Raw genomic sequence first — 57,113 nt, 5'->3', positions numbered from 1 at the left:
TCGTCCTGACCCAATATCAGGCAGGCGCGGCATTGGCGCGCTTTTGTAGGAGCCAGCTTGTTGGCGAAGCCTTTCACCCGGTTCGCGAGCAAGCTCGCTCCTACAGACCAGGCCCGTGGCCGCAGCTGGTGGGCTGAAGCTCACCCTACAGAACTGATCAAATATCAAGCAGGCGCGGCATTGCGCGCCTTTGCAGGAGCCAGCTTGCTGGCGAAGCCTTTCACCCGGTTCGCGAGCAAGCTCGCTCCTACAGACCAGGCCCGTGGGCGCAGATGGTGGACTGAAGCTCACCCTACAGAACTGATTAAATATCAAGCAGGCGCGGCATTGCGCGCCTTTGTAGGAGCCAGCTTGCTGGCGAAGCCTTTCACCCGGTTCGCGAGCAAGCTCGCTCCTACAGACCAGGCCCGTGGGCGCAGCTGGTGGGCTGAAGCTCACCCTACAGAACTCAAGCAGACGTAGGGTGGATCACGCTTCATCGATCCACCGGGTGGCGCTCCACCGGGTGGTGCTTAACCGAGCGGGATCACGGCGGATGGAAAGAGCGTCATCCACCCTACCTGCTCAGCCACTGACAATCGCCTCTAGCTCCGTAGCAGCCGCGCGCAGACGCGGCACGAACGCCAGCAGTTGCTCCATGCCACAACGAATCACCGGCGCATGGGTGAACAGGCAGGCGCTCAGCTCGCCGCGGCCATCGCGCACCGGCACGGCGCAGGCGACCATGCCGTCGATGAACTCCTCCGAATCGGTGGACAGGTCTTCCTCGCGAATACGTGCCAGATCGTCGCGCAGGGCGCTCAAGTCAGTGATGGTGTTGCGTGCCAGCTGCCGGATCGGCAGGCGCGGGAGAATCTTTTCCAGCTGTTCCAGCGGCAACGAGGCGAGATATAGCTTGCCGCTAGCCGTGCACCAGAGCGGCGTGTGACTGCCGATGGGCAGGTTGATCTGCAAAGGCCAATTGGTCTGCACCCGATCGAAATAGAGCATGTCCAACCCATCCGGCACCGACAGGCCGCAGGTTTCGCCGATTTCTTCGGACAGCTCGCGCAGGATCGCCTGGCGCAATGCCTTGTGCCGCCCCCTGCCAAGAATATTCACCGCGGTGGCATGCAGGCGATCACCGGGCAACAACCCGCCACGCAGACCGAATTGCAGGAAGCCTTCCTTCTCCAGGGTTTGCACCAGTCGATGGGCGCTGGCCTTGGGGATATCGAGCTTTTCCGCCAGCGCGCTGGGTGTCAGCGGCTCCGCAGCACCGGCCACGGCCTCGATAATCTCCAGCACGCGGGTGATAGAAGAGCCTTTTTCGCGGGGAGTACTGCGCATTGATCGAAGCCCGTTGCGGTAGATGGAGAAACAGCCGCCCGGAAGGGCGGCAAAGTCTAAATGAAAGATCGGGAACCGGGGCGAGGCGAATTTCACTGCCTGCAATCGCCTTACCTGATAGCTAGCATCAAGGAATCCGTACCGGCAGTAGGGTGGGCTTCAGCCCACCAGCACCACACAGCGCTCCGGGGATCACAGCAGCAGGCCTCGCCAGCTGAGCACTTTGCACGCGTTGCGGCGGTCCATTGGTGGGCTGAAGCCCACCCTACGCTAAGCCCGCCTACAGCAAGCCCGCGGAGCCCTGTTACTTCATCGTCGGCATGGAAAAATCGGCACCCGCGCGGATGCCGGTTGGCCAGCGCCGGGTCACGGTTTTCATGCGGGTGAAGAACCGCACGCCGTCCGGGCCGTGCATGTTCAGCGGGCCGAACACCGAGCGCTTCCAGCCGCCGAAGCAGTGGAATGCCATGGGCACCGGAATCGGTACGTTGACGCCGACCATGCCAACCTTCACGTTCTCCTCGAACTGCCGCGCGGTGTCGCCATCGCGGGTGAAGATCGAGGTGCCGTTGCCGTATTCGTGGTCGTTGACCAGCTGCAGCGCCTCGTCGAAGGAACCGACCCGCACCACTACGAGTACCGGGCCGAAAATTTCCTCTTGGTAGATGCGCATCTGCGGCGTGACCTGGTCGAACAGCGTCGGGCCGATGTAGAAGCCGTTCTCGTAGCCTTGGACTTTCAGCCCGCGGCCGTCACACACCAGCGTCGCGCCCTCTTCTACGCCCAGGTCGATGTAGCCGGACACCTTCTGCTGATGTTCGCGCGTGACCAGCGGGCCCATGTGCGGCTCGGGCTCGACGCCAGTGCCAGGCCCGGTGCGCATCTGCGCGATCTCGCCCTTGAGCATCTCCACCAGCTTGTCGCCCACTTCGTCACCGACACAGACCGCCACCGAGATCGCCATGCAGCGCTCGCCAGCCGAACCATAGGCCGCGCCCATCAGCGAGCTGACCACCTGCTGCGGATCGGCGTCGGGCATTATCACCATGTGGTTCTTCGCGCCGCCCAAGGCCTGGCAGCGCTTGCCGTGCGCCGAAGCGGTGGCGTAGATGTACTCGGCGATCGGCGTCGAGCCGACGAAACTCACTGACTGCACGCGCTCATCGGTCAGCAGCACGTCCACCGCTTCCTTGTCGCCGTTGACGATATTCAGCACACCGGCTGGCAGCCCGGCTTCGGCCAGCAGTTCGCCAAGCAGCATGGTGGCGCTCGGGTCCTTTTCCGACGGCTTGAGCACGAACGTATTACCGCAGGCGATGGCCACCGGCAGCATCCACAGCGGCACCATCGCCGGGAAGTTGAACGGCGTGATGCCAACACAGACACCCAGTGGCTGCATCAGCGAGTTGGAATCGATATCGCGACCGACGTTGGATGAGAACTCGCCCTTGAGCAGATGCGGAATCCCGCAGGCGAACTCCACCACTTCCAAACCCCGGGTCACTTCGCCTTGGGCATCGGAAAACACCTTGCCGTGCTCCAGCGAAATCAGGCGCGCGACCTCGTCACGACGCGCTTCGAGCAACGCCTTGAAGCGGAACATGACACGTGCGCGTACCAGCGGTGGCGTCTTTGACCAGCTTTCGAAGGCTGCCTGAGCGGCGGCAATGGCTTCGCGGGTTTCGTCCGCAGATGACAGCGAAACGTACAAGCGCGGCTCGCCAGTGGCCGGGTTATAGACGGTCGCGTGGCGTTCGGAGCGGCCAGCGACGGCCTCGTTGTTGATCAGATTACCGAGGGTCTGCATGGGGTTACTCCTGGTTCCAGACGATTTCGTAGAGGTCGATGATTTCCGCTTCCGTAGGCACACGCGGGTTGTTGCCCGGCGAGCCCGATGCCAGCGCCTGTCGCGCCATGGTTTCGCGCAGTTCGAAGAAACGATCGCGCTGAATGCCGAATTGCTCCGGGCCGGGCACCTGCAATTCCTTGTTGATCGCACGCAACTCGACCAGCAGCTTGCTGTTGGCCGTCTCTATGCTGTCGTTCTCGCCCGCCACGCCCATGGCGCGTGCGCAATCGGCGTAACGCTCGGGCGCGGCCGGAATCGAGAACTCGGTGATGGCCGGCAGCAACATGGCATTGGATAGCCCGTGCGGCACATGGAAGAAGGCGCCGATGGGCCGGCTCATGCCGTGCACCAGCGCCACTGAGGCATTGGAGAAAGCGATGCCGGCCAGCGTTGCACCGAGCATCATCGCCTCGCGCGCCGCATGGTTGCCGGGTTCGTGATAAGCCGCGCGCAGATTCGGTGCCAGTAGACGCATGGCCTGCAGCGCCTGAGCATCGCTGTAGAGGCTGGCTTTGCGGCTGACGTAGGCCTCCATGGCATGGGTCAGGGCATCGATACCGGTATCGGCGGTCACCCGCGGCGGCAACGACAGGGTCAGCTCGTAGTCGATCAGTGCAGCCACCGGCATGAAGCCGAGGCCCGCGCAGAGCATTTTCTCGTCGCTGGTCTCGTCGGTGATGATGGTGAAGCGCGTCGCCTCCGAGCCGGTACCGGCGGTGGTCGGAATGGCGATCAGCGGCAGGCCGGCCTCGCTGACATCACGCGGGAAGCGGTAGTCGCGCATCTCCCCACCGAACTTGCCGAGGATGCCGATGGCCTTGGCCGAATCAATCGGACTGCCGCCACCGAGTGCGATGATCGAGTCGTAGTCGCCCTGACGAACCATGTCGACACCGGCGCGAATGGACGCCGCGGTCGGCTCCGGCAGCGTGTCGGCGAAGCAGTCGCTGGGGATATCCGCCTGCGCCAGGATTTCGCTGATGCGGCTGACGTAACCCAACTCGACCATCATCCGGTCGGTCACGATTAGGGGACGTTTGCAGCCAAGGCTGTGCAATACCGAGACGATCTGCTGACTGGCGCCAGCGCCTACTTCCATCAGGCGTGGCAGGACGATGCGATGGCTCATGGGGTTCTCCGGTGGGCGTTCGCGATGCGATCGGACGGGCGTCGAGGCCCGCCAGACGAAGCGTCATGCACGAACGGGTTGCATGAGGAGACCTCAGGTCTCGATTGTTATTTTGAGATGGTTCGTCTCACTTGGCTTTGAGACTAGGAACAATACTTTCTGGCGTCAACCTAAAACGAGACGTTTATTCTCGTTATAGGAAAGTTGGTTCGCCAGTGCCGTCTGGGTGTTGATCGCGTGAAGGTCTGGGATCAGATCGCCAGCAAGCTGGCTCCTACAACTGCAGCGCAGGCGTCACACGCTCGTGTAAAGCGAGCTTTCCGCAGGAGCACATTGCTGGGGATCATTTACACCGCTAGCGAGACCGAACCTGACCGAGCAATTGCTGCAAGAGCCCGTCACCCTCGGCCTGCAGGCGTTGGCGTGTTCGCCCGGCCTGGTCCTGGGCAGAGGCATCATCAAGACTCGCCATATCGGCATCGACATTGATCAGGGCCGCGCTGAGCCCGGCGTGGATAAGCACGGCGCCGGCCTGGACATCGCTTTGGACTATCGGCGCCGTACAAGGCCAGGCGTTGACGGCGAGTTCGAGCGCCTCCAGGCAGCAATGAGCCAGAGCCAGCGGCACGGCACAGGCCTGACGGGACGCCGCCTGCTTTTGCTTGGGCTCATCCTCTCGCGACGCGCTCAGGTACTCGCTGAAGGCCTGCATGTCATCGTCAGCGAAAGCGCCCGGCCTTCCCAGTAGCGCTTGAGCCGATTGCGTCAGCTCAAGGCGAGTCGGGTCGGACGTATGGGCCTCGCTGATGCGCAGGCCTTTGAGTACCAGCGCGAGCCCAATGTCAGCCGTGACAGCCGCCGCCGCGCCGCAACCGGGCGTTGGCTGGCGCGCAGCCGTAGCCCTCCGGAACTCCGCCAGCCGTTGCGTCCAGACGCTCGCACCGTCGTTCATCCAAACGATCCGATCAGGCGGCCTGCGCCGTGCCGTCACCCCAGGCCAGCAGCACGTCGAGCATGCGATTTGAGAATGCCCATTCGTTGTCATACCAGGCCAGCACTTTGATCAATTCGTCCTGTACACGGGTATGGCTGAGATCAGCGACGCAGGAGATTGGATAACCAATGAAGTCGCGCGAAACCAACGGCAGGTCGTTGCACTCCATCACCCCGAGCGGCATTTTCTGCGCCCCTGCCCGCAAGATCTGGTTCACCGCCTCGACACCGGCCGGCGGTCGCTCGGCAATGAAGGTGAGGTCCACCAGCGAGACGTTGGGCGTCGGCACCCGTACCGACAACCCATCCAGTCGCCCGGCCAGCTCCGGCAGGACCAAACCGATGGCCTTGGCCGCGCCGGTAGTGGACGGAATCATCGACTCCGCCGCGGCACGGGCGCGGTAGAGATCCTTGTGAGCCTTGTCGAGCAAGCTCTGGTCATTGGTGTAGGAATGCACGGTATTGAGCAGCCCCTGACGGATCCCTACCGCCTCGTGCAACACCTTGGCCAGCGGCGCCAGGCAGTTGGTGGTGCAGGACGCGTTGGAGATCACCCGCTGGCTGCCATCGAGCAATTCATGGTTGATGCCGTAGACCACCGTCAGATCAGCGTCATCGAGCGGATGCGAGGCGAACACGCGCTCGGCTCCGGCCTGCAGGTGCTGGTCGATCAATGCACGCTTCTTGAACTTGCCCGAACATTCCAGCACCACATCGACCCCGAGCTGCTTCCACGGCAGCTGGCTGGGATCGCGCTCATGCAGCAGACGGATCGATTGGCCACGGATCTGCATCACGTCGTCATGCAGATCGACCTGCCCCTGGAAACGCCCGAAGGTGGTATCGAAGCGCGTCAAGTGCGCCATCGCGCTCCGGTCGCTGAGGTCGTTGATGGCCTCGATGTGGATCCGGTTTTCCAGATTTCTCTCGAACAGGGCTCGCAACACGGCTCGGCCGATACGGCCATAACCATTGATGGCAATACGCAACATGGCGGTCTCCTGGGTCGTTGAAGCAGCTGCAAGGTTAGTCGGAGTATGGTCTGTGGCGTTCAATACCGTCCGACGGAGATCAACGAAGCTGGGAAACCCGAGCACCGTTCGTCAGTCCTAAACCTCACAGGCCGCCCACCGGACCTGCCGAAACACCGGACAGAGGGGACAAGCATGAGCGAGTCAACCCAGCCACCCTGGTGGAAAGGCGCCACCGTCTATCAGATCTATCCGCGATCTTTTGCCGACAGCAACAGTGACGGCATCGGCGACCTCGACGGTGTGCTGCGCCATCTCGACCACCTGCAATATCTGGGCGTCGACGCGCTGTGGCTGTCGCCGATCTTCCGCTCACCGATGGCCGACGCCGGTTACGACATCAGTGACTATTGCGATATCGATCCGCTATTCGGCTCGCTGGACGACATCGACCGGCTGATCGCCGAGACGCATGCCCGCGGGATCCGAGTGCTGCTCGATTTCGTGCCCAACCACACCTCCGACCAGCATCCCTGGTTCATCGAGTCGCGCAGCTCGCGGGACAGCCCCAAGCGCGACTGGTACATCTGGCGCGACGAGCCGAACAACTGGCGCGCCGCACTCAACGCCGGCAGCGCCTGGACCTGGGACGAACACAGCCAGCAGTATTACCTGCACCTGTTCCTGCCCGAGCAGCCGGATCTGAACTGGCGCAACCCTGAAGTGATCGAGGCGATGCACGGCGTGCTGCGCTTCTGGCTCGATCGCGGCATCGATGGCTTTCGTGTCGATGTCATCCATTGCACCGGCAAGGACCCGAGCTTCGCCGATGATCCACGCTGCCTGGCCGGCCAGCCGCTGGTGGAGTTCAACGACCAGCCCTACAGCCACGAAGTGCTGCGCGGCCTGCGCCGGCTGGTCGACAGCTACCCCGGCGAGCGCGTGCTGGTCGGCGAGGTGAACATCCGCTCCACCGAGCGGGTCCTGCAGTACTACGGGGCCGGCGACGAGTTGCACATGTCTTTCAACTTCCAGCCGCTGGATGCGCCCTGGGAACCGGTGCTGTTCCGCACCTGCATTCGCGACGTCGAGGCACTGCTCAAACCGGCCAACGCCTGGCCTACCTGGGTGTTGTCCAACCACGACAATCATCGTCAGCGCAGCCGCTATCACGGCTCGCTGCGCAGCGCCCATGCCGCCGCGGTGCTATTGCTAACGCTGCGCGGAACACCGTTCGTTTACCAGGGCGAGGAACTGGGGCTGGAAGATGCAGTGGTCGAACCGGACGAGCAGGTCGACCCCGGTGGTCGCGATGGCTGCCGCGCCCCAATCCCCTGGCTCGCCGCGCCGCCCCATGGCTGGGAAGGCAGTCCTCCGTGGCTGCCGTTCCCACCGGACAGCGACGAGCTGGCCGCCGAACGGCAGCGACAGGCGCCCGGCTCGACACTCGAGCTTTACCGCCGACTGATCGCCGCGCGCAAACGCAGCCCCGCTCTGCTTCATGGCAATTGGGAAGAACTGCGATCACACCCGAACGTACTCGCCTACCGGCGGCAGCTGGGCGATGACCAGCGCGTGATCTGCCTGAACTTTGCTGACGAACCCCATGCCTTTCCGATCAATGGACACTGGCAGATCGAAATCGCCAGCGACGGCCAGGGCGAGGACGAACCTTACAGCGGCGAGCTGGCAGCAGGCCAGGCACTGGTGCTCAGACCGGAGGAACATTGAAATGAGACCACTTTGGTATCGCAACGCGGTGATCTATCAGATCGACCCGTCACTGTTCCTCGACATCAACGGTGATGGCTGTGGTGATCTGCGCGGCGTCACCGAGCGCCTGGATTACGTCCGCGGCCTGGGCGCTACGGCCATCTGGCTGATGCCCTTCTATCAGTCGCCCTTCCGCGATGCGGGCTACGATGTCAGCGATCACCTGCAGGTCGATCCGCGCTTCGGTGATCTCGCCGACGTGGTCTATTTGCTGGAGAAGGCCGAGGAGCTGGGCCTGCATGTGATGATCGAACTGGTGGTGCAACACACCTCGATCGAGCATCGCTGGTTTCAGGAAGCACGACGCGACCCGCAGTCGCCTTACCGGGATTTCTATATCTGGGCGGACGAGCCGGATGACAGCATCGAGCCGATTTTCCCCACCATAGAGAAGAGCGTCTGGACCTGGGACGAAGACGCCGGGCAGTACTACCGCCACCTGTTCTACAACCATGAGCCTGACCTGAACCTGGGCAACCCGACGGTGGTCAAGGAAATCGAGCGGATCATCGCCTTCTGGCTGCGCCTGGGGGTATCGGGTTTTCGCGTCGATGCCGCCTCGCACCTGATCGAGCAGGCCGGTGACGGTGATAGCAACGGCTACTGGCTGCTCGAACACATGCGCGACTTCGTTACCCTGCGCCGCCCCGAAGCGGTGCTGCTGGGCGAGGTAGATGTCGAGCCGGAGCAGTACCGCGACTATTTCGGCGAAGGTGATCGGCTGACTCTGTTATTGAACTTCTGGGCCAACAATCATTTTTTCCTCGCCCTCGCCCGCAGCGAAGCCGAGCCCCTGCATCGTGCGCTGGAGCGCCAGCCGGAACCACCCGAGCGCGCGCAGTACGCGATCTGGCTGCGCAATCATGACGAACTGGATCTGGAACGGCTGACCGACGATGAGCGCGAAGAAGTCATGCAGGCCTTCGCCCCCGACCCTGACATGCGCGCCTACAACCGAGGCATCCGTCGGCGCCTGGCGCCGATGCTCGACGGCAACGAGCGGCGCATTGGCATGGCCCACGCTCTGCTGTTCGCGCTTCCCGGCACGCCGATCATCCGCTATGGAGAGGAGATCGGCATGGGCGACGATCTGTCGCGCCCGGAGCGCCTGGCGGTACGCACACCGATGCAGTGGTCAAACGAACCCAACGCCGGCTTCTCCTGTGCTGATACCCCGCAGCAACTGGCGGCGCCGCTGATCGACGGGGGCGACTTCGGTTATGAGCAGCGCAACGTCTATGCGCAGACCCTGCGCGACGATTCACTGCTAGCCAGGACCGGCACCATGATTCGCACCCGTATCGGACTGCGCGAGATTGGCGGTGGCCGACATCGTGCGGTCGAGACGGGCTGCCCGTCGGTTTTCGCCATTCGCCATGACAACGATTCCACCGTGCTGATGCTCGTGAACCTGGCGGACCGGGAGGTCGAGGTCGTAATCGCCGAGGACGACCTTCAGGAAATGGTCGATGTGCTGGCCGACAGCGATTATGAACAGCCCGAGGGGCATCCGCTGCGGATACGCCTGACCGGCTACGGCTATCGCTGGCTGCGGCGCAAGCAGCAGCTGTTCGGCTAAGACGATGCAAAGAACACTCGACGCCGATGAGTGGCGCGGCTGGCACACCGGCGGCTTTCCCGTCGGCAACTGGCGAAGCCGCGACGGCGAGCTGCAGGCCATCGCCGGTGCTCTGCGAATCGATCTGATCTCGCGGCAGCGCTACCGGAATTTCGCCTTCCGTTTCGAATTCGCACTGCCCATCGCCGGCAACTCCGGCGTGCTCTACCGTGTGGAGGAAGACGTCGAGCTCAGCTGGCACAGTGGTCCGGAAATGCAGCTGTTGGATGACGCCGGCCACCCAGACGGCCGCGAGCCCACCACCCGCAACGGCGCTCTGTATGGATTGATGGCTGCCGAACCGGAAACGTCTATGGAGCCTGGCGAGTTCATCGAGGCGGAGCTGATCGTCGACGATGGGCATGTCGAGCACTGGCTACGCGGCCGCCGTGTGCTGCGCTATCGATTCGACGGCCTGCATGCGCGCATCGTCCAGAGCAAGTTCGCCGGCTTTCCACGCTTCGCCCAGGCCGACGAGGGCCATCTGGTGTTGCAGCATCATGGCGAGGCCGCCCGCTTTCGCCGCTTGTCGATCGAAACACCTGACTGAACGGTCCACTTGGACCCACGCACGGAATTGAGCGAGAATGCGCGGCTTTCCAGGCTGCGGGAAACGCTGGCGAATGGATGCAGGATCGAAACGGGCTGGGCGCTCGCCATCGTGGCGCAGCGCCCAGCCGGTTTTCGGGAGCGCGAAACCGTCAGAGGTACCGGGCCGCCCACGCTTGAGGTAGCGCGTTCGTGGAACAGCTGAAACAGAAGATCCGCAATGAAGGCATCGTACTCTCCGACCGAGTGCTTAAGGTCGATGCCTTCCTGAATCACCAGATCGACCCCGTGCTGATGCAGCAGATCGGCCAGGAATTTGCCCGGCTGTTCCGCGACGAAGGCATCACCAAGATCGTCACCATCGAGGCCTCCGGCATCGCTCCAGCGATCATGGCGGGACTGGAGCTCGGCGTTCCGGTGATCTTCGCGCGCAAGCATCAATCCCTGACGCTGACTGACCACCTCCTGACCGCTTCGGTGTATTCCTTCACCAAGCAGGTCGAAAGCACCATTGCGATTTCGACCAATCACCTGTCCGCGCCGATCGCGTGTTGATCATCGATGACTTCCTGGCCAACGGCAAAGCCGCCAAGGGCCTGATCTCCATCATCCAGCAGGCCGGTGCCAGCATCGCCGGGCTGGGTATCGTCATCGAGAAATCCTTCCAGGCAGGTCGCCAGGAATTGGAAGAAGCGGGCTTCCGCGTCGAGTCGCTGGCCCGCGTCGCCGCGCTCAGTGACGGTCAGGTAGTTTTCGTCGACTAGGATCTGCGACGCGCCAACAGCGCTCGCGGCCAATCATCGAAGGGCTCGAGCGCCGCGCTTCATTCATGGCGCCATAGTGTGACCAGCGCACCTTGGGTGCCGGCGATCGGATCACTCACCGGTACGCCGACCCGCTCGGCGCGAGCGCGCGCTTCGTCATGGCCGCTCTCGCCGGGACGCAGCAGATCGTACTGCTGATCGACCGGATAGCCCGCCACCACCTCGAATTCCTCGCTCGCGGTCAATCGGCAATGACCGGTGCCGGCGGGCAGCACCAGCGCATCCCCGGCGCGAACCTCCACCTCCTGGCCATGCTCACCGCCGAGCATCAGCCGCGCCGAGCCACGCGAAACTCCAAGCACCTCATGGGCGGTGGAATGGAAGTGGTGATAGTCGTAGACACTTGCGCGCCATTGCGCTGGCCACAGATGACTGTTGAACAGGTTTTCGAACGCCGCGGCATAGTCGTCTTCGGCCAGCGGCAGCTGACGATACACCAGCACCGGGTGCGGGCTATTCGGCGTGCGGCCGTCGCTGGCGAACTGCAGCTGCTCAGGTTGCGGGGCAGAGCTGGGCATGGGTACCTCTCATAGGGCCGAACATCACAAGGCCGAACACCTTTGCATCTGGCCTCCGGCAACGGCTTTGTCATTTCGACCCGGTGCCGCGCCGCTTTACTCCCCATGAAACGACAAAGCCGCCCGAAGGCGGCTATGTTGGACCGGCTGGCGCTTAGAGGCCGGACATATGCTTGATGGCAGCCATCAGCTCGTCGTCCGAGCAATCGGCACAGGTGCCCTTCGGCGGCATGGCGTTGATACCGCTGATCGCGGTGGCCAGCAAGCCATCGAGACCACCTTGCTTGTCAGCGCGTGCTTGCCAGGCGGCTGTATCGCCCACTTTCGGCGAATTCAGCAAGCCGGTGCCGTGGCAGGCGTTGCAGAATTTGCCGACCACCTCTTCACCGCTGCGGGCAGCGCCGCCAGCGGCAGCAGTTGCAGCGCCAGCAGCCGCACACTCCTCGCCTTGTATACATACTTCGCCCACCGGCTTGAGTCGCTCGGCGATGTCGTCATTGGTCGCAGCCTGAGCGCTCACTGCCCACAGGGCCACTACGGCAGTCTGTGCTACCAGGATCTTCTTAATCAGGTTCACCTTACACCCTCATGTGGCTAGACACGCCCGCGGCCACGGTTACGCGAGCGGCGGCTAGTATAGCGGCAAGCCATGCTTGCCGAAACAACCCATGTTGCGCAGGCATCTCCAGCGACGCTGTGTCGCACCGCAAGTGCCGGCCTGAGCCTGGGACCGTTAATCTGGATCAGAAATTCGCTGGTGTCGTCGCGCTGATCAGCCTGGCCGGCGCGTCGTAGGGGTTACGAAAACGATGCGGCTTGCTGCTCTCGAAGTAATAGCTGTCGCCCGTTTCGAGCACATAGGTCTGGCCATTCACCGTCAGTTCCAGGCGCCCCTCGATCAGCATGCCGGCCTCCTCGCCCTGGTGCGCCAGCATGTCCGTACCGGTATCGGAACCGGGCGGATAGATCTCCGCCAGAAACGCGATTGCCCGCCCAGGATGCGCCTTGCCGATGAGCTTCATGCTTACCGCGCCGTCGGAAATATCGATCAACTCACCCGCCTTATAGACCACCTGGGTATCGCTGTCCTGTTCGAAATCGGGCGAGAAAAATTCGACCAACGACATCGGAATGCCGCTCAGCACCTTTTTCAGCGAGCTGATCGAGGGGCTGACGCTGTTCTTCTCGATCATCGAGATGGTGCTGTTGGTGACGCCTGCACGCTTGGCGAGCTCGCGCTGGGACAGGCCCTTGAGTTTGCGGATGGTTTGCAGTCGAACACCGACGTCCAATACGGGAGCCCCCAATCAAGCACAACAAATAGAGGTCGCTATGATGGCGAGGGCGTTCAGTATTTTCAACACGACAGGATGAAATGACCTGCCGGTCGGCAGCTCGGGTATGTCAGTCCGGCAGCGCAGCCACCACCGAGAGTTCGACCAGGATTTCTGGCTCACACAACTTGGCTTCGACGGTGGCCCGTGCCGGCGCGACACCCTCGGGTAGCCAGGTGTCCCAGACGGCGTTCATGCCGGCGAAATCGGCATCGATATTTCGGAGGTAAATGGTCACCGAAAGAATGTGCTGTTTGTCGGTGCCGGCCTGACGCAGCAGCCGTTCGATATTATCGAGGGTTTCGCGGGTCTGTTGTTCGATACCGGCACTCATGTCTTCACCTACCTGGCCGGCCAGGTAAACCGTGCCACGGTGAATGACGATCTGACTCATGCGTGAATTAGTGTGCAGGCGCTGTATGAGCATGCTTGCGGGACTCCTTGGTCGTGCCGTAACGGGATATATCCAGGCCATCCGTACTGATCTGGGTTCGCTTGCGGGCCAGGAGATCGGCCAACAGGCGACCAGAGCCGCACGCCATGGTCCAGCCAAGGGTACCGTGGCCGGTATTGAGATAGAGGTTGCGATAGGCGGTCGCGCCGATGACCGGCGTGCCATCCGGCGTGGCGGGCCGCAGCCCGGTCCAGAGTTCGGCGCTGCTCGGATCGCCTCCCAGCGGGAACAAATCGCCAACCACCATCTCCAGGGTTTCGCGTCGACGCGGATTCAGCGACAGGTCATGGCCGGCGATCTCGGCCATGCCACCGACCCGGATACGCTGATCGAAGCGAGTGATGGCAACCTTGTAGGTCTCATCCAGCACCGTCGAAACCGGCGCCATCGACGGATCGCTGATCGGTACCGTGAGCGAGTAGCCCTTGAGCGGATAGACCGGGGCACGAATACCCAACGGTTTGAGCATCTGCGGGCTGTAACTACCCAGCGCCAGCACGTAGCGATCGGCCTTCTCCAGCTTGCCATCGATCCAGACGCCATCGAGACGATCACCGGAAAAATCCAGCCGCTGGATATCCTGGTTGAAGCGAAACTCCACGCCGAGCCCACGCGCCATCTCGGCCAGCCTGGTGGTGAACATCTGACAATCGCCGGTCTGATCGTTAGGTAGGCGCAGGGCCCCGCTGAGCTTATCCGCTACACGTGCCAGGGCCGGTTCGACCCGGGCGACGCCGGCACGGTCGAGCAGCTCGTAAGGCACGCCGGAGGCCTTCAGCACGGCGATGTCCTTGGCCGCGTTATCCAGTTGGGCCTGGGTGCGAAACAGCTGTGTGGTGCCACATTGCCGGCCCTCGTAGTCAATACCGGTCTCAGCGCGTAGCTCATCGAGACAGTCACGGCTGTATTCGGACAACCGCACCATGCGCTCCTTGTTCACCGCGTAGCGCGCCGCCGTGCAGTTGCGCAGCATTTGCGCCATCCACAGGTATTGCTGCATATCGCCGGTAAGCTTGATGGCCAGCGGTGCGTGGCGCTGCATCAGCCATTTCACTGCCTTCAGCGGCACGCCGGGTGCGGCCCAGGGCGAAGCATAGCCGGGCGAGATCTGACCGGCATTGGCGAAGCTGGTCTCCATCGCAACGGCGGGCTGGCGGTCGACCACCACCACCTCGAACCCAGCGCGAGCCAGATAATAGGCACTGGTTGTGCCGATCACGCCGCTACCCATCACCAGAACACGCATTTGCGCCTCCTATCCGGCCACGACCGGATTTTGCGAATCACTATTAAGGCGGAGTATAAAAAGCGCTTGCCAGTGGCTTTCACCATATAACGTGCGATCTTTGCGATTTATTCACGCCATAAATCGCTTTTCAGGAGGCGATACGCCTATGCGAACCAAACATCAGACCCGCCGCGAGCTGGACAAGATCGACCGTCAGATCCTTCGCCTTCTTCAAGCTGAAGGGCGCATGCCGTTCACCGAGCTGGGCGAGCGTATCGGCTTGTCCACCACGCCCTGCACCGAGCGCGTCCGCCGGCTGGAGCGCGAAGGCATCATCATGGGCTATACCGCTCGGCTGAATCCCCAGCATCTCAAGGGCGGGCTGCTGGTGTTTGTCGAGATCAGCCTGGCCTACAAATCCGGCGATATCTTCGAGGAGTTCCGCCGTGCCGTACTCAAGCTGCCGCACGTGCTGGAATGCCACTTGGTATCAGGCGACTTCGACTACCTGATCAAGGCGCGCATCTCGGAGATGGCTTCGTATCGAAAACTTCTGGGCGACATTCTGCTCAAGCTGCCGCATGTCCGCGAATCGAAGAGCTACATCGTCATGGAAGAGGTGAAGGAATCCCTCGAGCTGCCAGTACCGGACTGACCTTTGTACAGCGAGCTCGGCCGACGGCTTTGCTCCGCAGACCCGGTCCGGTCTACCCTTCGAGACAGGCACACAGTCCAAGGCTCGACCATGATGACCCGGCAAACCGCCGTCCACGCCCAAGATCACGCCCCCTCCTACTATGCCGCCAGCACCAATCGCGCGCTCAACCTCGCCCCGCTGCAGGGTGAGCAAGAGGCGGACGTCTGTGTCGTCGGGGGCGGTTTCAGTGGGCTCAACACGGCCATCGAACTGGCTGAGCGCGGCTTTTCAGTCGCACTGCTGGAAGCGCATCGGATCGGCTGGGGCGCTAGCGGGCGCAACGGCGGTCAGCTGATTCGCGGCGTCGGCCATGATGTCGAACAGTTCCAGTCGGTGCTTAGCGCCGAGGGTGTCGACGCGCTCAAGCGCATGGGCTTCGAAGCTGTCGATATCGTCCGACAACGCATCGAGCGCTACGCCATCGATTGCGACCTGACCTGGGGCTATTGCGATCTAGCGACCAAGCAGCGGCACGTTGATGGTTTCGAGGCGGAGCATGCCGACCTCGAACGTCTCGGTTATCCCTATCCGCTGCGCTTGGTTCCCCGGAGCGACATGCACGAGGTGATCGGCTCCGATCGCTACCTCGGCGGACTGGTGGACATGGGCTCGGGACACCTGCATCCGCTCAATCTGGCTCTGGGTGAGGCCGCTGCGGCGCAGTCGCTGGGCGTGCGGCTGTTCGAAGGCGCAGCAGTCGAGCGGATAGATTACGGCCCGCAGGTGCGTGTACATACGGCAGAGGGCAGCGTCCGCGCCAAACACCTGGTACTCGCCTGCAACGCCTATCTGCGTGGGCTGCAACCGGCCCTCGCGGGCAAGGTGCTGCCGGCTGGCAGCTACATCATCGCCACCGAGCCGTTGCCCGAGGCGCTTGCCCATGAACTGCTGCCGCAGAATATGGCGGTCTGCGATCAACGTGTAGCGCTGGATTACTTCCGTCTTTCCGGCGACAACCGCCTACTGTTCGGCGGCGCCTGCCACTACTCCGGCCGTGACCCGAAGGACATCGCCGCCTACATGCAACCCAAAATGCTCAAGGTGTTTCCACAGCTGCAAGGCACCATTGTCGACTACCAATGGGGTGGCATGATCGGCATCGGTGCGAACCGGCTGCCGCAGATCGGCCGGCTCACCGATCACCCCAACGTCTACTACGCCCAGGCCTACTCCGGCCATGGGCTGAACGCTACTCATCTAGCTGGCCGGCTGCTCGCCGAGGCCATCAGCGGCCAGGCTCAGGGACGCTTCGACCTGTTCGCTCGCGTGCCGCATCCGACTTTCCCCGGCGGTCAGCGGCTGCGCTCGCCACTGCTGGCGCTGGGCATGCTCTGGTACCGGCTCAAGGACCTGTTCTGAATTTCGCCGTTGCGCTGGCGTCCAATTGCCAAGGATCGATAACAACGAAACGGAGCGGACCCTTGCGCATATCTCTGATGTTCCTGGCGCTGCTGTTGCTGGCTGGCTGCGCCGGGCACGTGGTTTCCCCGCCCCCGTCGCATGTCCTGCCGAACCAGGATTCGGAACTGGCTCGGCATGTCGATTCGCTGGCTGTCGACCAGTCGGTCGGCGACTCGGGCTTCCGTCTGTTGCCGGCCAGCGCTGAAGCGTTCGCGGCGCGGATCCAAATGATCCGGGCCGCCGAAACGAGCCTTGATATTCAGTACTACATCGTCCACGACGGCTTGAGCACGCGGGCGCTGATCGACGAGCTGATCAAGGCCGCAGATCGTGGTGTCAGGGTCCGGCTGCTGCTCGATGACATCGGCAGCAGTGGCAGCGATTACCAGATCGCAATACTGGCAGCCCATCCGAACATCCTCATTCGCATCTTCAATCCGCTGCATGTCGGCCGCAGCAACATCGTCACCCGCACGCTGGGCAGGCTGTTGCAGCTCTCCCAGCAACACCGACGCATGCACAACAAGCTGATGTTGGCCGACAGCAGCCTGGCCATCGTGGGCGGCCGCAATCTGGGCGACGAATATTTCGACGCCGACAAGGGCCTCAACTTCACGGACATCGACCTGCTCGGCGCAGGGCCGGTTGCCCGGCAGCTGGCAACCAGCTTCGATCAGTATTGGAACCATTCCCTTAGCGTCCCCATCCAGCATTTTTTGCGACGCCCTCCTCGCCTCGAGGAGCTGGACGAGGCTCGCCGACAGATCACTCAGTATTTGCAAGCCGAGCAGCAGGGAAATCCGCAGCGGTATGAGCGCCTGATGGCCGAACTGGACGAACCACCGCTGAAGAAGTGGCTGAATGACCTGATCTGGGCGCCGGGTGAGGCCATGTGGGATCACCCGGAAAAGATCAACGCCAGCGGCATTCCCGACGAGCATCTACTGCTGACCACTCAGCTGCAGCCGAGCATGGACGCGGTGACGCGTGAGATGACGTTGATTTCGGCCTATTTCGTTCCCGCCCAGGAAGGTGTCGACTACCTCGCCGCTCATGCCGAAAACGGCGTGGCCATTCGGGTCCTGACCAATTCGCTGGAAGCCACCGATGTCCCCCTCGTTCACGGCGGCTATGCGCCCTATCGTCGCCCGCTCCTCAAGGCTGGCGTGCGGTTGTTCGAATTGCGTCGGCAGCCCGATCAGGAGACGTCTTACAACCTGAGCGGCGAATCGGAATCGAGCCTACACAGCAAGGCGGCAATATTCGACCGGCAGGATGTGTTTCTCGGCTCGTTGAATTTCGACCCACGATCGATTCTCTGGAATACAGAGGTCGGCATCCTGATCGAGAGCGCCGAGCTGGCCAGCGAAGTGCAGCGACTAACGCTCGAAGGTACTTCGCCGGCGATCAGCTACGAAGTCCGCCTAGTAGAACTCGACGGTCAGGAGCGGTTGGTGTGGATCGCCGAAGACAACGGTCGTCGCAAGGTGCTGCTGGACGAACCCGGCGGCGCCTGGCGGCGCTTCAACGCCTGGTTCAGTCAGATGATCGGGCTGGAACGGATGCTCTGAGGGACGCCTACTGAGTGTTGAGGTTGCATGACGATCCGGCCAAGATAGCCTGCCAAATTGCCGTTCCGCTTGATTTCACCCCTTCGTGTGATACCAAGTTGCCATCGGCTGGCTAGGCTGCCGTACCGATGCCAATACGGCACCTGCTTCTATAAAAATAAAAAGGAGCGCGACATGCATCATCGCAAATGGATATGGATGGCCGTTGTGCTGGCGAGCTGGTTTCCAGCACTGCTCAATCCCGCCCAGGCTCAGACATTCACCGCACTGGAGGGCATGCAAATACATGCCAACCGCGCCACCAGCAGCCTGCTGCTCTATCGCGGCGAGGGTTTTCAGAAAGCGCATCTGGCCCGCATGGAGAACGATCTCAAGGCGCTGGCCAATACCGTTGCCAGCTTTCCTGGCAGCAGCAACGAGCTGCGCGAGCTGCACCAGACGCTGCAGGCTACGCTGCGCGAAGGCGCAAGCTTCGGCTACGAAGAGGACGACATGCCCTGGGGTTGGCCGTTGCAGATGAGCAAGGCGTTACGCGATTTCCTGACGGCGGTGCGCAGCCAGCAGGGCGCCGATTTCCGCGCCGAACTGCCGGCCAAGGTGGAATATCTGACCGTCCAGTACCTGAGCCGCGCCTATGTCGGCTCCTTTGAAACCGCTCGAGAGCAACCGGATACCTACCTCGGCCAGGATGAGCGGCGCCTGGTGCCCTCTATCGACGAGCAGCTCACCGCGCTCGACAGCCAATCGGACCCTGCCATCGCCAGGCTGAAAACCCGCTGGGATTTTCTCAAGGTGGCGCTGGAAGATATGAATAGCGGCAACAACAGTTTCAATACCGCCTCGGGCCGAGCGTTTGCGCCGATCATGGTCGACCGCCATGCCCGCAGCCTCAGCGATCAGTGGATGGCACTCGCCACCAACTGAAGGCCCTGCAGTCAGGCATCGATCGGGCGCTGGCGCAGCCGTACCGGTCCCACCCGCGCCTCGATGGCCTGACGCAGCGGCTCACGCATACCCAGCAGGAACCCCAGCTCGGCCGCGACGAATAGCGGCCCGATGATCAGCCCGGTGAGGTCATCAACGAACGCCGGCTTGCGGCCTTCGAAGTAGTGCCCGACGAACTGGATGATCCAACCCACCACGAACAGACCGGCGCCGGCACTCAGCCAGACCGCCGTCGACTGCTGCGCCAATCCTGCGCCGATCCATACGCAAAGCAGCAGCGCCGCCCCCATGAGCAAGGCAAAGCGAAAGTCCAATCGGAGATAGAACAGAGTCGCGGCCAACGCAACCGGCACCACCGGACTCAGCCATAGCCCGAACGCCTCGATTCCGGGACGTGAGAGCAGCACAGCAACCGCCAGCACTATCATCGGAATGCCGATGAAATGGCTCAACAGGTTGCGAGGGTCACGGTGATAGGCCGCGTACTGCGCCAAATGATCAGTCAGGGTTTTCATGGGCGAGCTCCGGATGGCTTTGTGCAGCAAGCTTAGCCAGCTTGCCGATATGCAGCGCGGCGACGAGTGATGTTCGAGTGCCAAAGGCCACGGCGCTTGTGCCAACACACCGCGCACCTTTATTTATTGCTCGGGGCGGTAACCCAGCCGCAGGCCGCCCCAATGACGACCATTTACCATGATCGGTACCGAAAGGTCATGCATCAGTTCGCCGGTGTCGCGGCTGTAAGTCTGCAGCAGAACCTTGCGTTCATGGCTGCCGCAGCGCCCACCCGTGCGGTCATTGAATAGCCGCTTGCTGCGGCTCTTGACCTTGTCGATCTCTGGATCGCCCACCGGGGGCTGGCTGAAGGCGCGGTTGTGGGTTGGCACGTAGCCATCCGGTGTGGTGGCAATGGCATAGATCAACGCATCATCACGCGCGAGCAGCGGCTCCTGGATCGCCGGCAGGACTTCATCGGCGTAGCGGTCGAAGCGGGTGCTGTAGCGAACTGGATTGGTCCCCGGCTGCGCCTGGTAATTGCGATCGAAAAGATCATCGGCGGTGAGACGCCCGGTTTGCAGATCCGCCTCGAAGCGCGCACCAACGGCTGCCGCACCCTCTCGGGCGAGGTCGAAGATGCGCTGATGGTAGTCATCGAGCTGCACCTCCGCGAGCTGCTCGCTGACGGTTTCCGCCTGGCCGACGAGCGTCTCGGCAGCCTGCTCCAGCTGACGGGTCTGGGTTCCGCTCTCCAGCGCATCGCCGCGCAGTTGCTCCAGCGCCACGAACAGCTGCGCGAGCCGTTCGTGATTGCTGGCCGTGCCGGACGCAATCTCGGCCACCTGGGTTTCGACATTTCCGGCCAAGTCGGCGATGCCGCTCAGCTGGGTCCCGGTTCCGGCAATCTGCGCCGCGGCCTGGTCAAGCTCACTGGCCTGTTTCTGTATATGGCTGACTACCGCCCCGCTCTGTTCGCGGATATCACTGACCATTCGGCCGACTTCCTCGGTGGCGCTGCTGGTACGGCCGGCAAGGTTGCGCACCTCATCCGCCACCACGGCAAATCCGCGACCGGCCTCCCCGGCACGGGCGGCCTCGATCGCGGCATTGAGCGCAAGCAGGTTGGTCTGGCTAGCGATGGACTGGATCACATCGGTGATCTGTCGTATCTCTTCGGTACGCGCCGAAAGCCCGTCCAGCAGCTCGCGACTCGCTTCGGTCTGCGCGCTGAGTTGTTGCATTCGCTCGATGGCATGCTGCAATTCTGCCCGCCCGTTATCGCTGCTGCGTCGCACCGCTTCGGCCGCGTCGAGCGTCTGGCGCGCACGGGTGGCGCTGTCCTGCTCGGTCGCGGTCATAGCCTCTGCGCCCTGCGCGATCTCGCTGATCGCCGTCAGCTGCGATTGCAGGCGCGCCGCCAGCTGCTCGGCACTGAACGAAACCTGTGCAGCGGACAGAGCGTTATGGCAGGTATGACGCGAAAGACTCTTGCTCAGGGCAGCGGAGCTCAAGGTATCGGTGTCGGCTGCGGCCGGGACGTTCGCCTCGGTGCGCCAGGGTCCAAACCAGGGCCACAGGCCAAGTAGCAGAATAGAGATCGCAGTCAGATAGAACGGCAGTCCCATCCAGCCATGAAACAGCAGCAGTCCCAGCAAGGCTGCTGCGTGCAACAGACAGGCCTTGGGGTGAAGACGGAAGGCAGGGCGCATCGGTGGCCTCTTGTTTTCATCCGGTAAAAAGGTGTTGTACCACCCCTGCCACCAATAAACATCGTTCCTTGGTAGCACATAGCCACCCCGACCAGCAGAAAACGACTCCATGACGTTTTCTGCCGCCTGGGATGGCCGGGTCTACCGGGTTAGCGGCAGCCACTCGCCAACCTTAAGCCGCCCCTCGAGTGCGAATGCTTGCTCCTGTCTCGCGTCACTCAGCGCGGCATGTCCGGCGCGCTCAGCGGCAGACCGAGCTGCACCCGGCGACGCAGCCATGGGCTTGGGCGATAACGAGGTTCATGGCCGTAGCAGGTCTGCATGCCCTCGAGAATCGTGAGGATCCGCGCAGGATTGTAGTGCGCGGCAAATCCCAAGGGGCCCTTCGGATAGCCGAGGGCAATGGTCACAGCGCGATCGAGCGTGTCTGGCGAGGCGATGCCCTTCTGCGCGATTTCGCAGCCGAGATTGACGATGCTGGCTACGATTCGTTGGCTGACGAAGCCCGGGGAATCGTTGATCACCTCCACGGGCACGCCATCCGCCCCCAACGCCTGACGCGCCTGCGCTTCCAGCGCCGGATCGAGTGCAGGCTGGCGCATCAGCACGCGGCGTCTGTCGAGGTCGCTGAAGATATCCAGTGCGATGGTACGGACCGCGGGCAGCGCCAGCCGCTCGATGCAGCTGCTGGCATCCTCGCCCAGCGGCGTTATCAGGCAGATCGCCTCATTAGACGGCTCGGCACCGTCTTCGAGCACGGCACCGGCTTGCTGCAGAACCGAGCCGATATGACTGCGCAGCTCGGGCTCGATGCTGTCGAGCCAGAACGGACGGTCGATGATCACCGGCTCGAAGCGGGGCTCCGGCGAGCGAATCTGCTGGCCGTTCTCATAACGGTAGAAACCCTGGCCGGTCTTGCGTCCGAGCAACCCTCCGGCGACCCGCTGCGCCGCGAGGTAGGAAGGTGTGTAGCGTGGGTCGTAATAGAACTGGTCGTGCACCGACTCCATCACTGCATGGGAGATATCCAGACCGGTCAGATCGAACAGCTCGAACGGGCCCATACGGAAGCCGGGGCCATCACGCAGGATGCGGTCGATCTGTTCCGGCGTAGCGATGCCCTCGCTGAGAATTCGCTGCGCCTCAGTGCCATAGGCGCGGCCGGCGTGGTTGACGAGAAAACCGGGGGTGTCGGGAGTGATGGCGGGGAAGTGTCCGGCATGCTCTGCCAGTTCCACCAGCCGGTCGACAACTGTCGGATCGGTGCGCTCGCCGCGGACCACTTCGACGAGCTTCATCAAAGTGACCGGGTTGAAAAAGTGATAGCCCGCTACCCGTTCAGGGCGTGTGCAGGCGCTGGCGATGCGGGTCACCGACAGCGACGAGGTATTGGTTGCGAGGACGGCGTCAGCGGCAATCAAGCCTTCCAGCTCGACGAACAGGCTCTGCTTGGCTTCGAGGTTCTCGACGATGGCTTCGATCAGCAAATCGCAGCCGGACAGCTCGGCCAACTGATGGGCCGGCTGCATGCGTTCAAGAATCGGCGGCAGCTCATCGGCGATCAGACGCCCCTTGGCAACACTGCGCTCGAGCAGCTCTCGGTTGAATTGCAAGGCCTGCTCAATGGCTTCGGGGCGACTGTCATACAGCCAAACCTGCTGGCCGGCACTGGCGAACAACTGCGCGATGCCGCGCCCCATGGCGCCGGCGCCGATGATGCCGATACGGGAAAACATGCGAACCTCCTCAATGGATGGCGTTGCGACTGTCTGTGGCTTACCACTTTCATTCCGCAGTGCGAAATTAGATTCCGCCTTTATTGACCAAGAGCCTAATGACTGCCAGTCTCCTTAGCAAGCTATCCGTGATCGAACGCCATGCCCAACTCTGACTATTCGCCCGCCCAGTTACAGCAGGTTCACGCCTCCGTTACCGGCTTTTTTCAGGACATCGGCTGCGAGCTGCTGGCGTATGGTCCGGAGCACGCCACCCTCGCGCTGGAGCTGCTTCCGCGCCACTTGAACAATGCTAGCAACATGCATGGCGGTGTCATGGCCACTTTGATGGATGTCGCCATGGGCCTGTGCGGCACCTGGGAGACGGCCCCGGCAGAGCGCCGAGTGGCGCTGACGCTTTCAATGAACATCAATTTCACCGCCCCCGCGGCCGCGGGCAGCCGCATCAGAGCCGTGGCTCGGTGTCGCTCCGGCGGACACAAGGTGTTCATGGCCAGCTGCGACCCTCTGGATGAAAGCGATCGGCTGATCGCCTTCGGCGAAGGGGTATTCAAGCGTGGCGCCTTGCGCCGTGAGCTGCCCGCCTAGATGACTGCGCTACTGCCCCTGGCACTGCTATTTGAGCTATTGGCGCTGATCACTCGGTTTCAGTTGCTGAGTATCATCAGTGGTTCCCTTCTGGCGGTGTTCTTCGTCTGGCACTGGCGCTCGCTGATGCCTTATCCGCGGCGGCTCGGGATGGTCACTCTGGCGCTGTTCGGCTACTGGCTGCTGGCCGGAGATGCGAGCTGGCAACAGGGCGCACGCATGCTGTCTTCGGCGGCCTATTACGCCGCCTTTATCGGCGCGCTGGGGCTAATGCATTGTCTGGTCAAGCGCCTGAAAAAGCTCAGCGAGCTGCATCGTCTATTACTGGCAGGCCCACGCGCCTGGCTCTATCCCGGCTATCTCATGAGTACCTTCGCGATCAGCTCGGTGCTTAGCTTCGGCATGCTCAACCTGATTTGCGGATCGCTGGAAAGTCATTTCGAGCACCGCCGGTATAGCGACACACAGCGCCGCGAAGGCCGGCGTGGCGTCATGGTCACCGCCCTGCGCGGATTCGCGCTGGTGCCCCTGCTGGCACCCACCAGCGTCGCGGTGGCGATCCTGACCCGCGAGCTCCCCGGTCTCAGTTGGAGCATGCTATTGCCATTCGGGCTAATCGGAGGCCTGCTCCTGTTGCTATTCGGCTGGCCAACCGAAAACCGTCGCCTGCAGCAGCTCATCGACCATCCGCCCGCGCATGAGCCGAACGCGCAACAGCCCAGCGGTAGCTTGCGCGGACTGCTTATCGGAAGTTTGATCGGTATCGCCCTAATCGCCCTCCTTGCTGCGCTGACCTGGCTTTCCGCCACCCAGGCCGCCATGCTGCTGGTGCCCATCGCGGTCATCGTGATCCTGCTATGGCAACGGATCGCACCTCGGCAGGTGTTCAGCGAGGTCAGCGAAACACTCATCGGCATGCGCAACGAGACGTTCATCTTCGCCAGCGCGGCACTGCTCGCCGGTCTGGTTGCAGCAGTGCTGCCAGTGCACCACCTTGCGGGCCAGCTCGGCAGTACGCCATTGGTGCTGTTCGCGCTCGGCACCTTCGGCGCACTGGCCATCATGGCGCTGGCGCTGCTCGGCGTCGCCCCGCTGATTTCGCTGAACCTATGCGCGGCGCTGCTGGCCCAGCTGGCAAGTCAGGGTCTGGACGTGATGCAGCCGGCAGTGGCGCTGCTCTTCGGCTTCTCGCTGGCAATGCTGCTCTCGCCTTACGGACCTTCTGCGTTATTGCTGGCCCGCCATGCCCAGCTCTCCCCCTGGCGCATCGCCGTTGGCTGGAATGGCCGTTTCGTCTTGAGCGTGCTGCTCCCGCTGTTGCTGGTTCCACTGCTGGCATGAGGAACGGTGGAGGCCTACATCCAGCCGTATTCGGCCATGGACAACGGTTCGCCGTCGCCGACGATGAAATGATCAAGCACCCGTACGTCTATCATGCCCAGCGCATCGGTGAGTTTGCGCGTCAGTTGCCGATCGGCCTGGCTCGGTTCGGCCACCCCGGATGGGTGGTTATGGGTGAGAATCACCGCGGCGGCATTTTGTGCCAATGCGCGTTTGACCACCTGCCGCGGGTAGACGCTGGCGCCGTCGATAGTGCCGTGAAACAGCACCTCAAAGGCCAGCACGCGGTGTTTCGAATCAAGGAACAGGCAGGCGAACAACTCATGCGGCTCGTGCCTCAGCCGCGCTTTGAGGTAGTCGCGCACAGCCTGCGGGCTTTCCAGCGCAGAATCGCGACGGATACGCTCGGCCAGATGCCGCCGCGCCATCTCCAGCACCGCCTGCAACTGCGCGAACTTGGCCGGCCCGAGCCCTAAGTGGCTGCTGAATTGCTCGAGATCACTCTCCAGCAGCGCACGCAGGCTGCCGAACTCGCTGAGCAGATGCCGTGCCAGGTCCACCGCGCTCTTGCCGGCCACCCCGGTCCGCAGAAAGATCGCCAGCAATTCCGCGTCGGACAGCACCGCTGCGCCTTGCTCCAGAAGCTTTTCCCGCGGGCGTTCCGCCGCAGGCCAGTCACGAATGCTCATGTCACCTCCATGTCGAGCGTGCGTCCTTTTCCAGTTAGGTCGCTGTGCTATCTTAGCGACCTTTTATCCACGGCAACCGGCCCCCGCCGGAACCAGTTCTCACCCGTAACAAGGCAGGCCTATGCAGCGGCTTTATCGTAAACGCATCGTCCTGGGCGTCGGCGGCGGCATCGCTGCCTACAAGAGTGCCGAGCTGGTTCGCCGGCTCCGCGACCAGGGCGCCGAAGTTCGCGTCGTGATGACCAGCGGCGGTCGCGAATTCATCACCCCGCTCACCCTCCAGGCTCTTTCTGGCCATCCGGTCCATCTGGACCTGCTCGACCCCGCTGCCGAGGCCGCGATGGGCCATATCGAACTGGCACGCTGGGCCGATCTCGTACTGGTTGCGCCCGCCACGGCGGATCTCATGGCACGCTTGGCACAAGGCGTCGCTAACGATCTGCTGACCACCCTGGTGCTGGCAACCAATGCCCCGGTCACCCTGGCCCCGGCCATGAACCAGGCCATGTGGGCCGATCCGGCGACCCAGGCCAACCGGGTCCTGTTGCAACAACGGGGCATTCGCCTGTTCGGCCCCGCCTCTGGCAGCCAGGCCTGCGGCGATGTTGGCATGGGCCGAATGCTGGAGGCGGACGACCTGGCCCAGGCCGCCGCCGACTGCTTCGAACGCAGTCTGCTGACCGGCCTCCATCTATTGATCACCGCCGGGCCGACTCAGGAAAACATCGACCCGGTGCGCTACATCACCAATCACAGCTCCGGCAAAATGGGGTTCGCGCTGGCCGAAGCCGCCGCCGAAGCCGGTGCTCGCGTAACGCTGGTCGCCGGGCCGGTGTTCCTGCCGACACCCGACCGTGTGCAGCGCATCGACGTGGTCAGCGCCCGCGACATGCTCCTCGCCTGCGAGGCGGCGATGCCCTGCGATCTGTTCATTGCCGCGGCGGCCGTTGCCGATTACCGCCCGGAAGTGGTCGCACCGCACAAGCTGAAAAAAGATCCCACCAAAGGTGACGGTCTGCTTCTGCAAATGGTCCGCAATCCCGATATTCTCGCCACCCTTGCCGGACGTGACGACCGCCCTTTCAGCGTCGGCTTCGCCGCCGAAACCGAAAACCTGCTGGAATATGCGACGCGCAAACTGCGTGACAAGAACCTCGACCTGATCGTGGCCAATGACGTGGCCAACCCCAGCATCGGTTTCAATAGCGAAGAAAATGCCGTCACGGTCATCGACCGACAGCAGCACGAAACCCGTTTCAGCCAGGCTAGCAAGGGGCACATTGCCCGCCAGCTGATCGCCTTCATCGCCGACCGCTTTCATCAGGCCTAATCATGCACAAACTCCAAGCGAAGATCCTCGACCCGCGCCTCGGCCGGGATTTCCCCCTGCCCGAATATGCCACCAGCGGTTCCGCCGGGCTCGACCTGCGCGCCATGCTGCAAGCCGATACCACACTTGAGCCGGGCCAGACCCTACTGATCCCCACCGGACTGTCGATTCATATCGCCGACCCGAATCTGGCGGCGCTGGTGCTGCCGCGCTCCGGGCTCGGCCATAAGCACGGCATTGTGCTCGGCAACCTGGTCGGACTGATCGACTCCGATTACCAGGGCGAACTGATGGTGTCCTGCTGGAACCGCGGCCAGTCGAGTTTCAACATTGCGGTGGGCGAGCGCATCGCGCAGTTGATGCTGGTGCCGGTTATCCAGGCGCAGTTCGAACTGGTCAACGAATTCGACAGCAGCGACCGCGGCGCCGGCGGCTTCGGTCATTCCGGCAGCCACTGAGCCAGCCCCGCTTTTTAAGGACGATTCGAGGAGCTCCATGAAACTCTTCAAGCGCACAGCCAAGGACGCCGGCGTACTCAACCCCGCCGATGCCACCTCCTCACCGCCCCGCCGTAGCGCAGGCCTCAAGACACTGATGCCCGGCCTGCTGCCGGGTTTGCTGGGGCTAGCTGCGGCCAGTGCGCTGCTCTGGATCGCCTACCAATCCAGCCAGCAACAACACGCATCCGAACTGGCCGAGGCCTGGGGCCAGAGCCAAGCCTCGGCCGTCGAGCAGGCGCTTCGGCAGCTGGCCGATGATACCCAGGCAGCCGCCCGTGACCCTCAGCTGCTCGATGCCCTGCGTAGCGAGCAACCCCAGCGTATACGTGCCGCCGAGCGTGAACTGGGCTATCGCGACGGTGTAATCGATGCGCATATCAGCCTGCGTGGTCAGGCTCGGCAGAATCCTGACCGTGCCGGCCCGCTTAATTTCGCCGCGCTCGATCTACTGCAGCGGGCGGAAAACGGCGCTCCCCCCGCGCCTGAGGCGTTCAGAATCGGTAATCGTTGGTTGCTATACAGCGCCGCGGCCTTGCGTCCGAGCCAGCAAGAGCCGGTCGAAGGGACACTCCTGATGGTGACCAGCCTGGAACGCTTCCTGGCTACTCTGCCGACGCTGCCGGCCGAAGCTGGTCAGCTTCGGCTGGTCCAGCAGTTCAGTAGCGGCCCGGCACAATTGCTCGCCCAGCGGGGCGGCGCGGGGGAGGAAAGCGAGGCGATCAACCTGCCCTCCACCAACCCGAACTGGAAACTCAGCTTTCTGCCTGGCGCAGCACTAAGCGCCACGACGCTGCCTCCCCTGCTGTTGCTCGCAGCCGCACTGGCTGCACTCTGCGGTCTTCTGCTGGGGCTACAGATGGTACTGAGCGCCCAGCAGAGGCGGCTTCGTGAAGATGTCATGCACTTGGGGCGGATGGTCCAGGAACTCTCCACCGGCAAGACCATCCAAACACCGACTTTGAGCCTGCCGGCGCTCGATGCGCTGGCCAAGAGCTTAGCCCGCCTGCCGCTGCGAGCAGCTGGGCCGGCCAAAGTCAAAGCGCCAGCCACGCCGCCGCCAGCGGTTCGGCAAGCCCAATTCACCGAGTACGTCGATCCCCTGTTCCAGGGCACCGATATTCTCGACATCGACATTCTCGACGAGGACCAGGACTGGCTTGGCCTCGACACCAAGGAGCGAGAAACCGCAATGAGCGCCCCCAAAGCCCCGCAACTGCCTGCCAGCATCTTTCGTGCGTACGATATCCGTGGCGTGGTCGGCGACACCCTGACCAACGATACCGCTTACTGGATAGGCCGGGCGGTCGGCTCCGAGAGCCTGGCTCAGGGCGAGCCGAACGTGTCGGTTGGCCGCGATGGCCGGCTGTCCGGCCCGGAGTTGGTTCAGCACCTGATTCAGGGCCTGGTAGATAGCGGTTGCAGCGTTAGCGATGTCGGCATGGTGCCGACGCCTGTGCTCTATTACGCGGCCAACGTCCTGGCCGGCAAATCCGGCGTGATGCTCACCGGCAGTCATAATCCGCCGGACTACAACGGCTTCAAGATCGTCATTGCTGGCGACACCCTGGCCAACGAGCAGATCCAGGCGCTACGCCAGCGCATCGAGACTGGCAATCTCAACGAAGGCGTCGGCCAGGCCGAACAGGTTGATGTGCTGGAGAGCTACTTCAAACGCATCCGCGACGACATAGCGCTGGCCAAGCCGCTCAAGGTGGTGGTCGACTGCGGCAATGGGGTAGCCGGCGTCATTGCCCCGCAACTGATCGAGGCGCTGGGTTGCACGGTTATTCCGCTGTTCTGCGATGTCGACGGCAACTTCCCCAACCATCACCCGGACCCGGGCAAGCTGGAAAATCTCGAAGATCTGATCGCCAAGGTCAAGTCGGAGAATGCCGACCTGGGCCTGGCCTTTGATGGCGATGGTGACCGCGTCGGCGTGGTAACCAATACCGGCACAGTGGTGTTTCCCGACCGCCTGCTGATGTTGTTCGCCAAGGACGTGGTGTCGCGTAACCCAGGCGCTGACATCATCTTCGACGTCAAATGCACGCGCCGCCTGACCCCGCTGATCAGCGGCTACGGCGGTCGCCCGGTGATGTGGAAGACCGGCCACTCGCTGATCAAGAAGAAGATGAAGGAAACCGGCGCCTTGCTCGCGGGCGAAATGAGCGGCCATATCTTCTTCAAGGAGCGCTGGTACGGCTTCGACGACGGCATCTACAGCGCCGTGCGGCTGCTGGAAATCCTCAGCCAGGACAAGCGCAGTGCCGAGCAGGTTTTCTCGGCGTTCCCCAACGACCTGTCGACCCCCGAAATCAACATCACGGTCACCGAAGAAAGCAAGTTCACCATCATCGAAGCGCTGCATCGCGACGCCCACTGGGGCGAGGCCAATATCACCACGCTCGACGGTGTGCGCGTCGACTACCCGAAAGGCTGGGGCCTGGTTCGCGCGTCCAACACCACACCGGTACTGGTGCTGCGTTTCGAGGCTGAAAGCGAGGAAGAACTCAAGCGCATACAGGAAGTCTTCCGAGCGCAGCTTTATACTGTCGCGCCTGATCTCACCCTGCCGTTCTGACCTGCGGAGCCCTGCATGACCCTCAGCCGTGAAGCCGCCACCCAATTCGCCCAGGTTCTATCCGAAGCATTGCCCTATATTCGCCGGTTCGTCGGCAAGACGCTGGTCATCAAGTACGGCGGTAACGCGATGGAAAGCGAGGAGCTGAAAACCGGCTTCGCCCGTGACATCGTGCTGATGAAGGCGGTCGGCATCAACCCGGTCGTGGTGCATGGCGGCGGCCCGCAGATCGGCGATCTGCTCAAGCGCCTGAACATTGAAAGCCACTTTATCGATGGCATGCGAGTCACCGACAGCCAGACCATGGATGTGGTCGAAATGGTCCTTGGCGGTCAGGTCAACAAGAGCATCGTCAGCCTGATCAACCAGCACGGCGGCGCCGCTATCGGCCTGACCGGCAAGGATGCCAAGCTGATCCGCGCCAAGAAGCTCAAGGCCACGCGGCAGACACCGGAGATGACCTCGCCGGAAATCATCGACATCGGCCATGTCGGGGAAGTCACCGGCGTGAATACCGAGCTTCTGGAGATGCTGGTGCGCGGCAACTTCATTCCGGTCATCGCGCCGATCGGCGTTGGTCCGGATGGCGAGTCGTACAACATCAACGCGGATCTGGTGGCTGGCAAAGTAGCCGAGGCGCTCAGGTCGGAAAAACTGATGCTACTCACCAACATCGCCGGACTGATGGACAAGCAGGGGCAGGTCCTCACCGGGCTGACTACAGCGCAAGTCGACGAGCTGATCGCCGATGGCACTATCTACGGAGGCATGCTACCGAAGATCCGTTGCGCGCTCGAAGCGGTCCAGGGGGGCGTGCACAGTGCGCATATCATCGATGGCCGGGTTCCCAATGCGGTATTGCTGGAAATCTTTACTGACATCGGCGTCGGCACTCTGATCACCAACCGCAAGTAAGTGTTGAATCGCTACGCGAAAACCCAGCGCTTCCATCGAGAACGCTGGGTTTTTTATCGGTTGCTGTTCGAACCCACCTACCTGGATTGCCCGAGCAGCTCGCCGACTCGCTGGTGCTCCCGGACGAAACTGGCTTCAGCCTGCTTGCGTGCCTGATTGTAGCGCTCGATATCGCGCCGTAGGCTGGCCTGTTCTTTGCGGAGATTGTCGATCTGCGTCAACAGTTGTTCGGGCACCTCACGCCCGGCCCGCTCGTGCCCTGCCGCCTGGCTCTGCAGATTAGCCTGCTGGGTCCGCAGCGATTGCAGGTTGCCACGCGTGATACCAATCACGCTGTCGAGCTCCGACAACTTTCGCGCCTTGGCACGCTCGACATCCTTGACGCTTGCATACAGACGCAGCAGCTGAGCATCCGAACTGGCGCGCGCCTTGGCTTCGAGTAGCCGCTGGCGCTCCTCGGGCGTCGGCGCAGCCGGCACAACCCGAGTGACCCGGCCCTGATCGTTGAGCACTTCATAGCCCTTGCCAATGTGCTGGGGCGGGACGCCCTGGCGATTGAGCACTACCACTCCCTTGTCGTCGACATAACGATACAGTTCAGCCTGAACGACCGTTGTCGCCAACAAGCCGCACAACATCGACACTCTGATCGCTATCCGCATATTTCTGTCGCTTCCATCTCGGTTGGCTCCGTAAACCCGCAGCCGCGCCTGTGTTTCCCATGGCCTGGCCGGCATCCAGCTTATACAAAATTGGCAGCTTTGCGCACTTCGGCACACCGCCCCGTTCGTGAAGCATAACCACCCGCGCGCGAACAGTCAGGGGCCGATAGCGGGAAGCATACTGCGGGCACAAAAAAGGGGAGCGAACGCTCCCCTCGTTTTCACTCACTTTTTCATTCACTCGTGGATGCGAAACGTCTCCAGCAGCGCGGGGACTCCGGGGAACATTCCGATCGCCGCCATCACCGCGCATAGCAGGAAGAATACGATGGTCGGAATCACCCAGCGGTCGGTGTGCGACAGCCCCTGGCCACGCTCCTTGTCGCCGACCAGCCCCAAATTGTCCAACAACACGGTCAACGACCAGCCGAACACGGGATTCACCAGAGCTGATGAAAAGATCACGATGGCGGCCGACTGAGAAGTCTTGCCTTCTCGCGTCATCTGCATGCCCGCCTCCAGAAGCGGCAGAAAAACGCCAACCATCAACGCCACGCTGAGCACTGGCGGCCAGATTGCGAGGTCGATCGGATAACCCCAGAGCGCCGCCACGACACAAAGCAGGCCAGTCAGCAACGCCCCGGCGACAATCGGCCGCTTGGCGATTGCCGCCGGCACCACATAGGTGCCCCAGGAAGAAGCAAGGTTTCCGCCGCCAAGAACGGTCCCCACAACTTGCCGCGCCGCCGCGACACACATGGTGTCATCGATGCTCATCAGCACCTTCCTGGCTTTCGGTGGGTAGTTCAGCTGTTGGAACACTCGATGACCAAGAAAGTCCGGCGACCACATGGCCACTGCCAGTACGGCAAATGGCGTAACGGCGATGAAATGGTGCAATTGCGGCCAGCCTAGCTCCCAACCGGTACCCTCTCCCCACCAATAACGCGGATCGAGATTGGGAATGCCCGGCTGGGTAGTGAATTCGAATGGCGCACCCAGGGCGAATGCAATCAGCGCCGCAAGCCCTGATCCTAGAGGAATCGCCAACCAGCGCATCCGAACATGCTCCAGGTAGGCGTACATGACGATCGTCGCGAATACCACGACAAAAGCGATATAGCCCATATCGAAGCCATTCGCCCAGGCGAACAGCTTGCCGATCTGCGAGGTGACACCGATGAACCCTAGGTAGAGCAGCAGTCCGCCGCAGACCCCATCACTGGTCAAGCGCGCCAACAGGCTGCCGCCCCGGAAGATGCCCAGGGTGAAGCCGAGCACGCCGACCATGATACCCAGCGCCATCGGATGACCACCCGACGCCACAATCAAGGGAATCAGCGGAATCAGCGGCCCATGCGTGCCGGCCAGGTTAGCGGTAGGGTTGAAAAAGCCCGAGACGAGCACCACGAACAACACGGCCGCGATCAGCATCTCGAAGCGCGCGTTCTCGATGACAAATTCATCGGACAAGCCCAGCGGGCCGGCGAAGGCCGCTACCACAGCGGCAACCATGACGATCTTGCCAATCGTCGCTGCCAGCGCCGGCACCCAGTCTTCCCACTCGAAACGGTAGTCCCGAAATGGCAGGTTCGGCCGCCAGCGCCGCGGCGCCATGATGGTCAGTTCGTGATCGAGGTAGTCGGAACGAGAGGAAAAGGAACGACTGGGCTTATGTAATTCTCGGTAGTTGTGATTATTGTCGGTCATTGGTTGCTTTCAAAAAAGTTAGACGGAATCGAGGGCGACCGAGGCCGACCTACCGTGGCTACCTTTTTTTATTTTTTATTCTTGAATGACCGAAATATGGCCATAAGCAGGCATCGAGCGTACTGAGCGCCCGAGATTTCTAATACTTGTTCGAGACCTGCGAATCGACCGGCCGATTAGATTCCGTACTGATCGCGGTAGGCTTCCACCGCCGGCAAATGCTGCTTGAGCTGTGCGTCCTGGCCCAGGAATTCTAACACCTGAGCCAGAGAAACAATGCTCACTACAGGCATACCATAGTCGTGTTCCACTTCCTGAATTGCCGATAACTCACCCTGCCCACGCTCTTGCCGATTGAGCGCGATCAGTACACCAGCCGCCTCCGCGCCTTGCGCACGGATGATCTGCATGACCTCTCGAATGGCCGTTCCGGCAGTAATGACATCATCGACAATCAGCACGCGCCCGGTGAGCGGCGAGCCCACCAGCGTGCCACCTTCGCCATGGTCCTTGGCCTCCTTGCGGTTGAAACACCAGGGCAGGTCGCGCTGATGGTGCTCGGCCAGAGAGATCGCCGTCGCCGCCGCCAAAGGGATGCCCTTGTAGGCGGGGCCAAAGATCACATCGAAATCGATACCGCTGTCGGCCACTGCCGCCGCGTAGAAGCGCCCCAGCTGAGCCAGCGCCGAGCCGGTATTGAACAGTCCGGCATTGAAGAAATAAGGACTGGTGCGTCCGGATTTCAGGGTGAATTCACCGAAACGCAGAACTCCGCGTTCGATGGCGAAGCGAATGAAGTCGCGCTGGTACGCCTGCATGAAGAATATTCCCGGAAGACACTGGTTTAGCTAATTACAAAGAGCTTGGGTTATCATACACGCACGTGTTTTTAGGGGCCATTTATGCGGATCATCAGCGTCAACGTGAATGGCATTCAAGCGGCGGCACAGCGGGGTCTTCTCAGCTGGCTGCAAGCGCAGAATGCCGATGTCATCTGCCTGCAGGATACCCGCGCCTCCGTAGTTGAACTCGACGATCCGGCTTACCAGCTCGATGGCTATTTTCTCTACACCGTCGACGCGGAAATACCCGAACAGGGCGGCGTTGCGCTGTATTCACGACTGCAGCCAAAAGCCGTGATCATGGGGCTCGGTTTCGAAACGGCCGACCGCTACGGCCGATACCTCCAGGCCGACTTCGACAAGGTCAGTATCGCCAGCCTGCTGCTGCCCACAGGGCGCGGCGGCGATGAGGAGCTGAACCAGAAGTTCAAGTTCATGGACGACTTCGCCCACTATCTGGACAAGCAGCGCCGCAAGCGCCGCGAATATATCTATTGCGGCTCGTTGCATGTAGCTCATCAGAAGCTGGACGTGAAGAACTGGCGCGACTGCCAGCAATCCACCGGATTCCTGGCGCCTGAGCGCGCTTGGCTTGACGAGATATTTGGCAACATGGGCTATATCGACGCGCTGCGCGAAGCCAGCCGCGAGGGTGACCTGTACAGCTGGTGGCCGGATACGGAACAGGCGCAGATGCTCAATCTGGGCTGGCGTTTCGATTATCAGATCCTTACTTCGGGCATGCGTCGCTTCGTACGTAGCGCCCGCCTGCCGCGTCAACCACGCTTCTCGCAGCACGCCCCGCTGGTGATCGATTACGACTGGACGCTGAGCCTTTAAGCTGGAAGCCAGGCTGAATCAGAGCCGAGCACTGCTAGGCTCTGATTCAGGTTTCAGGCTATTTGACGATCCGCCAGCAGAACGGATAGCGATAAGGCCGGCCTTCGTTTGCGCGAATGCCGGCGATCACCACCAGCACCAACGCTACCACGCTGATTAGCGCCATCAGCGGGAAGCCGATCAAAATCCACGCCAGCACGCCACAAATCATCAGCAGGATGCTGAACGTGATCTGGAAATTCAGTGCTTCCTTGCCCTGTTCATCGACGAACGGGTCCATGTCCTTTTTCAGCTGCCAGACGATCAACGGGCCCAGCACGTTGCCGATCATCGGCACCAGAAACCAAAAGAACGCCGAGTAATGACAGAACATTGCCCACTGCCGCGCCTCCGGTGAGGGCTGCGGCATCAGTTCCTGATCAGACATGGCGTTCTCCTTTGGCTCAGTCGGCGAGCGCAGCCAGTTGCAGACCAAACAGCTCTTTCATGCCGTCTTGCGCCAGCGCGAGCATGGCATTAAGTTCTTCCGGCTGGAAGGGAGCACCTTCAGCGGTTCCCTGCACCTCGATGAAACCACCAGCACCGGTCATCACCACGTTCAGATCGGTTTCGGCGGCCGAGTCTTCCAGGTAGTCCAGGTCGAGCACGGGCTCACCCTGATAGATCCCTACCGAAACCGCAGCAACCATTTGCTTGAGCGGATCGCCGCCCTTCAGCCCACCGCGCTTCTTCAACAGCTTCAGCGCGTCGACAAGTGCCACCATCGCCCCGGTAATCGAGGCAGTGCGCGTGCCGCCATCGGCCTGAATCACGTCGCAATCGATATAGATGGTGTTCTCGCCCAGCTTGCTCATATCCAGTGATGCGCGCAGCGAGCGCCCGATCAGCCGCTGGATCTCCAGGGTGCGGCCGCCCTGTTTGCCACGGCTGGCTTCACGCTGGTTACGCTCGCCCGTGGCGCGGGGCAGCATGCCGTATTCGGCCGTGAGCCAACCCTGGCCTTGACCTTTAAGGAAACGCGGCACGCCATTTTCGATACTGGCAGTGCAGATCACCTTGGTATCACCAAACTCCACCAACACCGAACCCTCGGCATGCTTGGTGTAGTTGCGGGTGATGCGGATCGAACGCAGCTGGTCGGCGGCGCGGCCACTGGGTCGCTTCATGTGATTTGTCCTGCTTCAGGGAATGATTTGCGCCCATTATAGAGGTGTCGGGCGGAATGAGGGCCACCGCCGAGCCATTCTGCACTTCGCCTTCACGTAAACTGGCCGCCCCCACCGAACCAGGCGCCTACCAAGGCAATGCGCGTACGCCAATGCGCGTTTTTCCTTTACAATCCTCCGCCTTTCGCACCGCACCGAGGGGTTACCCAATGATCCACAGCATGACGGCCTTCGCACGCGCCGAGCAGGCCGGCGGCCACGGCACCCTCAGCTGGGAGATCCGCTCGGTGAACCATCGCTATATGGAGCCGCATCTGCGTCTTCCGGACGCCTTCCGAGACCTGGAGGGAGCGGTCCGCGACGCGTTGCGCAAGGGCCTTTCGCGCGGCAAGGTCGAATGCACGCTGCGCTTCGCGGAGGACGCCACGGGTCGCTCGATGCAAGTGGACAGCGATCGCGCCAGACAGTTGATTGCCGCAGCGGAAAACGTTGCCGCGCTGATCAAGCAGCCCGCCGCGATCAACCCATTGGAAGTGCTCTCCTGGCCAGGCGTGCTGGTGGGCGATTCGGCCGATCCGCAAGCACTCAACAGCGCGGCCCTGCAACTGTTCCACGACACCCTGACGCAGTTGAAAAGCGGCCGTCAACGCGAGGGCGAAGAGCTGGCCCGACTCATCAATGAACGCCTTGATGCGATCACCGAGGAAACCGCAACGCTACGCTCGCAGGTCCCGCAGATGCTCGCCGCACAGCGCCAGAAGATTCTCGAACGCTGTGCCGACATGCGCGTCGAACTGGATCCGCAGCGCCTCGAACAGGAAATGGTGATGCTGGCGCAGAAGAGCGACGTCGCCGAAGAGCTTGACCGCCTGACTACTCACGTCAACGAAGTGCGCCGGGTACTGAAATCCGGCGGCGCTGCCGGGCGGCGCCTGGACTTCCTCATGCAGGAGCTCAATCGCGAAGCCAATACCCTGGGCTCCAAGGCATTCGACCCACGCAGCACGCAGGCGGCAGTGAGCCTCAAGGTGCTCATCGAGCAGATGCGCGAACAGGTCCAGAACATCGAATAGCAACTACGCTTGGCCTTGAATCGCGGACCGACCGCCTGCCAGGCATACCTTAGCAACCGTACAGAGAATTACATGTCAGCCTCCACCGGTACGCTCTACATTGTTTCCGCGCCTTCCGGGGCCGGCAAGACCAGCCTGGTCAAGGCCTTGCTCGATGCGCAGCCGCAGGTCCGGGTTTCGGTTTCGCACACGACACGCTCCATGCGTCCAGGCGAGGTCGACGGGGTCAATTACCATTTCGTCAGCCGTGAGGAGTTCGTTGAGCGCCTTGAGCATGGTGAATTTCTCGAGCACGCCGAGGTCTTCGGCAACCTCTACGGTACGTCGCAGCGCTGGCTTGAGCAGACCCTGAGCGAGGGCTACGACCTGATTCTGGAAATCGATTGGCAGGGCGCCCAGCAAGTCCGTCGAGTGATGCCACAGGCAAAATCGATTTTCATCCTGCCGCCCACTCAAGAGGCACTGCGCCAGCGGCTGACCAACCGCGGCCAGGACAGCGATGATGTGATCGAGAAGCGCATGCGCGAGGCGGTCAGCGAAATGACCCACTACGTCGAATACGATTACTTGGTCATCAACGATGATTTCGCCCACGCGCTGATCGATCTACAGGCGATTTTCCGCGCCAACCAGTTGCTGCAAACCGCTCAGCAGAAACGCTTCCGCGGCCTGCTGGAGGAACTGCTGGCCTGAGTCAGCCCGCAATTGAGAGGCCGCGCCAGTACACCGGTCGGCCTGGCGGAGTCCCGCCATGCCCTGAGCCTGGACGCGGGACGTTTTACCGCTTCCCTATTGGCTGGTGATTTTTTAGACTATCCCGTCCGCTCGCCCAATTTGGGCATGCTTTACCGTTATTGATGAGGAACACCATGGCCCGCGTTACCGTTGAAGACTGTCTGGACAACGTAGATAACCGCTTCGAGCTGGTCATGCTCGCCACCAAGCGCTCGCGTCAGCTGGCTACCGGCGGCAAGGAGCCGAAAGTGGCTTGGGAAAACGACAAGCCAACCGTGGTTGCCCTGCGTGAAATCGCCTCTGGTCTGGTGGATTACGATGTCATCGCACAAGACGATATCGTTGATGACGAGCCACTGTTCGTTCAGTACGAGGAAGAGCCCAACGAGGCCCTCTAACTAAATGCCAGGTCGAAGTCGAACCGCATACATAGCGCCCCGCCGGCAAGGAGCAATCCGTTGCCAGCCATAGACGCTCTTGCCGATCGCCTTTCGACCTACCTCGGCGCCGACCAGGTCGACCTGGTACGCCGTGCCTATTTCTATGCTGAGCAGGCCCATGACGGCCAGCGTCGGCGCAGCGGCGAAGCCTACGTCACCCATCCCCTCGCGGTCGCTAATATTCTCGCTGACATGCACATGGACCATCAGAGCCTGATGGCCGCGATGCTGCATGACGTCATCGAGGACACCGGCATCGCCAAGGAGGCGCTCACAGCGCAGTTCGGGGAGACCGTCGCCGAACTGGTGGACGGGGTCAGCAAGCTGACCCAGATGAAGTTCGAAACCAAGGCCGAGGCACAGGCCGAGAACTTCCAGAAGATGGCGATGGCCATGGCGCGCGATATACGCGTCATCCTGGTCAAGCTCGCCGACCGCCTGCACAACATGCGCACCCTTGAAGTGCTGGCCGGCGAGAAGCGTCGGCGCATCGCCAAGGAAACCCTGGAAATCTACGCACCCATCGCCAACCGGCTGGGCATGCACGCCATGCGGGTGGAGTTCGAGGATCTCGGATTCAAGGCCATGCACCCGATGCGTTCGGAGCGCATCCGCGCCGCCGTCCGCCGAGCCCGCGGCAACCGCAACGAAATCGTCGACAAGATCGAACAATCGCTGATTCACTGCCTCGAGCGCGACGGCCTCGAAGGCGAGGTGGTGGGCCGCGAGAAGCACCTGTTCAGCATCTACAAGAAGATGCGCGGCAAGCGCAAGGCGTTCAACGAGATCATGGACGTCTACGCCTTTCGCATCGTGGTCGACAAGGTCGACACCTGCTACCGCGTGCTCGGCGCGGTGCATAGCCTCTATAAACCGCTGCCTGGCCGGTTCAAGGATTACATCGCTATTCCCAAGGCCAACGGCTACCAGTCGCTGCACACGACACTATTCGGCATGCACGGCGTACCCATCGAGATCCAGATCCGCACCCGTGAGATGGAAGAGATGGCCAACAACGGCATCGCCGCACACTGGCTGTACAAATCCAACGATGACGAAACTCCCAAGGGCACCCACGCCCGCGCGCGACAGTGGGTCAAGGGCGTGCTGGAGCTGCAGGAACGCGCCGGCAACTCGCTGGAATTCATCGAGAGCGTGAAGATCGACCTGTTCCCGGATGAGGTCTATGTCTTCACGCCCAAGGGCAGCATCATGGAGCTGCCGAAAGGCTCCACGGCGGTGGATTTCGCCTACGCGGTGCACACCGACGTCGGCAACACCTGCATCGCCTGCCGCGTCAATCGCCGCCTGGCGCCGCTTTCGCAAGCCCTGGAAAGTGGCAGCACCGTGGAAGTCGTCACTGCCCCCGGCGCAAGGCCAAACCCCGCGTGGCTCAATTTCGTGGTCACGGGGAAGGCGCGCACGCACATTCGCCATGCACTCAAACTGCAACGCCGCTCGGAGTCGATCAACCTCGGCGAGCGCCTGTTGAACAAGGTGCTCACCGGGTTCGAAACCAATCTGGACAGGATTTCCCCTGAGCGCATCCAGGCAGTGCTCAATGAATACCATATGGAAGTGGTCGAGGATTTGCTTGAGGACATTGGTCTGGGCAATCGCATGGCCTACGTGATCGCCCGACGCTTGCTGGCCAGTGAAGGCGAGCAGGCACCGAGCGTCGAGGGACCGCTGGCCATTCGCGGCACCGAGGGCCTCGTGCTCAACTACGCCAAATGCTGCACGCCGATCCCAGGTGATCCCATCGTTGGCCATCTATCCGCCGGCAAAGGCATGGTGGTGCACCTGGACACCTGCCGGAACATTGCCGAGGTCCGCCACAGCCCGGACAAATGCATCCAGCTATCCTGGTCCAAGGACGTCACTGGTGAGTTCAACGTTGAACTGCGCGTCGAGCTGGAACACCAGCGCGGCTTGATCGCCCTGCTGGCCGGTAGCGTCAACGCCGCCGACGGCAACATCGAGAAGATCGGCATGGATGAGCGCGACGGTCGCATCAGCGTCGTTCAGCTGGTCGTCAGCGTGCATGACCGCGTGCATCTGGCCCGCGTGATCAAGAAGCTGCGCGCGATCAAGGGCGTCATGCGCATCACCCGAATGAAAGCCTGATTCGACTGGTCACCTCTCCAACCGATACGGGGTGTAGGGCTTTTGCAACCCCGCCTCAGCCCGTATGCTCTGGGGCCGCATTCTTCTACCAGGAGCACCTCCATGAGCAAAACCGTGATTCACAGCGACAACGCGCCCGCGGCCATTGGCCCCTATTCCCAGGCGATCAAGGCCGGCAATACCGTTTACATGTCCGGGCAGATTCCCCTCGACCCGAAGACCATGGAACTGGTGGAGGGCTTCGAAGCGCAGACCGTACAAGTATTCGAGAACCTCAAGTCGGTAGCCGAAGCCGCTGGCGGCTCGCTGAAAGACATCGTCAAGCTGAACATCTTCCTCACCGACCTGGGCAACTTCGCCACGGTCAACGAAGTCATGAGCCGCTACTTTCAGCAGCCCTACCCGGCCCGCGCCGCCATCGGCATCGCCGCGCTGCCAAAGGCCGCACAGGTGGAAATGGACGCTATTCTGGTGCTCGACTGAGCCAGCCTAGCCAACCGGCCGGTTGCGGGGAGCGCGACTGATGATACTGCCCCGAATTCGGGCGCCGCGCCTGCTACTCGCGATGGCCGGATTGCTTGCTGCTTGCGCGCTATATCTAACCGAACCACTGATGCTGCAAAGCTTGCGCAACAGCCTGTTCGATCAGTACCAACGCTGGCAGCCTAGGCCAGCGCCCGAGCAGACCGTGGTTCGGGTGGTGGACATCGACGAAGCCAGTCTCGCACGCCTCGGACAATGGCCCTGGTCACGGGATCTGCTGGCACAGTTGGTGGAACGCTTGCACGATGCCGGCGCCGCAGTGGTGGTGTTCGATGTGCTGTTCGCCGAGCCGGACCGCAGCTCCCCGCACCGTCTTGTAAACCAGTTGAAGCTGCCGCCCGGCCTCGCCGAAACGCTTGGCACCTTGCCCAACCACGACCGACTTTTCGCCGCTGCGCTCGAGCGCCAGCCCAGCGTCCTCGGCTTCGCCACCACACGCTCACCTTCGCCGATCACGCCGCTAAGCCGCTTCGGCATCCAATCTCACGCGGACGCGAAACCGCCCGGCTTTTCTGTCTACGCCGGGACCACCAGCGCGCTACCTTTACTTGAGAGGGCTGCCGTCGGTAGCGGCGCCATGGCCTTCAGGGCCGACGCCGATGGCGTGGTGCGACGTGTGCCCGTGATGATTCGCGTCGGCGAGCATCTGCTCCCCTCGCTGACTGCCGAAGCGCTTCGGGTCTATCTAGGACAGAACCACTATCGCATCGAGACCGCGGCGGGCGGTGCGGTCGAGCAGGTCAGGATCGGCCGATTGACTCTCCCGACCAATCGCCGGGGTGAACTCTGGCTGCACTATCGCCGCGACCTGGTCGCACAGACGGTGCCCGCCTGGCGCGTGCTGGACGGGGCGTCCATGGGGCCATTAAAGGGCAGCATCGTGTTGATCGGCAGCTCGGCTCAGGGCTTGCAGGATCTTCGCTTCAGCCCACTCGGAGGGATGATTCCAGGCGTCCAGGTGCACGCCCAGGCAATCGAACAGGCATTGGCCGGTACGCCACTGCGGCGCCCGTTCTGGGCCAGTCCGGTGGAGGCGTTTACGCTGCTGCTGGCTGGCCTGATGCTGTGTCTTCTGACCCTGAGGAGCGGTGCGTTTACCGCCGCCTGGGTCGCCGTAGCCATGGTGGCGGCGCTGCATGCCGCGGCCTGGTGGGCCTATTCGCGGCAGGGGCTGCTGCTCGATGCGCTCACGCTCTCGATTGGCCTGCTGGTGATCTACCTCGGCACCAGCCTCGCACGCCACCGCGCCAGCGAGCGGCAACAACGCTGGATGCGCAATGCATTCTCACGCTATATCTCGCCGAATCTGGTCAACCATCTGGTCCGCCATCCCGAGCAGCTGCGGCTCGGCGGCGAGCGACGCTGCTGCAGTTTCGTCTTCACCGACATCACCGACTTCACCAGTCTGATGGAGCGGCAGTCACCGGAACAGGTCGTGGGCATGCTGAATGAATATCTGGAGGGCATCATTCAAATTGCCTTCCGCCACGAAGGCACGCTCGAGCGCATCGTTGGTGATGGCATGGCGATCCTTTTCTCAGCCCCTCTGGTGCAGCCTGACCACCAACGGCGCGCCCTGGCTTGTGCATTGGAGATTCGCGATTTCACCCGAACCTTCACGGCTGCCCAGCATGCTGCCGGCATCCCACTCGGACGCACGCGCATCAGCGCGCACAGCGGTGAGGTTGTCGTCGGCAACTTTGGTGGTAAAACCCTGTTCGATTACCGCGCGTTGGGCGATGCGGTTAACGTGGCGGCGCGCTTGGAAGGTATGAACCGCTATCTAGGCACTGAGCTCTGCGTATCGGAAACCATCCGCACAGCTAACCCGAACGTGCCGATGCGCGCCGTCGGCGATGTGTTGCTCAAGGGTAAAGCGCGACAGATCCGCCTTTACGAGCCCTGTGAAACGAAAGATGACTGCGGCTATGACGCAGCCTATGCGCTGCTCGTTAGCGAACATGAAGAGGCTACCGAGACCTTCGAACGGCTGCACGCCGAGCGACCCGATGACGCCTTGGTGCACTACCAGTTGCAGCGGCTACGGGCCGGACAGCGCGGCGAGCGCATCCTGATGACGGAAAAGTGAAGCGGCTCAGCGAATGCTGACTTCGACCCGGCGGTTGCGCGGTTCGGACACGCCATCCGGCGTATCGATCAACAGGTTGCGCTCGCCATGCGAGGAAACGCTCAGCTCGATCACCTCCATGGCTCGGCTGCGCAACATGTCCGCAATCGCCTGAGCACGGATCAGGCCCAGCTGCTCGTTCCAGACCGGACCGCTTAGCGTATCGGTATGACCGATGACCGAGACGGCAGACGGCCCGCGCAAGCGGATCGCCTCGAAAACCTGCTCGATGGCTCGCTGCGATTGCTCGGTCAGCTCGGCGCTGCCGATCTGGAAGTACAGCTGGAAGCGCTGTGGCAAGGTCGGCTGGGCGGCCAGCGCCTCGGAGAAATCGTGGTTAATGCGCCGCTCGCCGACATTGAACGGACGCGAGCCAGGCCCGCGGCTGCCGATCGCCACAGCCTGATGCGTACGATCGAGGCGAGTCTGGCCATCGGCATCCTCCACCAGCACCGCGCCGGTAGTGCCGTCCGGACTCTCCAGCAGCACCACGTAATCTCCCGTCACGCAGCCCGGCAACCAAACGAAGCACAGCAGCATGAATCCGTATCGCAGCATCTTTATCACTGGCCGACCTTCACCAGAAAGTGAGTACCGCGCACTCCGATGGTGCCTGTGGGGGTTTTCAGCTCGACCGCCTCGGGCTTGAGCTTGGCGATCACGCCAGAAATGAAATTCAACGTACCGCGACTGATGCGAGCGCTAAGCCGCAGCTCCTCGCGGATGGGTTCGAACTCGTATTCATCGAGAATGAATTCACTGTTGGGGCCGAAGGACATCACAGTGTTATCGCTGAGCGTCACGCCCATCGAGCCCTGCGCACCGGTACGCAGCACCGCGCCGAGGATCACGGCCTGGCCGACGGCCGCGTCGATCGTCTGTCCGCGGCTGGTAACCGTCGCCTCGCCCTTCACCTTCATGATGTAGCCGATCGGCTCGCTCAATTCCTGCGCCTGCCCCAACGAGGGCAGTGCCAGCAGAGCGACGATCAGCATCGATCGGGCGCTCTTCAGCATGGCGAAGCTGCTTTCATACATCATCATTTCCGGTCTCCGTAACGGGTCGCCGACCTTGCGATCACTGCCCGAGGCACTCTCGTCGGCGGCCTGACGCGCGCGTCAGGCGAACGCTGCAGAATGCCGGATGACCTTTGCGAAATACAAGCGAAACGGCGAGACCTGAGCCACAGAGTGACCCCTCGGGCCGCGCCCTGACGCTGCGGAGAAAAGGCGTGGGCTAGACGGAAGCGAGTCGTCCAGCGGACAGCGCGGTGCCACCATCCCAGAGGTTCTGATCGGCGAGCTGGCATGTATCGACATAGCGCGGCGCACCATTGATCTCTTCCAGCTCGGTCATGCCTGCCAGCTGACTGACAATGCGGTAACGCCTACCGGCGGACTTGTCTTGCAATGGATACAGCGACGCGATCTGCTGCGCCAGCTCGGTGAGGGTAGACATGGTGCGGGTACTGCTCTGACTGCGAAAGGCAGGCTATGTACTACGAATCCGGAACGAATTCGCTAAACGTCCGACGTTCAGCAGCCCACTCATCGGAAACGATGTTTCCTCTCGCGAAAAACGTCATGCCGTGAGCTTCGTCAAAGGACGCGCGTGCTTGGCGAGGTTTTGGAAGCCCGCCGATCAGCCTTGTTCGCCGCTCATGAGCTATAGCCCATCGCAGTCATTTCGTTCCGCGACCGAACGGTCATTCGTCGAAAACCGGCCCGCCATTCGTCGCAACGCCACGCGCATGGTGGCACTTGCCGTATCCTCGCCGGCTATCGGAGCCCAAGTGCCCGATAGGCAGTCCGGCATATAAATCGCATCCCACAAGCGAGCACTGCCCAGCGCCACCCAATTGGCGCCTGCGGGGCTTCCCCGTGAATAACTGTGGTCCGCCTCCAAGGCGGTTGTTTGTCGAACATCGGGCTTCCCCGATTGGATGTGAAATGAAAACACCACGTCTGCTGCAAGGTCGTCGCGGCCCTGTGCTATCCGTTTTGCTGGTGCTGGTCATCGCTGCTTGTGTGGCCTACTGGCAGTTCAAGCCTGCGGCCCCGGCCACGCCCTCGACAGGCGCTGCCGCCAGTATGCTCGAGGCTCTGCGGCAATCCACCGATCCCTGGGAAACCAACCGCCAGGACCTTTCGGTGCTCATGAATGATCTGCGTGGCGCAACCATATCAAGCGCCGCGCTCGGCAAGGATGCGGTCTACATCAGCCGGAACGATGGTTTGCGTTACTGGCTGCCGGATCAATCCGGTCGTGTCGCCCAGCTGCTACTCAACCATTACGCCAGCAGCGAAGGCCAGCTGTTCCCGCTGACCCTGTTCGAAACCGACGGTGAGGCGCCCTGGTACAAGTCGGTCGTGCCCTATGCGCCATTCATCCTTCTGCTGGTCGGCGCGCTTATCTATCTGGCGATCAAGAGTCAGGCCTTCCAGGTACAGCGCAAGGGTAGCGGCGTCAGCTTTGCCGACGTGATCGGCGCCAGCGAAGCCAAGCAGGCACTCACCGATGTCACCAGCTATCTCCGCGATCCCGCGGCCTATACGGCGCTGGGCGCCCGCCCACCCAAGGGGGTACTGCTGACCGGCGAACCCGGCACCGGCAAGACCCAGCTGGCCAAGGCCCTGGCCACCGAGTCCAACGCCAGCTTCATTCAGGTGACCGGTAGCGACTTCTCCTCGATGTACTTCGGCGTGGGCATTCAGAAGGTCAAGGCGCTGTTTCGTACCGCCCGCAAGCAGGCACCGTGCATCATCTTTATCGATGAGATCGATGGCATTGGCAAACGCGCCGAGCAGCAGCGCTCCAGCGATGCCGAGAGCAATCGCATCATCAACCAGTTCCTCGCCGAGATGGATGGCTTCGACGGCGCCAGCGGCGTGCTGGTACTGGGCGCTACCAACTTCCCCAATTCGCTGGACCCGGCGCTGGTCCGTGAGGGGCGTTTCGACCGTTCGATCGCCGTCGGCCTGCCGGGGCTGAACGACCGAGAGGCGCTGTTCCGCCTGTACGCGGACAAGATTCGCGCTGAACAGGACCTGGATTTCGCCCAACTGGCGCGTAACACCGTGGGCCTGACGCCGGCCGCTATCGCCTATATCGCCAACCATGCCGCCCTGCTCGCTGCGCGTGGCGCCGCAACGACGGTCACCATGGCGCATTTCGTCGACGCGGTGGAAACCTGCCGCATCGGCGAGCAACCATCGGGGGTGACGCCCATGTCGCCCACCGACCGCAAACGCATCGCCGTGCACGAGGCCGGCCATGCGCTGGTCGCTGCTGCGCTGAAAACCGGCCGAGTGGAAAAAGTCACCATACTACCGCGCGGCCAGGCGCTAGGCGTGACGTTGGTAACGCCGGTCGAAGACAAGCGTCTGCATATGGAATCCGAGCTGCGCAACCGCATCCAGATGCTGCTGGCCGGCCGCGGCGCCGAGCAACTGTACTTCCACGAGGTCTCCTCCGGTGCCGGTCAGGATCTGCAGGAAGCCTCAAAGATCGCGCTGTCGATGGTTGGCGCGCTGGGGATGGGGCCTAACGGTTCGCTGCTCAGCCTGCAGGCGGTGCGCGACGCGCACATCGAGTTCGATTCCGGCGAATCCATCCGGGCGGCCGACACCCTGCTCAAGCAGCTCGACCGGGAATGCATGGCCCTGCTGCAGCGGCTCAAGCCAGCACTGGATGAGATCGCCGACAAGCTGCTAGCCGAGGAAACCGTTCCGGGTGAAGAAGTGCTCGCGGCCATCGAGCGCCTGCCCGAGCATCATCACGAAGCCAGCGTCAGCTCGATCATTGGCCATGCCATGAGCAGCATCGACCGGGTGGCCGCCAGCGCCATGGAGAACACTGAGTTCCTCGATCTGGCGCCGGTGGAACAACCCGAGGACGACGGTCCGGGGATGCTCTGAACCCGGCGCCCGACCTCAGGCTGCAACGGTTATCGAAACCAACGCCACCGTCCTAGGTGGCGCATCGTCAAGGGCGACAGTCGGCACCTGACGTCGTCCGTCAACCCGCTCAATGCGCACCGACTGCGGCGGCTGGCGTCGCCACGCTGGCCAAGCGCCGCGCCAATACACCGAAGCGTCGGCGATACTGGGCTGGCGTCAGGCCCACCTTGCGCCGGAACAGCCGGCCGAAGAATCCGGCGTCTTGATAGCCCACTTCCCAGGCGATGGCTTCCACCGGAAGGTCTCCGCTTTCCAGCAATTGTTTGGCTTCCTCCAGCCGCAGGGTGTGCACGTAGTCCAGAGGCGACAGCCCGGTGGCCTGGGCGAAGCGGCGCTGGAAGGTTCGCTCCTGCAAGCCGCTGATCCGCACCATCGCCGCCACCGGGGCTTCGCCGTCGTAATGCTGCGCGGCCCATTCCTGACAACGCGCAATGACCGGATCGGCAAGCTGGCCGGTGCGCATCATCGCGGCGTAAGCAAGCGGGCTGGTCGCATCCCAGTCGAACAGGTTGAGCCGCGCCACCTCCATGGCCTCACGCGCGCCGATGAAGCGCGCAATGAGAAAGAGCGCCAGTGCGTGCCAGCTGCTACCGCTGCCTGACACCACCAGCCGCTGACCGACCCCGGCGGTCACCAACGCCTTATCCGGCTGCCAATGGACCTCGGGGTATTCGCGGCGCAGGCAGTCGCAATAGCCCCAGTGAGAAGTGCCTTCGCAGCCTTTCAGCAAGCCGGTACGGGCCAGCAATATTGCGCCCGAACAGGCCGACGCCAGCGTCGCGCCTGCCTCGTAACGCTCACGCATCCATTGCGCTTCCTGGTCGTAGCGGTCATCCAGCGGTTCGAACGGACTGATCGCCAGGTTGCTGACGATCACCACATCGACCGGCGGCGCGTTGCCAAGGCTGGCGTGAGGCTGAATCGGGACATCGTTGTATGCCCGCAGCGGTTGCCCGTCGCGGCTGACGATCAGCGGGAGAAAGGGTGATTCGACGTCGGTCTGGTTGATCAGCTGCTGCCAATCGCGGCGGGTGCCTAACAATAAATCGTAGAGGCCGAACAAGGTCGAGGCCGTGCTGTCCGGCGTCGCCAGGAGGGCGACGGTCAAGGGTGACAGGCTTTCAGCATGATCCGAGCGTGTCATGGCGGAAATGGCCGTTTTGTTTCCAGGATGACTTTAGTCCGACTCCCCTGCCGCCTCGACTATAGGCTCCGTTGGCACCTGCCAACGAACTGGACTCATGGAGCATAGAACAATGAAAGACGCACATGGCTACCAACTGACCGGCTGCAATGGCCAGGCGCAGGTCCTGCTGGACCAGGCCCTCGCGCAGTTTCGCTGCCTGCGCACCGATTCGCTGGCGAGCACCGAAGCCGCTCTCGAGGCTTCCCCTGAACTGGTGATGGGCCACATCCTGCATGCCTGGCTCTATCTACTGGGCACCGAAGCGGCCGCTATACCGGTTGCGCAAGCATCGCTGGAGCACGCCCAGGCACTGCCGCAAAACGACCGCGAGGCGCGCCATATACAGGCCTTGCAACTGTTGATCGCTGGGCGCTGGCATGCATCGGGACGCACGCTTGAAGACCTCAGCCTCGATTACCCTCATGACCTGCTGTCGTTGCAGGCAGGTCATCAACTGGACTTCTTCACCGGCGATGCCCGCATGCTGCGTGACCGTATCGCCCGCGCTTTGCCGGACTGGTCAGCGGCCGTTCCCGGCTATCACGCCGTGCTCGGCATGTACGCCTTCGGGTTGGAAGAAACCGGTGACTATCAGCGTGGCGAGCGCTATGGCCGCGAAGCCGTGTCGCTGCAGCCCGACGATGCCTGGGCGCAACATGCCGTCGCCCACGTGTTGGAAATGCAGGACCGCCGCGAGGAAGGCATCGCCTGGATGCGCGGCAATCCGGCCTGGCAACAGGACAGCATGCTCGCCGTGCATAACTGGTGGCACCTGACGCTGCACTACCTGGAGCAAGACGACTTCGAAACAGTGCTGGCGCTTTTCGATGGGCCGATCGACGGCCATCAAGGTACCCTTGCACTGGAGCTGATCGATGCCAGCTCGATGCTGTGGCGCCTGCAATTACGAGGGGTCGATGTGGGTAACCGTTGGACGGGCGTGGCCGAACGCTGGGCGGCGATGGCCGAGGATGGCCGTTATGCCTTCAACGACTTCCATGCGGCCATGGCCTTCGCCTGCAGCGGTCGCGAAGAATTGCTCGGCCAGCTGCGTGAAGCACAACAGCGTGCCTGCCAGCGCGACGATGACAATGCGCGCTTCACCCAGCTGATCGGCGCACCAGCAGTGGAAGCGGCAGTGGCGTTCGTTGAAGGTCGATATGGCCGCTGCGTCGAGCTGTTGCGGTCAGTTCGCAGCCAGGCCCACGTGTTCGGCGGTAGCCACGCACAACGTGACCTGATCGACCAGACACTGATTGCCGCGGCCCGTCGCAGCGATCAGAACAGCCTGGTTCGCGGTCTGCAGCGCGAGCGTGAGTTGCTCGCCCGACAGCGCAGCGTGGCCTGAGGCGAGAGGGATGTCGGCGGCGCTGACATCCCTCTTTCTAAAGCTAAGGCAGCACGACCAGATGATTCGGCAGCTCGTTGCGCTCGTGGGTCGCCGGTACATGCTGCGAGAGCAGCGAGCCACAGGCTTCGATGCATCCGAGAAACCCATCCAACACCTTGCCGTTACGCACATCGTGGGTAAAGGTCTCGACGATGGATTCCCAAGCGCTGTTATCGATGCGACTGGAAATGCCTCGATCCACCAGGATCTCCACATAACGCTCGGCCTCGGAGACGAAGATCAGCATGCCGGTACCGCCGTCCGTGTGATGCAGGTTCAGTTCGATGAACTGACGCCGTGCCAGATTGCAGGCCCGCCAGTGGCGGACCGAGCGTGGGATCAACCGACTGGTTAGCTTGGGGATACGGAATATCACTGCGAGTACGATAAAGGTCAGCCATTGCACCAGCAGCAGCTGCCAGGCGGCCAGCCAGCCGCTGAAAAACAGCAGCGCGCCGGGCACCAGCAGCGAGATCAGACTCGCCCAGAGTAACGGGATGTAGCGATAGTCATCGGCCTGCGCTGCCAGCACCGTTACCAGCTCGGCATCCGTGTCACGCTCGATACGGTCGATCGCCTCGGCTACCTGCCGCAGCTCGTTTTCGCTCAAAAGAGTCATTGCGTATCCATCATTGAGAGGCTCTTGTCTTATTGGTTGGGTCACGCATCGGCCAACGCGGCTGAATAAATGCTGCCGCGTCGCTCAGTGTGCTGCGCGCTGGGTGGATGCTCGGGGTGAGGCCGGTCACACCGTCGTCACCAACCACCGGAGGCACCACCGCCGCCAAAGCCGCCGCCACCACCGCCGAAGCCGCCTCCTCCGCCAAAGCCGCCTCCGCCACCACGACCCATGCCGCCGAGCAGCGCACCGAGGAGCAGCGCACGTCCCGCTCCGCGGCCGCCGCCACGACCGCCCCGTCCGCCACCAATCACAAAGATCGCCACCAGCATCAGGAAGAAGCCCAAAATGCCAAGCCCGCCGGGCTCCTGCGCCCCCATGGGCATGGCCGGACGCATCGCAGCCGTCTGCAGCGGATCACCTCCCAGCACCTGAACCATCGCGGCCGCGCCCTCGGTAATCCCGCGGGTAAAGTCGCCGTCGCGGAAAGCGGGGGTGATGATGCGGTTGATGATGACTGACGACTGCGCATCAGTGAGCCGCCCCTCCAGACCGTAGCCGACTTCAATACGAACCCGGCGGTCGTCACGGGCGACAATCAGCAGCGCGCCTGTGTCTTCATCCTTCTGCCCGATGCCCCACTCACGGCCCAAGGCGACACCGAACTCTTCGATGCTGCGCCCCTGGAGGTCCGGCACGGTGACGACGACCACCTGCTCGCCACTGGCCTGCTCATGGGCAGCGAGCATGCTGGTCAGCCGCGCCTCGGCCTGGGTATCGAGCAGTTCGGCCTGATCAACAACCCTGCCGCTCAGTGCCGGCAGCTCGACTTCCTGAGCGACCACACCGCTCGCCCAGAACAGCAGCGCCAGAGTCAGCGAAAGCGGACGCGTCATTGAAACTGCACTTGCGGCGCCTGCTCGGCGTTCTCCGCCGTCGCCTCGAAGTTCTCGCGGATCGGCATGTCGCTGTACATCAGGCTGTGCCAGATACGCCCGGGAAACGTCCGGATCTCGGTGTTGTAACGCTCAACAGCAGCGATGAAGTCGCGGCGTGCCACGGCAATACGGTTCTCGGTGCCTTCGAGCTGCGACTGCAGCGCAAGGAAGTTCTGATTGGATTTCAGGTCCGGGTAGCGCTCGGACACCGCCATCAACCGGCTCAAGGCGCCGGTCAGCTGGTTTTGCGCCTGCTGGAATTGCTGCAGCTTCTGCGGGTCGTCGAGATCGTCCGCGCTGAGCTGAATCGAGGTAGCCCGCGAGCGAGCTTCGATGACCGCGGTCAGGGTTTCCTGCTCCTGACGGGCAAAGCCTTTGACGGTCTCAACCAGATTGGGAATGAGGTCGGCGCGGCGCTGGTACTGGTTTTCCACCTGAGACCAGGCCGACTTCACCTGCTCGTCGTATTGGGGAATGTTATTGATGCCGCAGCCGGCCAGCAGCCAGGACATGAACACGACAGCCATCAGCTGTCCGGTGATTCGATAACGCTGCGTCTGCATGATTCGCTCGTCCATCCAAAAATCCAGGGTACAGGAATAAAGATAGCCAAGCGTCTCGAGAGTTCAGGCGCGCAAGGATCAGATCACGCCGGACTGGCGCAGGGAAAGGATCTTCTCGAAGCTCAGGCCAAGCAGTTCGTGCAGCACTGTTTCGCTGTGCTCACCGAGCAATGGCGGCGCCTTGCGGTATTCCACCGGCGTTTCGGAAAGACGGATCGGACTGGCCACCTGCGGCACGCTTCCCGCCAATTGATGCGGCATTTCGACGTGCAGCCCGCGCGCCTGCACCTGCGGGTCGGCAAACACCTGCGCCAGATCGTTGATTGGCCCGCACGGCACCCCGGCCTGCTCCAGCGCCGCCACCCATTCGGCTGTGGTGCGGAACACCGTGACCTGGCGAATCATCGGCACCAGTTCTTGACGATGGGCCACACGCGCCTTGTTGCTGGCGAAACGGTCATCGGTCGCCCACTCCGGATGTCCGGCGACTTCGGCGAACTTGCGGAACTGTCCGTCGTTTCCGATGGTGAGAATGATATCGCCGTCGGCGGTGGGGAAATCCTGATAGGGCACGATGTTCGGGTGCGCGTTCCCCATGCGTTTGGGTGACACGCCGGTGGTGAGGTAGTTCATGGCCTGGTTGGCCAGACAGGCGACCTGCACGTCCAGCAGCGCCAGCTCGACATGCTGGCCCACCCCCGTCTGCTCGCGGTGATTGAGCGCGGCCAGCACACCGACCGTGGCGTAAAGCCCGGTGAGAATGTCGGTGAGCGCCACGCCGACCTTGACCGGCCCGGCGCCCTCCTCACCTTCGGCACGCCCGGTCAGGCTCATCAGGCCGCCGAGCCCCTGAATCATGAAATCGTAACCAGCACGATTGGCATAAGGGCCATCACTGCCGAAGCCGGTAATCGAGCAGTAGATCAGCTTCGGATTGATTGCCTTGAGGCTTTCATAATCCAACCCGTAAGCCGCCAGGCCGCCGACCTTGAAGTTCTCCAGCAGCACATCGCAGCTGGCGACCAGATCGCGAATGATCCGCTGGCCTTCGGGCTGGGTGAAGTCCAGCGTCAGCGACTGCTTGTTACGGTTGGCCGACAGGTAATAGGCGGCTTCCGATGTGTTCTCGCCCTGCGCATCCTTGAGATACGGCGGTCCCCAGTGACGGGTGTCATCGCCTGTGCGGGGGCGCTCGATCTTGATCACCTCGGCGCCGAGGTCACCAAGAATCTGCCCAGCCCAGGGGCCGGCAAGCACGCGCGACAGATCGAGGACGCGGATATGGGAAAGGGCGCCGGACATGGGTGAAGCCTCGAATTTCAAGTGAACGTAGGGTGGATCGGCGCGCCTAGCTGACGCTTTACCCATCCACCGCAAGGGAGTGAAGGTGGATGAGAGAAGCGTCATCCACCCTACGGGCAGGCTTAGAAGAACGCCTGGATGCCCGTCTGCGCGCGGCCGAGAATCAGCGCGTGCACGTCGTGGGTACCTTCGTAGGTGTTGACCACTTCCAGGTTGACCAGATGACGCGCCACGCCGAATTCGTCGCTGATGCCGTTGCCGCCCAGCATGTCGCGGGCCAGGCGCGCCACGTCCAGGGCCTTGCCGCAACTGTTGCGCTTCATGATCGAGGTAATTTCCACGGCAGCGGTGCCCTCGTCCTTCATCCGGCCCAGACGCAGACAGCCCTGCAGCCCCAGGGTGATCTCGGTCTGCATGTCGGCGAGCTTCTTCTGGATCAGCTGGTTGGCAGCCAGCGGGCGGCCGAATTGCTGGCGGTCCAGGGTGTATTGGCGGGCGGTGTGCCAGCAAAACTCGGCGGCGCCCAACGCGCCCCAGCTGATGCCGTAGCGGGCTGAATCCAGGCAGGTGAAGGGTCCGCGCAGGCCGCGCACATCGGGGAAGGCGTTCTCTTCCGGGCAGAACACATTGTCCATGACGATTTCACCGGTGATCGAGGCGCGCAGACCGACCTTGCCGTGAATTGCCGGAGCGCTCAGACCTTCCCAGCCCTTTTCCAGCACGAAGCCGCGGATGGCGCCCTCGTCGTCCTTCGCCCAGACCACGAAGACGTCGGCGATGGGGCTGTTGGTGATCCACATCTTCGCGCCGGACAGGCGGTAGCCGCCGTCGACCTTTTTCGCGCGAGTGACCATCGAGCCCGGATCGGAACCGTGGTTCGGCTCGGTCAGGCCGAAGCAGCCAATGAATTCACCGCTGGCCAACTTCGGCAGGTACTTCTGCTTGGTTCCCTCATTGCCGAACTCATTGATCGGCACCATCACCAGCGACGACTGCACGCTCATCATCGAGCGGTAGCCGGAATCGATGCGCTCCACCTCGCGGGCGATCAGGCCGTAGCACACGTAGTTCAGGCCGCTGCCGCCGTAGGCTTCGGGGATGGTCGCGCCGAGCAGACCGGTATCGCCCATCTCGCGGAAGATCGCCGGGTCGGTCCTTTCATGGCGGAAGGCTTCCAGCACGCGCGGCGCCAGCTTGTCGGCAGCGAACTGCGCGGCACTATCGCGCACCATGCGCTCTTCTTCGGTGAGCTGCTGATCAAGCAGCAGCGGATCGATCCAGTTGAAGCTTGCTTTGCCGGCCATGGGTGGTCCTCTTGTCGTAGGCGATGAACCGGACTCAGTGCCCGGTGCAGCATTCGGATGCATTGATCCTAGAAGCTGCGGTGCCAGGCGGCAAACGAGTAATTCGCAACGGTCTGTGCGATTTAGTCACTCCGAGATATCCTAAAGCGCCTGAACACCAGCAGATTAGTGAGGCTGTCGCACAATGCGCCGCAAGATTCCCAGCACCGCCGCGCTCATCGCCTTCGAAGCGGCCGCACGCCACCAGAGCTTTACCCGTGCTGCCGAAGAGCTGGCGCTGACCCAGAGCGCAATCTGCCGACAGATCGGCGGGCTGGAAGAGTTCCTCGGGCTGGAACTGTTCCGCCGTTCCCGCCGCGGCGTGAAACTGACCGAGGCCGGGCAATCTTATGCGCGACGAGTCGCCAGCCAGCTTGATGCGGTGGAGCGCGATACGCTGTCAGTGATGGGCCAACAGGGTGCGCAGACCATCGAATTGGCGCTGGTGCCAACCTTTGGCACGCAATGGCTGCTGCCACGGCTGCGGCAGTTTCAGGCGTTGCACCCGGAAATAACCGTCAACCTGACGAACCGCACCCGCCCCTTCCTGTTCGCTGACACCGAGTTCGACGCGGCGATCTATTTCGGCGATGGCGACTGGTCCGGTACCGCCGCACATCCGCTGATGCCGGAACAGTCGGTGCCGGTGTGCAGCCCTGCCCTGCTGAAGAGCGGGGACACGCTAGCGCCACGGACCATCGCTGAAATGCCCTTGTTGCAGCAGACCACACGGCCCTACGCCTGGCGGCAGTGGTTCGACTCGCTGGGGATGAAAGTGGCGCGGGACATGACCGGTCCGCGACTAGAGCTGTTCTCGATGCTCGCCCAGGCCGCCGAACACCAGATGGGCGTCGCGCTGATCCCGCCCTTCCTGATCCAGCGAGAGCTCGCAGAGGGGCGCCTGATAATCGCGCATCCGCACGCCTATCGACTTGAAGGACAGGCCTACCACCTGATGATTCCCGAACGCCGCGTGGAATCATCCGCCATGAATGCCTTTCGCGACTGGCTGCTCGCCGAAGCCCGCGCCTGGACGGCGCAGCAGGCTCCGATCGCACCACAGTGAAAATGCTGTTCCTGGCTCGAAACCGCCAGGCCGACCGCACGCTTTGTGAACGGGCTGCTTGAATCGACGCTGGCTGTCGTTCCTACTACCTTCCGCGCCGTGACCAACAGGATGTAGCTCGACGGCGCCTGTCCACCCAAGATCATCCAGCCTCACTTGCCAGGGAAAGGTAGAAGCATGAGCGGTTACGTCCCCAACATTCCGCAAGCCAAGCGTGAAGCCGAGCTGCGAAACATCGAGCCGGTCGACATCCATGTCCAGCGTTGGGCGGAATATGAACGCCACGCCAAGCAACCCGCCAAGCCAGCCAAAAAGACACAGCTGGCCCTGCGTATCGGCGTGTTTTTCGACGGCACCGGCAACAACGCGACCAACACCGCACTAGGTATCGCCTGCGGTGCACATCACCCGATCAAGCCAGAAGATCTGGCAACTAGCTGCAAACTCTATATGGCTGACCCAAGCAGTAGCTATGGAAACGACGTTACCAATATCAAAAAACTGAGCGAGCTGTACCACGCTCCTCCGTCCCCTGAGGGCACCGGTTCGCAAAAGCATGCCTTTCGTAAGCTGTATATCGATGGCATCGGCACCAACGCAGGTGAAAAAGATAGCGCGCTAGGCTTGGGGGCGGGCCGAGGTGATACGGGCGTCGCAGGGTGCGTACAGAAAGCCTTTAACGGGATCAAAGACCTGATCGATAGACTTAATAGAGAGTATCCAGACAGTGAGATCAACTCGCTAATTTTCGATACTTTTGGCTTTAGTCGCGGTGCCGCTGCAGCAAAGCACTTCGCTAACGAAATCGTTCGAGGCATAGACGGGCCCTTAAGGAGAGCGTTGCAAGACAACAGCAGGGCGTTCAGTTCGAGCTTCACTCACCGTTATCAACGCGGTATCAACATGGGATTCATTGGACTGTTCGACACCGTCGCTTCTGTGGCCGGCCTAGCGAATCTGGGAAATATCCAAAGTTCCACCACGCCTTGGCTGAAACAGCACCTGCCTCGGAAATACTTCACAGATGTTATCCATCTCGTAGCGCGAGACGAAGTACGCGCCAACTTTCCTCTAAGGATGGTCTGAAAAAGACTTCCCGAATCTGGTGAAATACGCCGATCCCGTTGCCCGAGTTTCCCGATGAAGCAAATGACCTTCGCCGACGCCGAGTACGCCGGCAAGCGCAAGCAGACCCGCAAAGAGTTGTTCCTGATCGAGATGGATCAGGTGGTGCCGTGGAAGGGTTTGATTGCCCTGATCGAGCCGCACTACCCCAAGGGTGAAGGTGGTCGTCCGGCGTATCAGCTGATGGCGATGCTGCGCGTACATTTGATGCAGAACTGGTTCGGCTACAGCGATCCGGCGATGGAGGAGGCGCTGTACGAGACCACAATCTTGCGCCAGTTTGCCG

53 protein-coding genes and 1 pseudogene are annotated in these 57,113 nt (G+C 62.2%); 26 read left to right on the top strand and 28 right to left on the bottom strand.

Features of this window, described 5'->3' with window-relative positions:
• Window positions 1-564: 564 nt before the first annotated feature.
• The 5 genes from DQ405_RS17925 to gap form a co-directional block, all read right to left on the bottom strand.
• Window positions 565-1,329 (bottom strand): IclR family transcriptional regulator, encoded by a 765-nt coding sequence (locus DQ405_RS17925; protein WP_168425437.1) that lies wholly within the window; start codon window positions 1,327-1,329, stop codon window positions 565-567.
• 304 nt (window positions 1,330-1,633) lie between these two features.
• Window positions 1,634-3,136, bottom strand: coding sequence for a CoA-acylating methylmalonate-semialdehyde dehydrogenase (locus DQ405_RS17920; RefSeq protein ID WP_168425436.1), 1,503 nt, complete (start codon window positions 3,134-3,136; stop codon window positions 1,634-1,636).
• A 4-nt stretch (window positions 3,137-3,140) separates the two neighbouring features.
• Window positions 3,141-4,307, bottom strand: coding sequence for an iron-containing alcohol dehydrogenase (locus DQ405_RS17915; protein WP_168425435.1), 1,167 nt, complete (start codon window positions 4,305-4,307; stop codon window positions 3,141-3,143).
• Window positions 4,308-4,662: 355 nt separating this feature from the next.
• On the bottom strand, window positions 4,663-5,259 hold the full coding sequence (locus DQ405_RS17910; protein ID WP_168425434.1) for a cyclodeaminase/cyclohydrolase family protein: 597 nt from the start codon (window positions 5,257-5,259) through the stop codon (window positions 4,663-4,665).
• Window positions 5,260-5,272: 13 nt separating this feature from the next.
• Entirely contained in the window at window positions 5,273-6,292 is a 1,020-nt protein-coding gene (gap, locus tag DQ405_RS17905; RefSeq protein ID WP_168425433.1) for a type I glyceraldehyde-3-phosphate dehydrogenase, read from the bottom strand.
• Between the two features lie 174 nt (window positions 6,293-6,466).
• Here gap and DQ405_RS17900 point away from each other — a divergent pair, with 174 nt between their 5' ends.
• The 4 genes and pseudogenes from DQ405_RS17900 to xpt all read left to right on the top strand — a co-directional run bounded on the left by DQ405_RS17900 (window position 6,467) and on the right by xpt (window position 10,975).
• Window positions 6,467-8,002 carry an alpha-amylase family glycosyl hydrolase gene (locus tag DQ405_RS17900; protein WP_168425432.1) on the top strand — a complete coding sequence of 512 codons (1,536 nt, stop codon included), beginning with the start codon at window positions 6,467-6,469 and terminating at the stop codon, window positions 8,000-8,002.
• A gap of 1 nt (window position 8,003) precedes the next feature.
• Window positions 8,004-9,623, top strand: a complete 1,620-nt coding sequence (locus DQ405_RS17895; protein WP_168425431.1) for an alpha-amylase family protein — start codon at window positions 8,004-8,006, stop codon at window positions 9,621-9,623.
• A 4-nt stretch (window positions 9,624-9,627) separates the two neighbouring features.
• Window positions 9,628-10,212 carry a 3-keto-disaccharide hydrolase gene (locus tag DQ405_RS17890; protein ID WP_168425430.1) on the top strand — a complete coding sequence of 195 codons (585 nt, stop codon included), beginning with the start codon at window positions 9,628-9,630 and terminating at the stop codon, window positions 10,210-10,212.
• A 191-nt stretch (window positions 10,213-10,403) separates the two neighbouring features.
• Window positions 10,404-10,975, top strand: a pseudogene (gene xpt, locus DQ405_RS17885) (xanthine phosphoribosyltransferase).
• 59 nt (window positions 10,976-11,034) lie between these two features.
• Here xpt and DQ405_RS17880 read toward each other — a convergent pair.
• The 5 genes from DQ405_RS17880 to dadA form a co-directional block, all read right to left on the bottom strand.
• Window positions 11,035-11,553: a cupin domain-containing protein gene (locus DQ405_RS17880; RefSeq protein WP_168425429.1), complete on the bottom strand. Its 519-nt coding sequence runs from the start codon at window positions 11,551-11,553 to the stop codon at window positions 11,035-11,037.
• 154 nt (window positions 11,554-11,707) lie between these two features.
• Window positions 11,708-12,130 (bottom strand): c-type cytochrome, encoded by a 423-nt coding sequence (locus DQ405_RS17875; RefSeq protein ID WP_342030427.1) that lies wholly within the window; start codon window positions 12,128-12,130, stop codon window positions 11,708-11,710.
• 166 nt (window positions 12,131-12,296) lie between these two features.
• Complete coding sequence (locus tag DQ405_RS17870; RefSeq protein WP_168425428.1) at window positions 12,297-12,845, bottom strand: cupin domain-containing protein; 549 nt, start codon at window positions 12,843-12,845, stop codon at window positions 12,297-12,299.
• A gap of 112 nt (window positions 12,846-12,957) precedes the next feature.
• On the bottom strand, window positions 12,958-13,314 hold the full coding sequence (locus tag DQ405_RS17865) for a RidA family protein (RefSeq protein WP_168425427.1): 357 nt from the start codon (window positions 13,312-13,314) through the stop codon (window positions 12,958-12,960).
• Window positions 13,289-14,587: a D-amino acid dehydrogenase gene (gene dadA / locus DQ405_RS17860; protein WP_168425426.1), complete on the bottom strand. Its 1,299-nt coding sequence runs from the start codon at window positions 14,585-14,587 to the stop codon at window positions 13,289-13,291. Before dadA ends, DQ405_RS17865 begins: the two co-directional genes overlap by 26 nt.
• A gap of 148 nt (window positions 14,588-14,735) precedes the next feature.
• Between dadA and DQ405_RS17855 the strand changes: the two genes are divergently transcribed.
• The 4 genes from DQ405_RS17855 (at window position 14,736) to DQ405_RS17840 (ending at window position 19,162) form a co-directional block, all read left to right on the top strand.
• Window positions 14,736-15,224 (top strand): Lrp/AsnC ligand binding domain-containing protein, encoded by a 489-nt coding sequence (locus tag DQ405_RS17855; RefSeq protein WP_021207170.1) that lies wholly within the window; start codon window positions 14,736-14,738, stop codon window positions 15,222-15,224.
• 90 nt (window positions 15,225-15,314) lie between these two features.
• Window positions 15,315-16,625, top strand: a complete 1,311-nt coding sequence (locus DQ405_RS17850; protein ID WP_241730063.1) for an NAD(P)/FAD-dependent oxidoreductase — start codon at window positions 15,315-15,317, stop codon at window positions 16,623-16,625.
• A gap of 62 nt (window positions 16,626-16,687) precedes the next feature.
• Window positions 16,688-18,238, top strand: a complete 1,551-nt coding sequence (locus tag DQ405_RS17845; RefSeq protein ID WP_446730892.1) for a phospholipase D family protein — start codon at window positions 16,688-16,690, stop codon at window positions 18,236-18,238.
• Window positions 18,239-18,412: 174 nt separating this feature from the next.
• Window positions 18,413-19,162: a hypothetical protein gene (locus tag DQ405_RS17840; RefSeq protein WP_168425425.1), complete on the top strand. Its 750-nt coding sequence runs from the start codon at window positions 18,413-18,415 to the stop codon at window positions 19,160-19,162.
• 11 nt (window positions 19,163-19,173) lie between these two features.
• Here DQ405_RS17840 and DQ405_RS17835 read toward each other — a convergent pair whose 3' ends face one another.
• From DQ405_RS17835 to DQ405_RS17825, 3 genes are all read right to left on the bottom strand, one after another.
• The gene (locus DQ405_RS17835) at window positions 19,174-19,698 is read right to left on the bottom strand and encodes an Mpo1 family 2-hydroxy fatty acid dioxygenase (RefSeq protein ID WP_168425424.1); all 525 of its coding nucleotides are present in this window, start codon (window positions 19,696-19,698) and stop codon (window positions 19,174-19,176) included.
• A 123-nt stretch (window positions 19,699-19,821) separates the two neighbouring features.
• Window positions 19,822-21,039: a methyl-accepting chemotaxis protein gene (locus tag DQ405_RS17830; protein WP_446730893.1), complete on the bottom strand. Its 1,218-nt coding sequence runs from the start codon at window positions 21,037-21,039 to the stop codon at window positions 19,822-19,824.
• Between the two features lie 569 nt (window positions 21,040-21,608).
• Window positions 21,609-23,126, bottom strand: a complete 1,518-nt coding sequence (locus DQ405_RS17825) for a 3-hydroxyacyl-CoA dehydrogenase (RefSeq protein WP_168425422.1) — start codon at window positions 23,124-23,126, stop codon at window positions 21,609-21,611.
• Window positions 23,127-23,267: 141 nt separating this feature from the next.
• On the opposite strand from DQ405_RS17825, the gene DQ405_RS17820 reads away from it, so the two are divergent.
• Entirely contained in the window at window positions 23,268-23,714 is a 447-nt protein-coding gene (locus DQ405_RS17820; RefSeq protein ID WP_168425421.1) for a PaaI family thioesterase, read from the top strand.
• Window positions 23,715-25,055 (top strand): hypothetical protein, encoded by a 1,341-nt coding sequence (locus DQ405_RS17815; RefSeq protein WP_168425420.1) that lies wholly within the window; start codon window positions 23,715-23,717, stop codon window positions 25,053-25,055.
• Window positions 25,056-25,069: 14 nt separating this feature from the next.
• On the opposite strand, the gene radC is transcribed toward DQ405_RS17815, so the two are convergent.
• The gene (gene radC, locus DQ405_RS17810; RefSeq protein WP_168425419.1) at window positions 25,070-25,744 is read right to left on the bottom strand and encodes a RadC family protein; all 675 of its coding nucleotides are present in this window, start codon (window positions 25,742-25,744) and stop codon (window positions 25,070-25,072) included.
• Between the two features lie 121 nt (window positions 25,745-25,865).
• On the opposite strand from radC, the gene coaBC reads away from it, so the two are divergent.
• The 4 genes from coaBC to argB all read left to right on the top strand — a co-directional run bounded on the left by coaBC (window position 25,866) and on the right by argB (window position 31,070).
• Entirely contained in the window at window positions 25,866-27,074 is a 1,209-nt protein-coding gene (gene coaBC, locus DQ405_RS17805; protein WP_168425418.1) for a bifunctional phosphopantothenoylcysteine decarboxylase/phosphopantothenate--cysteine ligase CoaBC, read from the top strand.
• Between the two features lie 2 nt (window positions 27,075-27,076).
• Entirely contained in the window at window positions 27,077-27,532 is a 456-nt protein-coding gene (gene dut, locus DQ405_RS17800; RefSeq protein WP_168425417.1) for a dUTP diphosphatase, read from the top strand.
• Between the two features lie 1,231 nt (window positions 27,533-28,763).
• The gene (gene algC / locus DQ405_RS27150; protein WP_196240175.1) at window positions 28,764-30,155 is read left to right on the top strand and encodes a phosphomannomutase/phosphoglucomutase; all 1,392 of its coding nucleotides are present in this window, start codon (window positions 28,764-28,766) and stop codon (window positions 30,153-30,155) included.
• A gap of 15 nt (window positions 30,156-30,170) precedes the next feature.
• Complete coding sequence (gene argB, locus DQ405_RS17790) at window positions 30,171-31,070, top strand: acetylglutamate kinase (RefSeq protein ID WP_168425415.1); 900 nt, start codon at window positions 30,171-30,173, stop codon at window positions 31,068-31,070.
• Between the two features lie 77 nt (window positions 31,071-31,147).
• Here argB and DQ405_RS17785 read toward each other — a convergent pair whose 3' ends face one another.
• From DQ405_RS17785 to pyrE, 3 genes are all read right to left on the bottom strand, one after another.
• A complete protein-coding gene (locus DQ405_RS17785; RefSeq protein WP_168425414.1) occupies window positions 31,148-31,732 on the bottom strand; it encodes a DUF4124 domain-containing protein in 585 nt (194 codons plus the stop codon).
• A 237-nt stretch (window positions 31,733-31,969) separates the two neighbouring features.
• The gene (locus DQ405_RS17780) at window positions 31,970-33,442 is read right to left on the bottom strand and encodes a DUF3360 family protein (protein WP_168425413.1); all 1,473 of its coding nucleotides are present in this window, start codon (window positions 33,440-33,442) and stop codon (window positions 31,970-31,972) included.
• 176 nt (window positions 33,443-33,618) lie between these two features.
• Window positions 33,619-34,260, bottom strand: a complete 642-nt coding sequence (gene pyrE, locus DQ405_RS17775; RefSeq protein WP_168425412.1) for an orotate phosphoribosyltransferase — start codon at window positions 34,258-34,260, stop codon at window positions 33,619-33,621.
• Between the two features lie 84 nt (window positions 34,261-34,344).
• On the opposite strand from pyrE, the gene DQ405_RS17770 reads away from it, so the two are divergent.
• Window positions 34,345-35,124: an exodeoxyribonuclease III gene (locus DQ405_RS17770; protein ID WP_168425411.1), complete on the top strand. Its 780-nt coding sequence runs from the start codon at window positions 34,345-34,347 to the stop codon at window positions 35,122-35,124.
• 58 nt (window positions 35,125-35,182) lie between these two features.
• Here the strand turns inward: DQ405_RS17770 and DQ405_RS17765 are convergent, their stop codons facing one another.
• On the bottom strand, window positions 35,183-35,551 hold the full coding sequence (locus DQ405_RS17765) for a DUF4870 domain-containing protein (protein WP_168425410.1): 369 nt from the start codon (window positions 35,549-35,551) through the stop codon (window positions 35,183-35,185).
• Window positions 35,552-35,567: 16 nt separating this feature from the next.
• Window positions 35,568-36,290: a ribonuclease PH gene (gene rph, locus DQ405_RS17760; protein WP_168425409.1), complete on the bottom strand. Its 723-nt coding sequence runs from the start codon at window positions 36,288-36,290 to the stop codon at window positions 35,568-35,570.
• Window positions 36,291-36,499: 209 nt separating this feature from the next.
• Here rph and DQ405_RS17755 point away from each other — a divergent pair, with 209 nt between their 5' ends.
• The 6 genes from DQ405_RS17755 to DQ405_RS17730 all read left to right on the top strand — a co-directional run bounded on the left by DQ405_RS17755 (window position 36,500) and on the right by DQ405_RS17730 (window position 43,297).
• A complete protein-coding gene (locus DQ405_RS17755; protein WP_168425408.1) occupies window positions 36,500-37,363 on the top strand; it encodes a YicC/YloC family endoribonuclease in 864 nt (287 codons plus the stop codon).
• Window positions 37,364-37,435: 72 nt separating this feature from the next.
• Complete coding sequence (gene gmk, locus DQ405_RS17750) at window positions 37,436-38,056, top strand: guanylate kinase (RefSeq protein ID WP_168425407.1); 621 nt, start codon at window positions 37,436-37,438, stop codon at window positions 38,054-38,056.
• 176 nt (window positions 38,057-38,232) lie between these two features.
• Window positions 38,233-38,496 carry a DNA-directed RNA polymerase subunit omega gene (rpoZ, locus tag DQ405_RS17745; RefSeq protein ID WP_021207191.1) on the top strand — a complete coding sequence of 88 codons (264 nt, stop codon included), beginning with the start codon at window positions 38,233-38,235 and terminating at the stop codon, window positions 38,494-38,496.
• A 60-nt stretch (window positions 38,497-38,556) separates the two neighbouring features.
• Entirely contained in the window at window positions 38,557-40,665 is a 2,109-nt protein-coding gene (spoT, locus tag DQ405_RS17740; protein WP_168425406.1) for a bifunctional GTP diphosphokinase/guanosine-3',5'-bis pyrophosphate 3'-pyrophosphohydrolase, read from the top strand.
• Window positions 40,666-40,767: 102 nt separating this feature from the next.
• Window positions 40,768-41,148, top strand: a complete 381-nt coding sequence (locus DQ405_RS17735) for a RidA family protein (RefSeq protein WP_168425405.1) — start codon at window positions 40,768-40,770, stop codon at window positions 41,146-41,148.
• A 40-nt stretch (window positions 41,149-41,188) separates the two neighbouring features.
• Entirely contained in the window at window positions 41,189-43,297 is a 2,109-nt protein-coding gene (locus DQ405_RS17730) for a CHASE2 domain-containing protein (protein ID WP_168425404.1), read from the top strand.
• Between the two features lie 6 nt (window positions 43,298-43,303).
• Here DQ405_RS17730 and DQ405_RS17725 read toward each other — a convergent pair whose 3' ends face one another.
• From DQ405_RS17725 to DQ405_RS17715, 3 genes are all read right to left on the bottom strand, one after another.
• Entirely contained in the window at window positions 43,304-43,894 is a 591-nt protein-coding gene (locus tag DQ405_RS17725) for an OmpA family protein (protein ID WP_168425403.1), read from the bottom strand.
• A 5-nt stretch (window positions 43,895-43,899) separates the two neighbouring features.
• Complete coding sequence (locus DQ405_RS17720) at window positions 43,900-44,379, bottom strand: FecR family protein (RefSeq protein ID WP_241730062.1); 480 nt, start codon at window positions 44,377-44,379, stop codon at window positions 43,900-43,902.
• A 193-nt stretch (window positions 44,380-44,572) separates the two neighbouring features.
• A complete protein-coding gene (locus DQ405_RS17715) occupies window positions 44,573-44,794 on the bottom strand; it encodes a hypothetical protein (RefSeq protein ID WP_168425402.1) in 222 nt (73 codons plus the stop codon).
• Between the two features lie 491 nt (window positions 44,795-45,285).
• Here DQ405_RS17715 and DQ405_RS17710 point away from each other — a divergent pair, with 491 nt between their 5' ends.
• Complete coding sequence (locus tag DQ405_RS17710; RefSeq protein WP_168425401.1) at window positions 45,286-47,253, top strand: AAA family ATPase; 1,968 nt, start codon at window positions 45,286-45,288, stop codon at window positions 47,251-47,253.
• Window positions 47,254-47,362: 109 nt separating this feature from the next.
• Here DQ405_RS17710 and DQ405_RS17705 read toward each other — a convergent pair whose 3' ends face one another.
• Window positions 47,363-48,439, bottom strand: a complete 1,077-nt coding sequence (locus DQ405_RS17705; protein ID WP_168425400.1) for a GlxA family transcriptional regulator — start codon at window positions 48,437-48,439, stop codon at window positions 47,363-47,365.
• Window positions 48,440-48,551: 112 nt separating this feature from the next.
• Here DQ405_RS17705 and DQ405_RS17700 point away from each other — a divergent pair, with 112 nt between their 5' ends.
• The gene (locus tag DQ405_RS17700; RefSeq protein WP_168425399.1) at window positions 48,552-49,829 is read left to right on the top strand and encodes a tetratricopeptide repeat protein; all 1,278 of its coding nucleotides are present in this window, start codon (window positions 48,552-48,554) and stop codon (window positions 49,827-49,829) included.
• A 43-nt stretch (window positions 49,830-49,872) separates the two neighbouring features.
• Here DQ405_RS17700 and DQ405_RS17695 read toward each other — a convergent pair whose 3' ends face one another.
• The 5 genes from DQ405_RS17695 to DQ405_RS17675 all read right to left on the bottom strand — a co-directional run bounded on the left by DQ405_RS17695 (window position 49,873) and on the right by DQ405_RS17675 (window position 54,597).
• Window positions 49,873-50,490 (bottom strand): TPM domain-containing protein, encoded by a 618-nt coding sequence (locus DQ405_RS17695; RefSeq protein ID WP_168425398.1) that lies wholly within the window; start codon window positions 50,488-50,490, stop codon window positions 49,873-49,875.
• 137 nt (window positions 50,491-50,627) lie between these two features.
• Window positions 50,628-51,386, bottom strand: coding sequence for a TPM domain-containing protein (locus DQ405_RS17690; protein WP_168425397.1), 759 nt, complete (start codon window positions 51,384-51,386; stop codon window positions 50,628-50,630).
• Window positions 51,383-52,006: a LemA family protein gene (locus DQ405_RS17685; protein WP_174824691.1), complete on the bottom strand. Its 624-nt coding sequence runs from the start codon at window positions 52,004-52,006 to the stop codon at window positions 51,383-51,385. Before DQ405_RS17685 ends, DQ405_RS17690 begins: the two co-directional genes overlap by 4 nt.
• A gap of 63 nt (window positions 52,007-52,069) precedes the next feature.
• The gene (locus DQ405_RS17680) at window positions 52,070-53,293 is read right to left on the bottom strand and encodes a CaiB/BaiF CoA transferase family protein (RefSeq protein WP_168425396.1); all 1,224 of its coding nucleotides are present in this window, start codon (window positions 53,291-53,293) and stop codon (window positions 52,070-52,072) included.
• 122 nt (window positions 53,294-53,415) lie between these two features.
• Window positions 53,416-54,597 carry an acyl-CoA dehydrogenase gene (locus DQ405_RS17675; RefSeq protein ID WP_168425395.1) on the bottom strand — a complete coding sequence of 394 codons (1,182 nt, stop codon included), beginning with the start codon at window positions 54,595-54,597 and terminating at the stop codon, window positions 53,416-53,418.
• Between the two features lie 184 nt (window positions 54,598-54,781).
• On the opposite strand from DQ405_RS17675, the gene DQ405_RS17670 reads away from it, so the two are divergent.
• The 3 genes from DQ405_RS17670 to DQ405_RS17660 form a co-directional block, all read left to right on the top strand.
• On the top strand, window positions 54,782-55,702 hold the full coding sequence (locus DQ405_RS17670) for a LysR family transcriptional regulator (protein ID WP_168425394.1): 921 nt from the start codon (window positions 54,782-54,784) through the stop codon (window positions 55,700-55,702).
• A 177-nt stretch (window positions 55,703-55,879) separates the two neighbouring features.
• Window positions 55,880-56,788 (top strand): DUF2235 domain-containing protein, encoded by a 909-nt coding sequence (locus DQ405_RS17665; protein WP_168425393.1) that lies wholly within the window; start codon window positions 55,880-55,882, stop codon window positions 56,786-56,788.
• Window positions 56,789-56,842: 54 nt separating this feature from the next.
• Window positions 56,843-57,113, top strand: a 271-nt coding sequence (locus DQ405_RS17660; RefSeq protein WP_168425392.1) for a transposase, incomplete at its 3' end; no start/stop codon positions are given.

The sequence above is a fragment of the Pseudomonas sp. SST3 genome (genome assembly GCF_003325755.1).
The sequence above is the reverse complement of the archived record's forward strand: the minus strand, read 5'-3'. Positions and strand labels throughout refer to the sequence as shown.

Coding starts and splice junctions, on each gene's coding strand:
- DQ405_RS17925 (WP_168425437.1), bottom strand. CDS start 1,329: ATGCGCAGTACTCCCCGCGAAAAAGGCTCTTCTATCACCCGCGTGCTG.
- DQ405_RS17920 (WP_168425436.1), bottom strand. CDS start 3,136: ATGCAGACCCTCGGTAATCTGATCAACAACGAGGCCGTCGCTGGCCGC.
- DQ405_RS17915 (WP_168425435.1), bottom strand. CDS start 4,307: ATGAGCCATCGCATCGTCCTGCCACGCCTGATGGAAGTAGGCGCTGGC.
- DQ405_RS17910 (WP_168425434.1), bottom strand. CDS start 5,259: ATGAACGACGGTGCGAGCGTCTGGACGCAACGGCTGGCGGAGTTCCGG.
- gap (WP_168425433.1), bottom strand. CDS start 6,292: ATGTTGCGTATTGCCATCAATGGTTATGGCCGTATCGGCCGAGCCGTG.
- DQ405_RS17900 (WP_168425432.1), top strand. CDS start 6,467: ATGAGCGAGTCAACCCAGCCACCCTGGTGGAAAGGCGCCACCGTCTAT.
- DQ405_RS17895 (WP_168425431.1), top strand. CDS start 8,004: ATGAGACCACTTTGGTATCGCAACGCGGTGATCTATCAGATCGACCCG.
- DQ405_RS17890 (WP_168425430.1), top strand. CDS start 9,628: ATGCAAAGAACACTCGACGCCGATGAGTGGCGCGGCTGGCACACCGGC.
- DQ405_RS17880 (WP_168425429.1), bottom strand. CDS start 11,553: ATGCCCAGCTCTGCCCCGCAACCTGAGCAGCTGCAGTTCGCCAGCGAC.
- DQ405_RS17865 (WP_168425427.1), bottom strand. CDS start 13,314: ATGCTCATACAGCGCCTGCACACTAATTCACGCATGAGTCAGATCGTC.
- dadA (WP_168425426.1), bottom strand. CDS start 14,587: ATGCGTGTTCTGGTGATGGGTAGCGGCGTGATCGGCACAACCAGTGCC.
- DQ405_RS17855 (WP_021207170.1), top strand. CDS start 14,736: ATGCGAACCAAACATCAGACCCGCCGCGAGCTGGACAAGATCGACCGT.
- DQ405_RS17850 (WP_241730063.1), top strand. CDS start 15,315: ATGATGACCCGGCAAACCGCCGTCCACGCCCAAGATCACGCCCCCTCC.
- DQ405_RS17840 (WP_168425425.1), top strand. CDS start 18,413: ATGCATCATCGCAAATGGATATGGATGGCCGTTGTGCTGGCGAGCTGG.
- DQ405_RS17835 (WP_168425424.1), bottom strand. CDS start 19,698: ATGAAAACCCTGACTGATCATTTGGCGCAGTACGCGGCCTATCACCGT.
- DQ405_RS17830 (WP_446730893.1), bottom strand. CDS start 21,039: ATGACCGCGACCGAGCAGGACAGCGCCACCCGTGCGCGCCAGACGCTC.
- DQ405_RS17825 (WP_168425422.1), bottom strand. CDS start 23,126: ATGTTTTCCCGTATCGGCATCATCGGCGCCGGCGCCATGGGGCGCGGC.
- DQ405_RS17820 (WP_168425421.1), top strand. CDS start 23,268: ATGCCCAACTCTGACTATTCGCCCGCCCAGTTACAGCAGGTTCACGCC.
- DQ405_RS17815 (WP_168425420.1), top strand. CDS start 23,715: ATGACTGCGCTACTGCCCCTGGCACTGCTATTTGAGCTATTGGCGCTG.
- radC (WP_168425419.1), bottom strand. CDS start 25,744: ATGAGCATTCGTGACTGGCCTGCGGCGGAACGCCCGCGGGAAAAGCTT.
- coaBC (WP_168425418.1), top strand. CDS start 25,866: ATGCAGCGGCTTTATCGTAAACGCATCGTCCTGGGCGTCGGCGGCGGC.
- dut (WP_168425417.1), top strand. CDS start 27,077: ATGCACAAACTCCAAGCGAAGATCCTCGACCCGCGCCTCGGCCGGGAT.
- algC (WP_196240175.1), top strand. CDS start 28,764: ATGAGCGCCCCCAAAGCCCCGCAACTGCCTGCCAGCATCTTTCGTGCG.
- argB (WP_168425415.1), top strand. CDS start 30,171: ATGACCCTCAGCCGTGAAGCCGCCACCCAATTCGCCCAGGTTCTATCC.
- DQ405_RS17785 (WP_168425414.1), bottom strand. CDS start 31,732: ATGCGGATAGCGATCAGAGTGTCGATGTTGTGCGGCTTGTTGGCGACA.
- DQ405_RS17780 (WP_168425413.1), bottom strand. CDS start 33,442: ATGACCGACAATAATCACAACTACCGAGAATTACATAAGCCCAGTCGT.
- pyrE (WP_168425412.1), bottom strand. CDS start 34,260: ATGCAGGCGTACCAGCGCGACTTCATTCGCTTCGCCATCGAACGCGGA.
- DQ405_RS17770 (WP_168425411.1), top strand. CDS start 34,345: ATGCGGATCATCAGCGTCAACGTGAATGGCATTCAAGCGGCGGCACAG.
- DQ405_RS17765 (WP_168425410.1), bottom strand. CDS start 35,551: ATGTCTGATCAGGAACTGATGCCGCAGCCCTCACCGGAGGCGCGGCAG.
- rph (WP_168425409.1), bottom strand. CDS start 36,290: ATGAAGCGACCCAGTGGCCGCGCCGCCGACCAGCTGCGTTCGATCCGC.
- DQ405_RS17755 (WP_168425408.1), top strand. CDS start 36,500: ATGATCCACAGCATGACGGCCTTCGCACGCGCCGAGCAGGCCGGCGGC.
- gmk (WP_168425407.1), top strand. CDS start 37,436: ATGTCAGCCTCCACCGGTACGCTCTACATTGTTTCCGCGCCTTCCGGG.
- rpoZ (WP_021207191.1), top strand. CDS start 38,233: ATGGCCCGCGTTACCGTTGAAGACTGTCTGGACAACGTAGATAACCGC.
- DQ405_RS17735 (WP_168425405.1), top strand. CDS start 40,768: ATGAGCAAAACCGTGATTCACAGCGACAACGCGCCCGCGGCCATTGGC.
- DQ405_RS17730 (WP_168425404.1), top strand. CDS start 41,189: ATGATACTGCCCCGAATTCGGGCGCCGCGCCTGCTACTCGCGATGGCC.
- DQ405_RS17725 (WP_168425403.1), bottom strand. CDS start 43,894: ATGCTGCGATACGGATTCATGCTGCTGTGCTTCGTTTGGTTGCCGGGC.
- DQ405_RS17720 (WP_241730062.1), bottom strand. CDS start 44,379: ATGATGATGTATGAAAGCAGCTTCGCCATGCTGAAGAGCGCCCGATCG.
- DQ405_RS17715 (WP_168425402.1), bottom strand. CDS start 44,794: ATGTCTACCCTCACCGAGCTGGCGCAGCAGATCGCGTCGCTGTATCCA.
- DQ405_RS17710 (WP_168425401.1), top strand. CDS start 45,286: ATGAAAACACCACGTCTGCTGCAAGGTCGTCGCGGCCCTGTGCTATCC.
- DQ405_RS17705 (WP_168425400.1), bottom strand. CDS start 48,439: ATGACACGCTCGGATCATGCTGAAAGCCTGTCACCCTTGACCGTCGCC.
- DQ405_RS17700 (WP_168425399.1), top strand. CDS start 48,552: ATGAAAGACGCACATGGCTACCAACTGACCGGCTGCAATGGCCAGGCG.
- DQ405_RS17695 (WP_168425398.1), bottom strand. CDS start 50,490: ATGACTCTTTTGAGCGAAAACGAGCTGCGGCAGGTAGCCGAGGCGATC.
- DQ405_RS17690 (WP_168425397.1), bottom strand. CDS start 51,386: ATGACGCGTCCGCTTTCGCTGACTCTGGCGCTGCTGTTCTGGGCGAGC.
- DQ405_RS17685 (WP_174824691.1), bottom strand. CDS start 52,006: ATGGACGAGCGAATCATGCAGACGCAGCGTTATCGAATCACCGGACAG.
- DQ405_RS17680 (WP_168425396.1), bottom strand. CDS start 53,293: ATGTCCGGCGCCCTTTCCCATATCCGCGTCCTCGATCTGTCGCGCGTG.
- DQ405_RS17675 (WP_168425395.1), bottom strand. CDS start 54,597: ATGGCCGGCAAAGCAAGCTTCAACTGGATCGATCCGCTGCTGCTTGAT.
- DQ405_RS17670 (WP_168425394.1), top strand. CDS start 54,782: ATGCGCCGCAAGATTCCCAGCACCGCCGCGCTCATCGCCTTCGAAGCG.
- DQ405_RS17665 (WP_168425393.1), top strand. CDS start 55,880: ATGAGCGGTTACGTCCCCAACATTCCGCAAGCCAAGCGTGAAGCCGAG.